Annotated in this window: 55 protein-coding genes; 18 read left to right on the top strand and 37 right to left on the bottom strand. The window is 70.7% G+C overall.

Translation table 11 applies throughout. From position 1 onward, the window contains the following. Nucleotides 1-541: 541 nt before the first annotated feature. A complete protein-coding gene (gene tyrS / locus C1A38_RS19885; RefSeq protein WP_102659309.1) occupies nucleotides 542-1,843 on the bottom strand; it encodes a tyrosine--tRNA ligase in 1,302 nt (433 codons plus the stop codon). 97 nt (nucleotides 1,844-1,940) lie between these two features. Here tyrS and C1A38_RS19890 point away from each other — a divergent pair, with 97 nt between their 5' ends. The 4 genes from C1A38_RS19890 to C1A38_RS19905 all read left to right on the top strand — a co-directional run bounded on the left by C1A38_RS19890 (nucleotide 1,941) and on the right by C1A38_RS19905 (nucleotide 4,347). Then, on the top strand, nucleotides 1,941-2,333 hold the full coding sequence (locus tag C1A38_RS19890; RefSeq protein WP_102659269.1) for a PaaI family thioesterase: 393 nt from the start codon (nucleotides 1,941-1,943) through the stop codon (nucleotides 2,331-2,333). A gap of 115 nt (nucleotides 2,334-2,448) precedes the next feature. After that, nucleotides 2,449-3,675, top strand: coding sequence for an NRAMP family divalent metal transporter (locus tag C1A38_RS19895; RefSeq protein ID WP_102659270.1), 1,227 nt, complete (start codon nucleotides 2,449-2,451; stop codon nucleotides 3,673-3,675). Further along, nucleotides 3,672-4,052 carry a hypothetical protein gene (locus C1A38_RS19900; protein WP_102659271.1) on the top strand — a complete coding sequence of 127 codons (381 nt, stop codon included), beginning with the start codon at nucleotides 3,672-3,674 and terminating at the stop codon, nucleotides 4,050-4,052. Before C1A38_RS19895 ends, C1A38_RS19900 begins: the two co-directional genes overlap by 4 nt. Further along, entirely contained in the window at nucleotides 4,039-4,347 is a 309-nt protein-coding gene (locus C1A38_RS19905; protein ID WP_102659272.1) for a PRC-barrel domain-containing protein, read from the top strand. The genes C1A38_RS19900 and C1A38_RS19905 overlap by 14 nt, the downstream gene beginning before the upstream one ends. Here C1A38_RS19905 and C1A38_RS19910 read toward each other — a convergent pair. The 6 genes from C1A38_RS19910 to C1A38_RS19935 form a co-directional block, all read right to left on the bottom strand. Next, nucleotides 4,295-5,674, bottom strand: a complete 1,380-nt coding sequence (locus tag C1A38_RS19910; protein ID WP_102659273.1) for a hemolysin family protein — start codon at nucleotides 5,672-5,674, stop codon at nucleotides 4,295-4,297. The genes C1A38_RS19905 and C1A38_RS19910 overlap by 53 nt on opposite strands. Nucleotides 5,675-5,837: 163 nt before the next feature. Next, nucleotides 5,838-6,587, bottom strand: a complete 750-nt coding sequence (locus C1A38_RS19915) for an SDR family NAD(P)-dependent oxidoreductase (protein ID WP_102659274.1) — start codon at nucleotides 6,585-6,587, stop codon at nucleotides 5,838-5,840. Nucleotides 6,588-6,638: 51 nt separating this feature from the next. Further along, nucleotides 6,639-7,262 carry an NAD(P)H:quinone oxidoreductase gene (gene wrbA, locus C1A38_RS19920; protein WP_102659275.1) on the bottom strand — a complete coding sequence of 208 codons (624 nt, stop codon included), beginning with the start codon at nucleotides 7,260-7,262 and terminating at the stop codon, nucleotides 6,639-6,641. A 317-nt stretch (nucleotides 7,263-7,579) separates the two neighbouring features. Continuing rightward, nucleotides 7,580-8,050 (bottom strand): MarR family winged helix-turn-helix transcriptional regulator, encoded by a 471-nt coding sequence (locus C1A38_RS19925; RefSeq protein ID WP_199180263.1) that lies wholly within the window; start codon nucleotides 8,048-8,050, stop codon nucleotides 7,580-7,582. An 86-nt stretch (nucleotides 8,051-8,136) separates the two neighbouring features. Next, nucleotides 8,137-8,763 carry a hypothetical protein gene (locus tag C1A38_RS19930; protein ID WP_102659276.1) on the bottom strand — a complete coding sequence of 209 codons (627 nt, stop codon included), beginning with the start codon at nucleotides 8,761-8,763 and terminating at the stop codon, nucleotides 8,137-8,139. Nucleotides 8,764-8,833: 70 nt separating this feature from the next. Continuing rightward, entirely contained in the window at nucleotides 8,834-9,313 is a 480-nt protein-coding gene (locus tag C1A38_RS19935; protein WP_102659277.1) for a GNAT family N-acetyltransferase, read from the bottom strand. Between the two features lie 184 nt (nucleotides 9,314-9,497). Here C1A38_RS19935 and C1A38_RS19940 point away from each other — a divergent pair, with 184 nt between their 5' ends. The 3 genes from C1A38_RS19940 (at nucleotide 9,498) to C1A38_RS19950 (ending at nucleotide 14,001) form a co-directional block, all read left to right on the top strand. Beyond that, the gene (locus C1A38_RS19940; RefSeq protein WP_102659278.1) at nucleotides 9,498-12,089 is read left to right on the top strand and encodes a cation-translocating P-type ATPase; all 2,592 of its coding nucleotides are present in this window, start codon (nucleotides 9,498-9,500) and stop codon (nucleotides 12,087-12,089) included. A gap of 19 nt (nucleotides 12,090-12,108) precedes the next feature. Next, entirely contained in the window at nucleotides 12,109-13,002 is an 894-nt protein-coding gene (locus tag C1A38_RS19945; protein WP_102659311.1) for a universal stress protein, read from the top strand. A 159-nt stretch (nucleotides 13,003-13,161) separates the two neighbouring features. Beyond that, the gene (locus C1A38_RS19950; protein WP_102659279.1) at nucleotides 13,162-14,001 is read left to right on the top strand and encodes a universal stress protein; all 840 of its coding nucleotides are present in this window, start codon (nucleotides 13,162-13,164) and stop codon (nucleotides 13,999-14,001) included. Between the two features lie 63 nt (nucleotides 14,002-14,064). Here C1A38_RS19950 and C1A38_RS19955 read toward each other — a convergent pair whose 3' ends face one another. Further along, a complete protein-coding gene (locus C1A38_RS19955; RefSeq protein WP_102659280.1) occupies nucleotides 14,065-14,688 on the bottom strand; it encodes an FMN reductase in 624 nt (207 codons plus the stop codon). After that, nucleotides 14,685-15,800 carry an LLM class flavin-dependent oxidoreductase gene (locus C1A38_RS19960; protein WP_102659312.1) on the bottom strand — a complete coding sequence of 372 codons (1,116 nt, stop codon included), beginning with the start codon at nucleotides 15,798-15,800 and terminating at the stop codon, nucleotides 14,685-14,687. The genes C1A38_RS19955 and C1A38_RS19960 overlap by 4 nt, the downstream gene beginning before the upstream one ends. Nucleotides 15,801-16,008: 208 nt before the next feature. Between C1A38_RS19960 and C1A38_RS19965 the strand changes: the two genes are divergently transcribed. Then, entirely contained in the window at nucleotides 16,009-16,221 is a 213-nt protein-coding gene (locus tag C1A38_RS19965; RefSeq protein WP_102659281.1) for a type II toxin-antitoxin system HicB family antitoxin, read from the top strand. Further along, complete coding sequence (locus C1A38_RS19970) at nucleotides 16,218-16,442, top strand: type II toxin-antitoxin system HicA family toxin (RefSeq protein ID WP_102659282.1); 225 nt, start codon at nucleotides 16,218-16,220, stop codon at nucleotides 16,440-16,442. The genes C1A38_RS19965 and C1A38_RS19970 overlap by 4 nt, the downstream gene beginning before the upstream one ends. Nucleotides 16,443-16,464: 22 nt before the next feature. Here the strand turns inward: C1A38_RS19970 and C1A38_RS19975 are convergent, their stop codons facing one another. Continuing rightward, nucleotides 16,465-17,073: a DNA-3-methyladenine glycosylase gene (locus C1A38_RS19975; protein WP_102659283.1), complete on the bottom strand. Its 609-nt coding sequence runs from the start codon at nucleotides 17,071-17,073 to the stop codon at nucleotides 16,465-16,467. Nucleotides 17,074-17,176: 103 nt separating this feature from the next. On the opposite strand from C1A38_RS19975, the gene C1A38_RS19980 reads away from it, so the two are divergent. Then, entirely contained in the window at nucleotides 17,177-17,392 is a 216-nt protein-coding gene (locus C1A38_RS19980) for a hypothetical protein (protein WP_233196915.1), read from the top strand. A gap of 593 nt (nucleotides 17,393-17,985) precedes the next feature. After that, complete coding sequence (locus C1A38_RS19990; protein WP_102659284.1) at nucleotides 17,986-18,978, top strand: DUF1152 domain-containing protein; 993 nt, start codon at nucleotides 17,986-17,988, stop codon at nucleotides 18,976-18,978. Between the two features lie 36 nt (nucleotides 18,979-19,014). On the opposite strand, the gene C1A38_RS30910 is transcribed toward C1A38_RS19990, so the two are convergent. Next, nucleotides 19,015-19,218: a hypothetical protein gene (locus tag C1A38_RS30910; protein ID WP_146017583.1), complete on the bottom strand. Its 204-nt coding sequence runs from the start codon at nucleotides 19,216-19,218 to the stop codon at nucleotides 19,015-19,017. Then, nucleotides 19,190-19,732, bottom strand: a complete 543-nt coding sequence (locus C1A38_RS19995; RefSeq protein WP_146017584.1) for a hypothetical protein — start codon at nucleotides 19,730-19,732, stop codon at nucleotides 19,190-19,192. The genes C1A38_RS30910 and C1A38_RS19995 overlap by 29 nt, the downstream gene beginning before the upstream one ends. A 275-nt stretch (nucleotides 19,733-20,007) precedes the next feature. Here C1A38_RS19995 and C1A38_RS20000 point away from each other — a divergent pair, with 275 nt between their 5' ends. Together C1A38_RS20000 and C1A38_RS20005 are read left to right on the top strand one after the other, a co-directional pair. Then, the gene (locus C1A38_RS20000) at nucleotides 20,008-20,721 is read left to right on the top strand and encodes an alpha/beta fold hydrolase (protein WP_102659286.1); all 714 of its coding nucleotides are present in this window, start codon (nucleotides 20,008-20,010) and stop codon (nucleotides 20,719-20,721) included. Between the two features lie 86 nt (nucleotides 20,722-20,807). Further along, nucleotides 20,808-21,224 carry a DNA-binding protein gene (locus C1A38_RS20005; RefSeq protein ID WP_102659287.1) on the top strand — a complete coding sequence of 139 codons (417 nt, stop codon included), beginning with the start codon at nucleotides 20,808-20,810 and terminating at the stop codon, nucleotides 21,222-21,224. 120 nt (nucleotides 21,225-21,344) lie between these two features. Here C1A38_RS20005 and argH read toward each other — a convergent pair whose 3' ends face one another. The 13 genes from argH to C1A38_RS20070 form a co-directional block, all read right to left on the bottom strand. Beyond that, nucleotides 21,345-22,808, bottom strand: a complete 1,464-nt coding sequence (gene argH / locus C1A38_RS20010; protein ID WP_102659288.1) for an argininosuccinate lyase — start codon at nucleotides 22,806-22,808, stop codon at nucleotides 21,345-21,347. Nucleotides 22,809-22,854: 46 nt separating this feature from the next. Continuing rightward, on the bottom strand, nucleotides 22,855-23,370 hold the full coding sequence (locus C1A38_RS20015) for an arginine repressor (RefSeq protein ID WP_013732826.1): 516 nt from the start codon (nucleotides 23,368-23,370) through the stop codon (nucleotides 22,855-22,857). 6 nt (nucleotides 23,371-23,376) lie between these two features. After that, nucleotides 23,377-24,297, bottom strand: a complete 921-nt coding sequence (gene argF / locus C1A38_RS20020) for an ornithine carbamoyltransferase (RefSeq protein ID WP_102659289.1) — start codon at nucleotides 24,295-24,297, stop codon at nucleotides 23,377-23,379. Next, complete coding sequence (locus C1A38_RS20025) at nucleotides 24,294-25,559, bottom strand: acetylornithine transaminase (protein ID WP_102659290.1); 1,266 nt, start codon at nucleotides 25,557-25,559, stop codon at nucleotides 24,294-24,296. Before C1A38_RS20025 ends, argF begins: the two co-directional genes overlap by 4 nt. Beyond that, entirely contained in the window at nucleotides 25,556-26,491 is a 936-nt protein-coding gene (gene argB / locus C1A38_RS20030) for an acetylglutamate kinase (protein ID WP_102659291.1), read from the bottom strand. The genes C1A38_RS20025 and argB overlap by 4 nt, the downstream gene beginning before the upstream one ends. Before the next feature lie 2 nt (nucleotides 26,492-26,493). Then, the gene (gene argJ, locus C1A38_RS20035) at nucleotides 26,494-27,666 is read right to left on the bottom strand and encodes a bifunctional glutamate N-acetyltransferase/amino-acid acetyltransferase ArgJ (protein ID WP_102659292.1); all 1,173 of its coding nucleotides are present in this window, start codon (nucleotides 27,664-27,666) and stop codon (nucleotides 26,494-26,496) included. After that, nucleotides 27,663-28,664, bottom strand: coding sequence for an N-acetyl-gamma-glutamyl-phosphate reductase (argC, locus tag C1A38_RS20040; protein ID WP_102659293.1), 1,002 nt, complete (start codon nucleotides 28,662-28,664; stop codon nucleotides 27,663-27,665). Before argC ends, argJ begins: the two co-directional genes overlap by 4 nt. A 147-nt stretch (nucleotides 28,665-28,811) precedes the next feature. After that, on the bottom strand, nucleotides 28,812-29,837 hold the full coding sequence (locus C1A38_RS20045) for an NAD-dependent epimerase/dehydratase family protein (protein WP_102659294.1): 1,026 nt from the start codon (nucleotides 29,835-29,837) through the stop codon (nucleotides 28,812-28,814). Nucleotides 29,838-29,845: 8 nt separating this feature from the next. After that, on the bottom strand, nucleotides 29,846-30,625 hold the full coding sequence (locus C1A38_RS20050) for a glycosyltransferase family 2 protein (protein ID WP_102659295.1): 780 nt from the start codon (nucleotides 30,623-30,625) through the stop codon (nucleotides 29,846-29,848). Continuing rightward, a complete protein-coding gene (locus C1A38_RS20055; protein WP_102659296.1) occupies nucleotides 30,622-31,824 on the bottom strand; it encodes a nucleotide sugar dehydrogenase in 1,203 nt (400 codons plus the stop codon). Before C1A38_RS20055 ends, C1A38_RS20050 begins: the two co-directional genes overlap by 4 nt. A gap of 181 nt (nucleotides 31,825-32,005) precedes the next feature. Continuing rightward, nucleotides 32,006-32,674 (bottom strand): hypothetical protein, encoded by a 669-nt coding sequence (locus C1A38_RS20060; RefSeq protein ID WP_102659297.1) that lies wholly within the window; start codon nucleotides 32,672-32,674, stop codon nucleotides 32,006-32,008. A gap of 155 nt (nucleotides 32,675-32,829) precedes the next feature. After that, nucleotides 32,830-35,169 (bottom strand): hypothetical protein, encoded by a 2,340-nt coding sequence (locus C1A38_RS20065; protein ID WP_102659298.1) that lies wholly within the window; start codon nucleotides 35,167-35,169, stop codon nucleotides 32,830-32,832. After that, a complete protein-coding gene (locus tag C1A38_RS20070) occupies nucleotides 35,166-35,993 on the bottom strand; it encodes a hypothetical protein (protein ID WP_102659299.1) in 828 nt (275 codons plus the stop codon). Before C1A38_RS20070 ends, C1A38_RS20065 begins: the two co-directional genes overlap by 4 nt. 167 nt (nucleotides 35,994-36,160) lie before the next feature. On the opposite strand from C1A38_RS20070, the gene C1A38_RS20075 reads away from it, so the two are divergent. Further along, a complete protein-coding gene (locus C1A38_RS20075) occupies nucleotides 36,161-37,045 on the top strand; it encodes a Crp/Fnr family transcriptional regulator (protein WP_102659300.1) in 885 nt (294 codons plus the stop codon). 52 nt (nucleotides 37,046-37,097) lie between these two features. Here the strand turns inward: C1A38_RS20075 and pheT are convergent, their stop codons facing one another. The 9 genes from pheT to C1A38_RS20120 all read right to left on the bottom strand — a co-directional run bounded on the left by pheT (nucleotide 37,098) and on the right by C1A38_RS20120 (nucleotide 45,340). Further along, complete coding sequence (gene pheT, locus C1A38_RS20080; protein ID WP_102659301.1) at nucleotides 37,098-39,674, bottom strand: phenylalanine--tRNA ligase subunit beta; 2,577 nt, start codon at nucleotides 39,672-39,674, stop codon at nucleotides 37,098-37,100. A 38-nt stretch (nucleotides 39,675-39,712) separates the two neighbouring features. Beyond that, nucleotides 39,713-40,783 (bottom strand): phenylalanine--tRNA ligase subunit alpha, encoded by a 1,071-nt coding sequence (gene pheS / locus C1A38_RS20085; protein ID WP_102659302.1) that lies wholly within the window; start codon nucleotides 40,781-40,783, stop codon nucleotides 39,713-39,715. A 234-nt stretch (nucleotides 40,784-41,017) separates the two neighbouring features. Next, the gene (locus C1A38_RS20090; RefSeq protein WP_199180264.1) at nucleotides 41,018-41,815 is read right to left on the bottom strand and encodes a TrmH family RNA methyltransferase; all 798 of its coding nucleotides are present in this window, start codon (nucleotides 41,813-41,815) and stop codon (nucleotides 41,018-41,020) included. A gap of 69 nt (nucleotides 41,816-41,884) precedes the next feature. Further along, on the bottom strand, nucleotides 41,885-42,277 hold the full coding sequence (gene rplT / locus C1A38_RS20095; protein ID WP_013732810.1) for a 50S ribosomal protein L20: 393 nt from the start codon (nucleotides 42,275-42,277) through the stop codon (nucleotides 41,885-41,887). 32 nt (nucleotides 42,278-42,309) lie between these two features. Continuing rightward, a complete protein-coding gene (gene rpmI / locus C1A38_RS20100; RefSeq protein ID WP_013732809.1) occupies nucleotides 42,310-42,504 on the bottom strand; it encodes a 50S ribosomal protein L35 in 195 nt (64 codons plus the stop codon). Nucleotides 42,505-42,524: 20 nt separating this feature from the next. After that, nucleotides 42,525-43,187 carry a translation initiation factor IF-3 gene (infC, locus tag C1A38_RS20105; protein WP_102659304.1) on the bottom strand — a complete coding sequence of 221 codons (663 nt, stop codon included), beginning with the start codon at nucleotides 43,185-43,187 and terminating at the stop codon, nucleotides 42,525-42,527. 385 nt (nucleotides 43,188-43,572) lie between these two features. Continuing rightward, nucleotides 43,573-44,115 (bottom strand): PH domain-containing protein, encoded by a 543-nt coding sequence (locus tag C1A38_RS20110; RefSeq protein ID WP_233196916.1) that lies wholly within the window; start codon nucleotides 44,113-44,115, stop codon nucleotides 43,573-43,575. Between the two features lie 71 nt (nucleotides 44,116-44,186). Further along, nucleotides 44,187-45,032, bottom strand: a complete 846-nt coding sequence (gene hisG / locus C1A38_RS20115) for an ATP phosphoribosyltransferase (RefSeq protein WP_102659305.1) — start codon at nucleotides 45,030-45,032, stop codon at nucleotides 44,187-44,189. A gap of 44 nt (nucleotides 45,033-45,076) precedes the next feature. Beyond that, nucleotides 45,077-45,340: a phosphoribosyl-ATP diphosphatase gene (locus C1A38_RS20120; protein WP_013732805.1), complete on the bottom strand. Its 264-nt coding sequence runs from the start codon at nucleotides 45,338-45,340 to the stop codon at nucleotides 45,077-45,079. 139 nt (nucleotides 45,341-45,479) lie between these two features. On the opposite strand from C1A38_RS20120, the gene C1A38_RS20125 reads away from it, so the two are divergent. From C1A38_RS20125 to C1A38_RS20140, 4 genes are all read left to right on the top strand, one after another. Then, nucleotides 45,480-46,346 (top strand): ABC transporter substrate-binding protein, encoded by an 867-nt coding sequence (locus C1A38_RS20125; RefSeq protein ID WP_102659306.1) that lies wholly within the window; start codon nucleotides 45,480-45,482, stop codon nucleotides 46,344-46,346. Beyond that, nucleotides 46,343-47,188 carry an amino acid ABC transporter permease gene (locus tag C1A38_RS20130; RefSeq protein ID WP_043720348.1) on the top strand — a complete coding sequence of 282 codons (846 nt, stop codon included), beginning with the start codon at nucleotides 46,343-46,345 and terminating at the stop codon, nucleotides 47,186-47,188. Before C1A38_RS20125 ends, C1A38_RS20130 begins: the two co-directional genes overlap by 4 nt. Nucleotides 47,189-47,190: 2 nt before the next feature. Continuing rightward, nucleotides 47,191-47,934, top strand: a complete 744-nt coding sequence (locus C1A38_RS20135; protein WP_102659307.1) for an amino acid ABC transporter ATP-binding protein — start codon at nucleotides 47,191-47,193, stop codon at nucleotides 47,932-47,934. A gap of 96 nt (nucleotides 47,935-48,030) precedes the next feature. Then, a complete protein-coding gene (locus tag C1A38_RS20140; RefSeq protein ID WP_233196917.1) occupies nucleotides 48,031-49,158 on the top strand; it encodes a transposase in 1,128 nt (375 codons plus the stop codon). 81 nt (nucleotides 49,159-49,239) lie between these two features. On the opposite strand, the gene C1A38_RS30915 is transcribed toward C1A38_RS20140, so the two are convergent. The 3 genes from C1A38_RS30915 to C1A38_RS20150 all read right to left on the bottom strand — a co-directional run. Further along, nucleotides 49,240-49,662 carry a HEAT repeat domain-containing protein gene (locus C1A38_RS30915; protein WP_146017585.1) on the bottom strand — a complete coding sequence of 141 codons (423 nt, stop codon included), beginning with the start codon at nucleotides 49,660-49,662 and terminating at the stop codon, nucleotides 49,240-49,242. Between the two features lie 17 nt (nucleotides 49,663-49,679). After that, the gene (locus tag C1A38_RS32480; RefSeq protein ID WP_102659308.1) at nucleotides 49,680-49,958 is read right to left on the bottom strand and encodes a polymorphic toxin type 50 domain-containing protein; all 279 of its coding nucleotides are present in this window, start codon (nucleotides 49,956-49,958) and stop codon (nucleotides 49,680-49,682) included. A 46-nt stretch (nucleotides 49,959-50,004) separates the two neighbouring features. Further along, on the bottom strand, nucleotides 50,005-51,101 hold a 1,097-nt coding region (locus C1A38_RS20150), incomplete at its 5' end, for an ISL3 family transposase (protein ID WP_102659314.1).

Genomic DNA, 51,101 nt, shown 5'->3' on the forward strand with positions numbered 1-51,101 from the left:
TTGGCACTGGCTTATCAAGCACCCTGTTGAGTTCTCAAAGAACAACCACACACCATCAAGCAACCCACCAGGGCCACCATCCGGGGCATCCGTTCCACTCTCATGCCCGCCGCTCTCGCGCCGGGCACTTTTACTACGTTACCCGCTGGTTTCCGCCGTGTCAAATCGGCTTGCGCCGGTTTGACACGCTTCCACCCTTTCTCCGGGCACCATGAGCGAATCGGCTGACGCCGTTACGTTCGTGGTTTCCGGCAGGCCAGCCGCTGCGGTTTCCCGCTAGCGCGCCTGGGCCCCTGCCAGCGGCCAACCATACCCGGTCGGTTCCGCTTCACCAAATCCGCCTCGCGGCGACTCTGGGGCACCACCCGGTCCCGTCTCGAAGCGGCTACGCCGCCCGCTCGGGAAGGTTGACCTGCGCTCGGCCTTCAGGTCTTTCGACCTGTTTCGTCCGGTCCGCGCTGGCAGAGAGAAAGTTACGCGCCCGGCGGTTTGATCGTCAAATCCGCCGGACGCGTCGCGCGTCACACTCCGCGACAGTGGCTCATTCGACTGCGGCGGGAACGTCCAGTTCGACACCGGCGAACGAGCGCTTGCCCCGGCGCAGCACCAGGTAGCGGCCGTGCAGCAGGTCGTCGGCCCCGATCACCGCGTCCGCCTCGGTGACCCGGACGTTGTTGACGTAGGCGCCGCCCTCGGCGATCACCCGGCGGGCCTCCTTCATGCTGGGCACCAGGCCGGACTCCTTGAGCAGGGCGGCCGCCTCCGGCAATTTGTCGAGGCGTACCAGGCCGGCTTCGGTGAGCGCGGCGCGCAGGGTCGCCGCCGACAGGTCCGCCAGGGAGCCTCGACCGAACAGCGCCTGACTGGCGGCCACCACCTGGGCCATCTCCCGCTCACCGTGCACCAGGGTGGTGAGTTCCTCGGCGAGGGCACGCTGGGCGGCACGGGACGCGGGCCGTTCCGCGGTCTCCTTCTCCAGCGCTTCGAGCTCCTCGCGAGAGCGGAAGCTGAAGTAACGCAGGTAGCGCCCGACATCGCGATCGTCGACGTTGATCCAGAACTGGTAGAACGCGTACGGGCTGGTCATTTCGGGGTCGAGCCAGATCGCGCCGCCCTCGGTCTTGCCGAACTTCGAGCCGTCGGACTTGGTGACCAGCGGTGTGGTGAAGGCCTGCACCGGGCCGGCGCCGCGACGGCGGACGTAGTCGACGCCGGCGGTGATGTTGCCCCACTGGTCGGAGCCGCCGAACTGGAGTTGGCAGCCGTACCGGCGGTGCAGTTCGAAGAAGTCGTTGGCCTGGAGCAACTGGTAGCTGAACTCGGTGAAGCTGATGCCGCTCTCCAGCCGGGCCCGGACCACCTCCCGCGCCAGCATCTTGTTCACCGGGAAGTGCTTGCCCACGTCCCGGAGGAACTCGACCACCGACATCTCGCCGGTCCAGTCCAGGTTGTTGACCAGCAGGGCCGCGTTGTCACCGGTGTACGACACGAAGGGCGCAAGCTGGTCGCGGATGCGCTGCACCCAGCCGGCGACCACCTCGGGCGCATTGAGGGTGCGCTCGGCGCTCTCCTTCGGGTCGCCGATCTGACCGGTCGCGCCACCGACCAGCAACAGCGGACGGTGGCCGGCGAGTTGCAGGCGGCGTGCCGTGGCGACCTGCATCAGATGGCCGGCGTGCAGGCTGGGCGCGGTCGGATCGAAGCCCACATAGAAGACGGTCGCCGGGCCGTCGAGCAGTGCGCGCAGCTCGTCGGGGTCGGTGGAGTCCTGGATCAGGCCACGCCACCGCAGGTCGTCGGTGAAGGAGTCCCGCCCGGCCGGCGGGAGGTTGCTGTCGGTCACGGTCACCGATTCTCCCCCATCAGCGCCTCTGTGCCCTACCGGGTTCGCACCGCTGCCACCTCGGTAGGGTGACGTTGCCAAGATCGAGGAGGCCGCCATGGAGATGTCCGAGCTCTCGACCGGGTTCTTCGCCCTGCTCGGCTTGGAGTACGGGGAGACCAGCGGTGATCGGGTGACGGTCCGTTGGCGGGTACGGCCGGAGCTGCTGCAGCCGTACGGCATCCAGCACGGCGGGGTCTACTGCTCGGTGGTGGAGACCGCGGCCAGCGTGGGTGCCGGCATCTGGTTGGGTGAGCGCGGACGGGTGGTCGGCGTGTCGAACCAGACGGACTTCCTGCGGCCCGTCGGCGACGGGGAGTTGACCGCGGTCGCCACTCCGGTACACCGGGGGCGCAGTCAGCAGTTGTGGCAGGTGGAGATCACCGACGCCAAGGATCGCCTGGTCGCCCGGGGACAGGTCCGCCTGCAGAACCTCTACCCCGACAGCTGAGGGTGTGATCGGGGAGTCGTCGAACGGCAGACCCATCCCTGTGCCCGTTTCGCGGTAGTTTGCGGCTTGGCGGCGATATTGTCGCGTCGATGACCGAGCCCGCGACGCCGTCGACGTGAAGAAGCTGCTCGCCGCCACGCTCGGCATCCTCTCCGCGGTCGGTGGCTTCGTCGACATCGGCGACCTGGTGGCCGCCGGTCAGGCCGGCGCCCGCTTCGGCATGGCCCACTCCTGGGTGCTGCTGCTCGGCGTGATCGCGATCTGCGCGTACGCCGAGATGGCCGGACGGATCGCGGCGGTGACCGGCCGCGCGGTGTTCGACCTGGTCCGGGAGCGGCTCGGGGCCCGCATGGCGCTTGTCAACCTGATCGCATCGTATGTGGTCACGGTGATCACCCTGGCCGCCGAACTGGGCGGTGTGGCACTGGCGTTGCAACTGGCCAGCGGGGTGCCGTACCTGCTCTGGGTGCCGGTCGCCGGGGCGGCGGTGTGGCTGGTGCTGTGGCGGGTGCGCTTCCCGGTGATGGAACGGCTGTTCGGGCTGGCCGGCCTGACGTTGGTGGTCTTCGCCGTGGCGCTGTTCTGGTTGCCGACCGACTGGGCGGCACTCGGGCGGGGCGCGGTGAGCATCGACGACGGCGGGCAGGGGTGGGGGGCGTACTGGTTCGTCGCGGTGGCGCTGTTCGCCTCGACGGTCAGCCCGTACGAGGTCTTCTTCTTCTCCTCCGGCGGTGTGGAGGAGCGGTGGAGCGCCGCCGACCTGGCTGACGCCCGGTTCAGCGTGCTTGTCGGCTTTCCGGTCGGGGGGTTCCTGGCGCTGTCGCTGATCGCCACCGCGACGGTGGTGCTGCGGCCCGCCGGCCTGACCGTTTCCGACCTCGGCGAGGTCGCCCATCCGGTCGTGCTGGCCTTCGGCGGGGTCGGCCTGGCGATCGCGGCGCTGGCGTTCTTCGCGGTCACCTTCGGCGCCGCGTTGGAGACCGGGTTGTCGGCCGCGTACGCCGCCGCGCAGTACTTCGGTTGGCAGTGGGGCAAGCGGGTCAGCCCGCGTGAGGCGGCCCGGTTCCACACCGTGTTGCTGGTCAGTGTGCTGCTCGGGGTGCTTCTGCTGCTCACCAGGATCGATCCGGTGACGCTCACCGAGTACATGTTGATCATCAGTGCGGTGGCGTTGCCGCTGACCTACCTGCCGATCCTGGTGGTGGCCAACGACCGCACCTATCTCGGCGACCGGGTCAACGGTCGGTGGCTCAACGTGCTGGGGGCGGTGCTGCTGCTGGTCATCGTGGCCGCGGCGATCGCCGCCATTCCGGTGGCCATCGGGACCAGAATGGGGCAGTGAGGATCCAGGTCAGCCATGATCTGCTCGACCGCCAGCTCGTCGACGTCGACGGCCGGCTGATCGGCAAGGTCGACGACGTGGAGTTCGCCCTGGACGCCCATGGGACGCCGTACCTGCGAACGCTGCTCACCGGGCCGGGCGCGCTCGGGCTGCGGGTCGGTGGCCGCATCGGCCGGATGCTGGTGTTGACCGCGGAACGGTTCGTCTCCGACCGGCCGATGGTGCCGCTGCGCATCCCGTACGGGTTCGTCGCACGCATCGACAGCGCGGTGTGGCTGCGGATACGCGCCGAGGACCTGCCCACCTCGCCGGTGGAGTTGTGGCTGCGTCGCCACCTGATCGGCAGGATTCCCGGGGCCGGCCGTGCGGGCGGGTGAGCTGCTCGGCCGCACCGCGTACGACGAGCAGGGCCGGCGGCTGGGTCGGGTGGTGGATCTGGTGGTGCGCGGCACGCCGGGCGGACCGTTGCGGTTGACCGATCTGGTGGTCACCCGGCACTGGTACGGGCGGCTCAGTGGCCGGTTGATCGGGCCGGAGCGCCATCCGTCCGGGCCGTGGGTGATCCGTGCCGTCGCCCGGTTGCTCGGCCGCAGCACCGTGCAGGTGCCGGTGCACCGGCTCAGGCTCGATCCGCCGGTGCCAGGTCTGCCCGAGGATCCCCCGACCCGTTGACGGCAGCGGACTCCGGTGACTCCTGCTCGGTCGCGTCCGGTGACTCCGGGTCGGCTGCCGATTCGGTTCGGCACAGCCGTACGCCGGTGATGGCACGGTCGTCGACCTCGGTGATCTCCAGCCGCCAACCGTCGACGGTGAGGTGCTCGCCGACGGTGGGGATCCGCCCGAGGGCGGCGAGCACCAGGCCGGCGACCGTGGTGTAGTCGCCGGCCGGGCGGGCCGGCAGTTCCACGCCGATGTCCGGCAGGTCGTGCACCGGGAAGGTGCCGGGCAACGCCAACGCGCCGTCGGCGTCGGTACGCACCTCGCGGATGTCCCGGTCGGTCTCGTCGTAGATCTCCCCGACGATCTCCTCGAGGACGTCTTCCAGGGTGACGATGCCGTCGACGGCGCCGCGCTCGTCCACGACCAGCGCCATGTGTTGGCGTTCCGCCTTGAACTGGCGCAGCGCGTCGACCACCGACACCGAGTCCGGCAACAGCATCGGTGGTCGTACGCACTCGTCGACGGGCTGGTCGTCGCGGACGCCGACCAGGTCCCGCAGGTGGATGACGCCGACCGTGTCGTCCAGGCCGCCGTGGCGGACCACCGGTGCGCGGGAGTGCCCGGAGGCGGCCAGCACCAGCCGGGCCGCCTCGGCGGTGGTGCCGCTGTCCAGGCAGAAGACGCTCAGCCGGGGCACCAGCACGGCGCGCAGCTTCCGGTCGGCGATCTCCACGGCACCGGCGATGATGGTCTGCTGCTCCTTGGTGAAGCCGTGGTTGCCGGCGACGATGTCCCGTAGTTCGTCGGGGCTGATCTCGTCGCGTTCCGGCTCCGGGTTCAGCCCCGCCATCCGGACCACCAGGTCGCTGGTGGCGCCCAGCAGCCACACCGCCGGGCGGGTGAGCGTGGCGAGCAGGTCCAGCGGGCGGGCGACGAGCAGTGCCCAGCGCTCGGGGATCTGCATCGCGATCCGTTTGGGGGCCAGTTCCCCGAAGACCAGGGTGACGAAGGTCAGCACCAGGGTGACCAGCACGATGGCGACCGGTTCGGCGGCTCGACCGAACACGTCCAGCAACGGTGTCAGCGGCCGGGCCAGTGACACCGCCGCCGCCGCCGAGGCGAGGAAGCCGGCCAGGGTGATGCCGATCTGGATGGTGGCCAGGAACCGGTTGGGGTCGCGGGCCAGGCGGGCCAGCACCTGTCCGGCTCGGCTGCTGCGGGCCAGCCGTTGGATCTGGCTGTCACGCAACGACACCAGAGCCAGCTCACTACCGGCGAAGATCGCGTTGATGACGATCAGGACCGCGACCAAAGCCAGCTGACTCCAGTAGCTCTGCACGCCCGGCTCCCTCGTTGGACCGCGCCCGGTGGCGCCGCCGGTGGAAGTCCCACCGGCGTAGCGGTGCCTATGCCCAGTGGCTCCGACGGTGAATCATCGTCATCATCCGGGCAGGTCGAGCACGTACGATCGCGCGGCGCCACCGTCGGGTATGGCGTGCCCGCTACTGAGGCAGCCCCTGGTAGTTGGCCGGCCCGGCGACCTGCCCGCCGTCGCCGGCCACCTCGCTGCCGGTGACGAACCGCGAGTCGTCGCTGGCGAAGAAGAGGACGATTCCCGCGATGTCGTCAGGCTCGCCGACCCGACCGAGCGCGATGTTGCTCGTGTCGAACGTGACGCCCGCGGTCATGGGTGTCCGGATCTGACCGGGATGGACGGCGTTCACGCGGATTCCGTGGACGCCCAACTCCAGCGCGGCGGTCTTGGTCAGGCCGCGTACGCCCCACTTTGCCACCACGTAGCCGGACATTCGCGGCACGCCCTGGAGGGCGCCGACGGAGCCGATGTTGACGATGGACCCGCCACCGGCCCGCTTCATCGCCGGGACGACAGCCTGCATGCCGTTGAAGACGCCGATCAGGTTCACGTCCAGCGTGCGCTGCAACCGCGCGGTGTCCCACTGCTCCAGCGGCGCCGGGTCGGCGACGCCGGCGTTGTTGACCAGGATGTCGACGGAGCCGAACCGCTTCTCCGTCCGCTCGACAAGTGCGACCCACTCGTCCGCTGATCGGACGTCGAGTTTCTCGGCGACGGCCTGCGGTCCGAGTTCGAGGGCGAGCGCCTGCGCCGCCGTGAGGTTCACGTCGGCGATGACCACGTTCGCACCCTCGGTCACGAACCGGCGGACGGCGGCGGCGCCCATTCCCATCGCGCCGCCGGTGACCACCGCTGTCTTTCCCTGTAGCCGTGTCATTAACAATTACCTTCTTCCGTGTCAGAGGTGCGAGGGCTCGGTGGCGCGCGATCAGGCGGCGCTTCCCGACTTGAGGGCCCGTGCGATACGCACGACACGTTCGGCCTGGTGGCGGGCGGAGTTGCGGGTGTCGTCGTCGATCGTGCCGAGGTCCGGGCCGAACACGGCGTGGTGTGAGGTGCCGTACGGGTTGCCGTCGACGAACTTGATCGGGTCGGTGTATCCGGGCGGCACGATGATGCCGCCGAAGTGGTGGATGGTGTTGTACATGGCGAGCAGGGTCGACTCGTGCCCACCGTGGCGGGTGCTGGTCGAGGTGAAGCCGCTGTAGACCTTGTCGGACAACACGCCGGCCAGCCACAGCGGCGACAGGGTGTCGAAGAACTGCTTCATCTGCGCCGCGATGTTCCCGAATCGGGTCGGTGATCCGAGGATGATCGCGTCGGCCCAGGTGAGGTCGTCCGAGCTCGGGGCGGGTATGTCCGCGGTGGCCGCGTGGTGGGCGGCCCAGATCGGGTTCGACTCGATGGCGGCCTGCGGTGCCAGTTCGGCCACCTTGCGCACTCGCACCTGCGCGCCGGCGGCCTCCGCCGCTGCCGCCATGGTGTTGGCGATGTTGGTGCCCGTGCCGGTGGACGAGTAGTAGATCAGGGCAAGGTTGACGACGTGGGACATGGTGGGCGCTCTTCTCCTTCGAGGTGCGGGCTTCATGTGCCCGGCTGCGTAAGGGGCGGACCTGCGGGCCAAACCTAGCCGCGTTTTGGTGATGCGTCACCCTTAAGTGTCGGGTGACACATCACCCTCTTGAGATCCGGCAAATAGCGCTGATAGCTGCAAACCACCCAAACGATCCGGTGAGAAGCGCAGCTATGGGCATCAGCCGCACAGCAGGAGCGGTGATTCGTCACCTAGTACCAGGGCGGCATCGAATGGCCCACGCCCCCGCTACCGACGATCCGTCACCGTGCCCCGGGTGCGGGGCGGAAGCTGCCTCAGTCCTCGAAGAGTTCGTTCTCGAGGTTGTCCAGCACCGCTTCCGACACGGCAGCAAGGGTGTCGAGCTGACGAGGGCTGAGCACGTCGAGGAAGAGCTGACGCACGTATCGCAGGTGCAGTGGCGTCGCCTTGTCGATCACCGCACGCCCCTCGTCGGTGAGGGCGATACGCGTACCGCGTCGATCCTCGACGCAGCTCTGACGCTCCACCAGCCCCCGCCGAGTCATCCGCGAGATCTGATGGACCAGGCGCGTCTTCTCCCACCTGAGGACTTCCCGCAGCTCGATGACGCGCAGCGGACCGTTCGGCGACAGGCGCAAGGCACTCAGGACGGCGAAATCCGCCAAGGAGATCTCGGCCTCGCGCAGCAGCTGACGGTTCAGGCGCCGCCGGACGTCCTCCTGCATGGTCAGGAACCCGAACCACGCACGCCGCTCACGGTCATTCAGCCGCTCAGACTCACTCACCCCTAAACGCTACCGCCGGCGGGATGCGCTCGACTGAGCCGCGGAGCCGCCGGGCCAGGGGGCAACGAGGCATCGTCCGCACCGCACTACCGCGGCACCGTGACCAGGTCGAGCACGTACGACTGGCCGTGCGGACGGAATCCGATGCGCTGGTAGTAGGGGGCGCGCATGCCCGGCGGGCTGATCACCCGACGGAAGCCCCGGTCGGTGAACAGGCTGCTGCGTCGGTAGACGAACTCGCCGGGGGTGAAGTCCCGGAAGGCCGGAGTGACGTAGTCCAGATCGACCTGGGCCACGCCGTCTCCGGCGTCGTGGGCGAGCACCACGCCGACGACCTCGTCGGCGCGGACCACCAGGAAGGCCGCACGGCCGGCCACCCGATCGGGATGGAAGCCCGGGTTGAACCGGGCGATGTCGGCGGCGTGCACCCGCAGCGTGTGCGCCAGGAACGCGTCGTCGGCATTCACCTCGACCACCTGGTAGGTCTGCTCGTCGTGCCGGGTGGCGAGCAGTCGCCGCAGATACCAGAGGTTGATCACTGCCAGGACGATGTTGAGCCCCACCATGGGCCACACCCGCAGCGCGCCGTTGTAGCCGATGAGCACCAGGCAGCCGATCAGGTTGACCGCCCGCAGCCGCAGGATGCGCGTCTGCAGCAGCGACCAGACCAGCAGCGCGGAGCCGGTCCAGCCGACGAGTTCCAGCCAGTTCACTCCGCGAGGGTAGTGCCATCCAGGTCACGCCGCCGCCTGGCGGGGCGGGGCGATCAACCCCGGCGGGGTGTCAGGCCGGCAACTCCAGCAGGTACTCGTCGATCTCCTCGCCCCGGCCGGGGGCGTACGCCCGTTCGGTGGCCCGGACGACGAACCCGCAGCGGCGCAGCACGGTCAGCGAGCCGACGTTGTCGGTGGCGGTGCGCGCGTACAGCGGGCGGCGGGTCACCTCGCGCAGCAGGGCGGCCAGCGCGCGGGTGGCGTACCCGCGACCCCACCGGGCCGGGTCGATCCAGTAGCTGACCTCGGTGCGCCCCTCGGCGGGGAAGGCCAGCACGTGCCCGACCACCGCGTCGTCGACGGTCACGGTCCAGGCGAGGTTCTGCGGGTCGGTCAGGATGCGCATCCAGTGCGCGGCGAACGCCCGCGTGTCGGCCGGGTCGGCGGCGCCGAAGGCGGCCATCCGGCCGGCCTCGGGGTCGAGTTGGTGGGCGTAGAACTCCGGCAGGTCGTCCTCGGCGACGGCACGCAGCCGTAAGTCGTCGCTCATCGCCGATGACGATACGCCGTGCGATCGGCAGGGCCGTTGGTCCCGCGCCGAGCGGGCCGTCGACTCTGCCGGACACCTGTGGTGGCGCGCCACCCTGATGGTGCAGGGCAGCCGTCGGGGCACGGCCTCGGGGCAGAGGTGAAGCGGTGGCGAGAGGGTTCGAGGGCGTGGGCAGGGGTGCACCGTGAGCACTGACATCGTCACCCGGCCGGTAACCGTCGACGGACTCAGCTCCGCCGAGGCCGCCGAACGGCTACGCCTCGACGGGCCGAACGCCGCCGAGGCGCCACCCCGCCGGCACCTGACCGTCCGCGTCCTGCGGCAGCTCACCGACCCGCTGGTCGCCCTGCTGCTGGCCGCCGCCGTGGTCACCACGGTGCTGCGGGACTACCCCGACACGGCGGTGATCCTGCTCGTCGTCGCGGTCAACACCGTCATCGGCGTGGTCCAAGAGGTACGCGCCGAGCGGGCGATCGCCGCGCTCGACCAGCTGGCCGCACCGACCGCCCGGGTCGTGCGCGACGGCCAGGACCTGGTGCTGCCCGCCGCCGACCTGGTCCGGGGCGACCTGGTGCGCATCGAAGCCGGCGACGTGGTCCCCGCCGACCTGCTGCTCGACGAGGCCAACCGGCTGCGCCTGGACGAGTCGGCGCTCACCGGCGAGTCGCTGCCGGTGGCCCGGGACGTCGGCGAGGAGGCCAGCGCCGGCACCGTGGTCACCGTGGGCCGGGCCAGCGGCACGGTGGTACGCACCGGCGCGGCGAGCGCGCTGGGCCGGATCGCCACCCTGGCGGCCACCACCCGACCGGGTCCCACCCCGCTGCAGCGGCGTCTGGCGGCGCTCGGCCGGGTCCTCGGCCTGGTCGCCGTACTGCTGTCCGGGCTGGTCTTCGCCATCGGCGTGCTCAGCGGGCGACCGCTGGTGGACATGGCGGTCACCGCGGTGAGCCTGGTGGTGGCCGCGGTTCCGGAGTCGCTGCCCGCGGTGGTCACCCTCGCGCTCGCGCTCGGCGCACGGCGGATGGCGCAGTCCCGGGCCATCCCCCGCCGGCTGCACGCGGTGGAGACCCTCGGTTCGGTCACCGTGATCGCCTCGGACAAGACCGGCACCCTCACCGAGGGGCGGATGGCCGTGCAGCACGCCCGCACCGCCGACGGCGCCGGCTTCGACATCACCGGCACCGGGTACGCCCCGCACGGCGCGATCCACCGCGACGGCCAGCGGATCGCGGTCACCGACGAGCTGCGCCAGCTGGCCCGGGCCGGGCTGCTGTGCAACGACGCGACGCTGACCCCGCCGGACGACAAGCGGCCCGAGTGGGGTGCCGTCGGTGACCCCCTGGAAGGTGCCCTGCTGGCCTTCGCGGCCCGGTGCGGCCTCGACCCGCAGGCCACCCGCCGCGCGTGGCCACGCGTCGCCGAGCACCCCTTCGACCAGGAGTTGCGCCGGATGACCACGGTGCACCGGTGCTGCGACAACAGGTATCTGGTGGTGTGCAAGGGCGCGCCGGAGAACGTGCTGGCCGCGCCGCTTGTCGACGCCGACGCCGAGGAACTGGCCGAGCTGGCCGCCGCGGCACAGGAGATGGCGGGCGCGGGGCTGCGGGTGCTCGCCCTGGCGGCGGCGCTTGTGGACACGCCGCCGGTCGACCCCGCCCACCCGGTCGGGCTGCGGGTGGTGGGCCTGGTCGGTGTCGGCGATCCGCTGCGCACCGGTGCGCCGGAGATCGCCGGCAGTTTCACCGAGGCCGGGGTGCGGCTGGTGCTGGTCACCGGCGACCATCCGGCGACCGCTGCGGCCATCGCCGGTCAGCTCGGCGTCTGGGACACCGGCGACCCGGTGGTACGCGGCGACGACGGTGACCCGGCCGAGGCCGACCCGGCGGCCCGGGTGTTCGCCCGTACCCGCCCGGAGCAGAAGCTCGACATCGTCGCCGCGATGCAGGCGCGCGGGCATGTGGTGGCGATGACCGGCGACGGGGTCAACGACGCGCCGGCGCTGCGCCGCGCCGACATCGGTGTGGCCATGGGCGGCGGCACCGAGGTGGCCCGGCAGGCGGCCGACCTGGTGCTTGTCGACGACGACCTGTCGACCGTGGCGACCGCCATCGGCGAAGGGCGGCGGATCTACGACAACATCCGGCGGTTCCTGCGCTACGCCCTCTCCGGTGGGGTGGCCGAGATCGTGGTGATGCTGCTGGGTCCACTGTTCGGGCTGGCCGTGCCGCTGCTGCCGGCGCAGATCCTCTGGATCAACCTGCTCACCCACGGGCTGCCGGGTGTCGCCCTGGGCGCGGAACCGGCGGAACCGGGGACGCTGCGCCGGGTGCCGCGCTCACCGCAGGAGTCCGTGCTCGGGGCGGGCCTGGGCCGGCACATCCTCATCGCCGGCACGTTGATCTCTGCGGTGACCCTCGGCGCGGGTGTGCTGGCCGCGCACTGGGACCGGCCCTGGCAGTCGGTGGTCTTCGTGGTGCTGGGTCTGGCTCAGCTCGGGGTGGCGTTGGCGGTCCGCGCACCGCGCCCGCCCGGTGGCCGGCGGGGCAACCCGGCGCTGCCGCTGGCGGTGGCGATCTCCGCGTTGTTGCAGGTCGCCGGGGTGCTGGTGGCGCCACTGCGGGACCTGCTCGGCACCGAAGCGCTGGGTGCGGTGGAACTGCTCGCCTGCGCCGCGGTGAGCGTCCTGCCCGGCCTGCTGCTCCGGCTGACGATGGTGATTCGTCGCCGGAAGGCGGGGTCGGTGAACCTGACCTCCCCTGATGGGTCAGGCTGGTAGTGAGCCGAAGGAGGACTCGATGAGCAGCAACAACGCCCCCGTCGTGGTGGGTGTGGACGGTTCCGAGACTGCCCTGCACGCGGTGCGGGCCGCCGCCCGGGAGGCCGCGTACCGGCAGCGACCGCTGCGGGTCGTGCACGCGTTCATCTGGCCGTTGATGCGGGTGCCGCTGGGCCCCGCACCGGGCGCGCCGGCCGACGCCGGCCTGCGCAACCAGGCCGAGCAGTTCGTGGCCGACGCGGTGGCCGAAGCCACCAAGATCGCCCCGGAGGTGTCGGTCACCGGCGCGGTGGTGCACGGCGCGGCACCGGCGGTCATGCTCGCCGAGGCCGACAACGCCGCGCTGCTGGTGCTCGGCAGCCGGGGCCTGGGCGGATTCGCCGGGCTGCTGCTCGGCTCGGTGGCCGTGCAGCTCAGTGCCCGGGCCAGCTGCCCGGTGCTGGTGGTCCGGGGTGAGCAGCGCGCGGACGGGCCGGTGGTGGTCGGCGTCGACGGCTCCCCCGCCTCCGATGAGGCGATCGGTTTCGCGTTCGAGGAGGCCGCCCGGCGCGACACCGAACTGGTTGCCGTGCACTCCTGGCTCTACCCGGCGCCGGCCGGTCCGGGCGACATCCTGCCGCTGGTCTACGACCTGGACGCCTTCCGGGAGCAGGAGGAACAGGTCCTCGCCGACGCCGTGGCCAGGTGGTCGCCGCGGTACCCGAAGGTGCCGGTGCGGCAGCTGCTGGTCCGTGGCTCCCCCGCCCGCGCCTTGGTGGAGCAGTCCCGTGACGCCCAGTTGGTGGTCGTCGGCGCGCGGGGACGCGGGGCGCTGGCCGGGCTGCTGCTCGGCTCGGTCAGCCACGCGGTCCTGCACCACGCGGACACTGCGGTGGTGGTGGTCCGCGAGCCGCGTACCGTCGACGGTTCGTGATCCGGTGGGGTCGCGCCGCTCCCCCGGCGCCACCCCACCACAGGTGGCGGGCCATCGGCCCGCCCGGCCGCCGGTGGACCGGCCCCGCATCAGGTGTGTCGGGGGCCGGTCTACCGGCCGGCGACGTTCGACAATGGCGTGACGACGTCTGGAGGCATCATGAACCGACCTGTCGTGGTGGGAGTGGACGGCTCACCGCCGAGCCTGGTCGCCGCGGAGCACGCGGCCCAGGAGGCGGTGTGGCGGTCCCGTCCGCTGCACCTGGTGCACGGCTACCTGCATCCGCTCGGCTACGGGGTGCCGATCAACCCGTACGAGGTGGGTCTGCCGGCGCCCTCGGAGGACGGTCGGAAAATGCTCGAACAGACCACCACCGAACTGGTCGACCGGTGGCCGTCGCTCACCGTCGAGGTGCGACAGGTGGCCGGTGGACCCGGCGCGACCCTGGTCGAGGAGTCACGTCGGGCCGAATTGGTCGTGGTGGGCAGCCGGGGCCTGGGCGGCTTCGCCGGCCTGCTGCTCGGCTCCGTCGGCACCCAGGTCGCCGCGCACGGGCACTGCCCGGTGCTGGTGGTGCGGCCACCGGACCGGCCGTTGCCGACCGACGGGCCGGTGCTGGTGGGGGTGGACGGCTCCGAGTCGGCGGAACTCGCCGTCGGCCACGGCGCCGAGGAGGCCGTCCGACGCGGTGGCTCGCTCCTGCTGGTGCACGTCTCGGGTGAACGGGACGTCGACGGCGAGCAGCTGCTGGCCATGGCCGCCGCGGCCACCCGCGGCAGCCATCCCGGCCTGACCGTCGAGGAGCGGGTGATCACCGGCCGTAAGGCCGACGAGGCGCTGATCGAGGCCTCCGAACAGGCGGCGCTGGTGGTGGTCGGGTCCCGGGGCCGGGGCGGTTTCGCCGGCCTGCTGCTCGGCTCGGTCAGCCAGGCGCTGGTGCACCACTCCCGCTGCCCGGTGCTCGTCGCCCACCCGCACGCGGCCGAGCACGCCGTCTGACATCTCGCCGCCCCGCACCACGGCGGGTGGTGCGGGGCGATGCCGTACACCTTGCGCGCCGGGTCAGGTGTCCCCGCCGCGCAGCAACTGTTCGAAGTCGGTGGTCAACGCGAACGGGTCGACCGGACCGGACGACGGGGCGCTGCGGTGCACCTGCCCGGCCAGTTCGGCGGCGGCACGGTCGATCCGGGTCCGCAACGCGCCCTGCGCGGTACCGCCCGACCAGTCCTCGGGGGCCGCGAAGACGGCGGTCGGCAGCACCACCGCCCGCAGGTAGGTGAACATCGGCCGGATCGCGTGTTCCAGGGCCAGCGAATGCCGGGCGGTGCCGCCGGTGGCGCCGATCAGCACCGGCCGGCCCCCGACGGCGTCGGCGTCGACCAGGTCGAAGAACGACTTGAACAGCCCGCTGTACGAGGCGTTGAAGATCGGCGTGACGGCGATCAGCCCGTCCGCGCCGGTGACCTGGTCCAGCACCTGCCGCAGCGGCTCGGACGGGAAGCCGGTGAGCAGGTGGTTGACGATGTCGTGGGCGTGCTCACGCAGCTCGATCGGGTGCAGCGTGACCTGTTCGCCGTGGCCGACCAGCTCGTCGCGGGTGGCGGCGGCGAGCTGGTCGGCGAGCAGCCGGGTGGACGAGGGCTGACTGAGCCCGGCCGAGACCACGGCGAGGGTACGCGCGGTCACCGCCCGGCCTCCGCGCCGGCGCTCTGGTCGGTGGCGGCCTGCTCGGCGGCGGCGCGCAGCGAGGCGTGCGTGGGCGCCAGCGGCACGTGCGCCGGACGCAGCGACTCGAACTCCTTGCGCAGCACCGGTACGACCTCCTCGCCGAGCAGGTCGAGCTGCTCCAGCACGGTCTTCAGCGGCAGTCCGGCATGGTCCATGAGGAACAGCTGCCGCTGGTAGTCACCGACGTAGTCACGGAACCCGAGGGTCCGGTCGATGACCTGCTGCGGGCTGCCCACGGTCAGCGGGGTCTGCGCGGTGAACTCCTCCAACGACGGACCGTGCCCGTAGACCGGGGCGTTGTCGAAGTAGGGACGGAACTCGCGTACCGCGTCCTGGGAGTTACGCCGCATGAACACCTGCCCACCGAGGCCGACGATGGCCTGGTCGGCGGAGCCGTGCCCGTAGTGCGCGAAACGCTGCCGGTACAGGCCCACCATCCGCTTGGTGTGCTCGGCCGGCCAGAAGATGTGGTTGGCGAAGAACCCGTCCCCGTAGTACGCGGCCTGCTCGGCGATCTCCGGGCTGCGGATCGAGCCGTGCCACACGAACGGCGGCACCCCGTCGAGCGGACGCGGCGTCGAGGTGAACGACTGCAACGGCGTACGGAACTTGCCCCGCCAGTCGACAACGTCCTCGCGCCAGAGCCGGCGCAGCAGGTCGTAGTTCTCGATCGCGAGGGGGATGCCGTTACGGATGTCCTGCCCGAACCACGGGTACACCGGGCCGGTGTTGCCGCGACCCATCATCAGGTCGACCCGACCGTCGGCCAGATGCTGCAACATCGCGTAGTCCTCGGCGATCTTCACCGGATCGTTGGTGGTGATCAGCGTGGTCGCGGTGGACAGCATCAGCCGCTCGGTACGGGCGGCGATGTAGCCCAGCATGGTGGTGGGCGACGAGGGCACGAACGGCGGGTTGTGGTGTTCGCCGGTGGCGAAGACGTCGAGGCCGACCTCCTCGGCCTTGAGCGCGATGGTGACCATCGCCTTGATGCGCTCACGCTCGGTCGGCTCCCGCCCGTTGGTCGGGTCGACGGTGACGTCACCGACGGTGAAGACTCCGAACTGCATGATGCGCTCCTCGTGTCGTCCGGCCGGGGTCAGGCGGCCCGGCACCCCCGACAACATATTTGACGAGTCAACTATTCCGCGACCCGGGCTCCCCTCATGTCCCCCGACACACCGCCGCTACTCTCCCGCCCACCCCCGGCGCGCACGGGCACGTCGCAAGCCTCGGCTCGTAGGATGAGGGCGACCTGCCAGATTCAGGAGGATCTTGATGGTTCGGACGTTCACGGCTGCCGTCCACCAGGAAGAGGACTGGTACGTCGCTCGATGCTTGGAGCTGGACGTAGCCAGTCAGGGCGAGACGCTCGACGAAGCCCTGACCAACCTGCGGGAAGCAGTCGAGGTCTATCTCGAAGAGGTCTCCCAACCCGCCATCGAGGCCACGCCGTTGGTGACGTCCTTCCAGGTCGGAAGGGCCGCATGAGCCCGGCTCTGGCCGACCTTCCGCTCCGGAAGTTACTCGCGGCGCTCACCAAGGCCGGGTTCGATCACGTGCGTACGAAAGGCAGCCACGCGGTCTACCGCAACCCTTCCGGAAGGGTAGTGATCGTTCCCCAGCACAACACCATCAAGCGGGGAACCCTCGCGTCCATTCTCCGCCAGGCCGGGTTGACGCCAGGCGAGTTCCAACAACTGCTCGACTGATCCGGAGCCTCGACGAGCAGCGTCAGCTTCGCCGTCTCCGTGGGACATGGCGGCGGTAGGGGCTGACGGTCGGGTCGCCGGTGATCCAGAAGCGCCAGGGCACGTCGTGGGCGGCGGCCACGCCGACGCGCGGGCCGGCGGAGACGGCCGACGGCGCGACCGGCCGGGTCGGCGGGGTCAGCAGCAGCGGCCCAGTCCCGTCGAGCATGCTGGTGCCGTTGGCCGCCGCCGTGACACCCAGCGCCATCACCAGCCGGGCCGGTCCACGGGCCAGGTCCCGGTCGGGCGCCCCGCCGCGCCGCTCGCGGGCCAGATCCAGCCCGTCGACCACCTCGCCCGCGCGCAACAGCACCGCCGCCGCCTCCCCCTCCGCGCCGCAGACGAGATTCAGACACCAGTGCATACCGAAGACGAAGTACGTGTAGGCGTACCCGGCCGGACCGAACATGACAGTCGTACGGGGCGTCGGACCACGATGGGCGTGCGAGGCCGGATCCTCGCCGGTGCCCGCGTACGCCTCGACCTCGGTCAACCTGATCCGCACACCGTTGGCCGTCACCTCCCAGCCGAGCAGCGACCGCGCGGTCTGCGCGACATCGGCGGCGGGCGCGGTCAGCCAAGGGTGGTCCACCCGTACAGGAAACCTGGTCGCACCTGTCGGTGGCCAGTTGGAACCCCCGCCGGCGGTCAGTTGGCGGGGAAGGTATCTGGCCGTAGACATCCAGGCCGCTGAGGTGACAGCAGCCGAGAGCCGGGCAGTCTGGCGACGTAACGGCTGGCCCGACGGCGCGATAGACGTGACGCTGTACGCCCTGGAGGAGTACGGCAGCCGCCTTGCCGAACTGACCGAGTGGACCCTCGCACAACGCCCATCCGTCCGCGAAATCATCGGCCGCCCCCCACGCACGTACGACGAATGGGTGGTCGAGAACGCCGACCTGTTCCGCTGACATAGGAACCGCGTCGCCGAAGGCTCATGCCGCCGTCCCGGGCGAAACAGGTCGCTGCCCTCCTCAACGCGGGTTACGTGAAGCAGGAGCGTCTCGGCTCCGACACTCGGCGGGTGTGGCTGTCGATGACGCGTCAAGGGCTGAGGGCGTATCAGGGGCACGTCGCCGCGCCCCAGGAGATCGTCAACGCGGCGACGGCTTCCACATCGGACTAGCCGACTCACCTGGCCGGACAACGGAACCCGGACGCCGCTGGTGCCAGCCCAGTCGCTTGACCGAGCGCACGCAGGGACAACCCATGCTTGCTCCGGAGAGCGCGCAGCTGGGCACCGAAACGCGGGTCAACGTGCGACACGGCTACGCTCCCCCGATGACAGGCTGGACCGGCGGGCCACTGCTACGGACGGTACATCGCCCACATGCACGAGCGTCACCAACATGGCGCGCAAGGGCATCTCCGGCGCGGACGCGACCCACTCTGGCAGCGCCGGCCGCCTTGTCTCGGTGGTCGTTCGTACACCCGGGCGCTGTTGCCCGTCGCGGGTGGACCACGTGGCTTGGACGGTCCGGGGTTGGCTGATCATTGAGCGGTGATGAATCCTGCCGTGCTGCCAGCCGACCCAGGTGCGTTCTCGTTGGCGGTTCCGCCGCTGTTTGCCGCTCTGGCTCCGGCGCGGAGCATCCTCATCGCCGGAGCGGGCGGCGGATTCGACGTGTACGCCGGCCTGCCCTTGGCGTTCGCCCTGTGGCACCGCGGCGCACAGGTGCACCTGGCCAGCCTGTCCTTCTCCCAGCTTGAGTTGGTCGACCGGGACGCGTGGGTGGCAGAGCACGTCGCGGCTGTGCAGCCGGACACCGCCAGCCCGGACTGGTACTTCCCCGAACGGACGCTCGCCCGGTGGCTGGCGGCCAAGGAACTGCCGTCAACCGTGTACGCCTTCCCGCCGCTCGGCGTCCAGCCGTTGCGGGCGGCGTACCGGTACCTGGTCGACCACCTCGGCATCGATGCGGTGGTGCTGGTCGATGGCGGCACCGATGTCCTGCTGCGGGGCGACGAGGCCGATCTCGGCACTCCGGTGGAGGACATCACCAGTCTGGCCGCCGTGGCCGCGCTCGATGTGCCGGTCAAGCTGGTGACCAGTCTCGGCTTCGGCATCGACGCCTACGACGGCGTCAACCACGTTCAGGTGCTGGAGAACCTCGCCGCACTCGACCGTGACGGCGGCTACCTCGGTGCCCTGTCCATCCCCGGATCGAGCCGGGAGGCGACGCTGTACCGCGATGCTGTCGCCGACGCCCAGTCGGCCACCCCGGACCGGCCCAGCATCGTCCAAGGACAGATCGCCGCCGCCACCAGCGGCGCGTTCGGAGACGTCCGGTTCACCCGGCGCACCGGCAGCGGTGACCTGTTCGTCAACCCGCTGATGGCTGTGTACTTCACCGTCAGCCTCGACAAACTCGCCGCCCGATGCCTGTACCTCGATCGCATCGAGAACACCATCGGCAGACGACAGGTCATCACGCGCATCCAAACCTTCCGCGACGAACTCCTCAACGCGCGCATCCCCCGCGCATTTCCGCACTGAACACCCCGCCGGCGGCAGATCCGCGTAGGGGCGATGTCAGAGATTGTCGATGTACACGTGCACTGCGTCGTGCGGCGTCGCCGGTGGTAGCGCCGATGCCGGTTCGGCTTCGGCGTACAGCCATATCCGGTGCGGCCTCCAGTGCAGGATTCCGCTGATATCGCGGCTGCCGGAGTAGCTGCCCTGTTCGGGTTGCAGCGGCCATCCGCGCTCACGCAAATGGGCGACGAGCCGGGTCACGGGTCGTTTGCCGACTGGCACCGTCGGTAGCCGTCACCACGAACTCGGCCGTGCAATTGCCGCTGCTGCCGCCAGAGGCACACGTGTCAGCCGAGACCAGGCGCAGCGACGTCGGCAGCGGAAGGATCTCATCGTCGCCAACGGAGGTCCGAAACCTGCCGTCACCGTCGATCTGGGCGATACCGAGCCCACCAACGCACAGCAGCACCACGCCGGCCAGCGGCACCACCGAGGCGAACCACCGAACCGTCAGCCAGTTCCACTCCACCATCGAGGCATGCCAGAGGCGGTCGACGACCAACGCCGCCAGACACACCGCACCGACCAGCAGCCACACCACGAACCAATCGAGCCACGGCGCTACCGTCAGGCCGCGAGGCCACTGCGAGACGACGAACACCGCAGCCAGCACGACGATGAGCCCGACACCGACAACCACGCCCACGCCACGGCCGCTGCGGGTGCCCCACGCCCACGCACTGACCACGATCACCCCGAAGACCGCCGCCACCACCGCCGGCCAGCGCGCACCCTGCCAGTACGGCAACACCACCAGTCCTGCACTGCCCGCGCTCAGCCACCACCGCCAGCCATCACGAGCCCCCATCGCCACATCTGGATCATAAGATCACCCGGTTCAGGCACCGCTACGACTGGCTGATCGCCCGCGTTCAGCCCGGCCGGACCATCAGCCGAGTCGACCACGAGGTTTCACGCCCATCTGACGGGTAAACGCGGGTGACCGGCGCCGCCGGCGGTGAACAGGTATCGGAGTGAGGGAGCGTGCGCATGTCCGATCAGCAGCCCACCATCATTCTCGTGCACGGAGCGTTCGCCGAATCGGCAAGCTGGAACGGTGTGATCAACCGGCTGGGTGCCGGCTACAACGTGGTCGCGCTCGCCAACCCGCTGCGGAGCCTTCCCGGTGACGCCGCCTACCTGCGGGACGTGATGCGGTGGGTGGATGGCCCGGTCGTACTCGTCGGGCATTCGTACGGCGGCATGGTGACCACGCAGGCGGCGGCCGACAACCCGTCGGTGCGGGCCCTCGTCTACGTCAACTCGTTCGCGCCGGACACCGGCGAGTCGGCGCTGTCGTTGTCCGGGCAGTTCCCCGGCAGCACCCTCGCCCCCACGCTTGTGCAGTATCCGGTGTCGACCGGCGGTAACGAGGTGGCGATCGCCCAAGACGCCTACCACAAGCAGTTCGCCGCGGACGCGTCCGCCGACCTCGCCGCACTGATGGCCCGGACCCAGCGGCCGGTCACCGAGCAGGCCCTCAACGACAGCCTCGTCGGCGACCCCGCCTGGCGCTCGCTGCCCAGCTGGTTCGTGTTCGGCGACGCCGACATGAACATCCCGGTCGCCGCGCACCGGTTCATGGCGGAGCGGGCCAACCCGCAGGGCCAGCGCGAGATCGAGGGTGGCTCGCATGCGATGGCCGTGGCCCGACCGAGCGAGGTCGCGGAGACCATCATCGAGGCGGTCCGGGGTTCCAGCTGATCCGGCGGGGTGACGCGCAGCGGCCGAACCGGGTCGCCTATCAACGAAGTGTTGACAACGCTTCGTTGAAGTGCTGGAGTTGGCGCATGGCCGACTCCAGCACCACATCCGAGGATCGGGCGCACCGCAGCTACGCCGCGCTGCAACGCCTCACCGAACGGCACGCCGCCAGTGAACAGCAGCGGCGGCGGCACACCAACCCGTACGCTGCCGACCCGTACGAGGCGATCGCCGTGCTCCTGGCGCTGGCTGCCGGGGCAGCTCAGCCGGAACCGGGCGAGGAGCCGGTGGACGAGGCGGACCTGCTCGCCGCGCTGGCTCTGTTCCCGCACCTGCGCGCGGAGATCGACACCATGGAGGCGGGCCTGTTCCACCTGGCCCGCAGCCGAGGCCTCACCTGGCAGGCGATCGGCCAGGGCCTCGGCCTGGGCAGCGCCCAGGCCGCCAAGCAACGCTACGACCGCCTCACCGCCCGCACCCCGCCACCCCCAACCGCCACCTGAACCAACCAAGACCGCCCCCGCCGATACGGCGGCAGCAAGTTCGGGGAAGATGCGGTCTCGATGGATCGGGACGCAGCATCTTCCCCGAAGTTGCAGGCACCGCACGTGGGAGCAGCGGGCTCAGCGGGGGACGACGGTTTCGGCGGCCCACTCGCGCCAGGTGGCGAGGTGGTCGGCGGCGGCGGCGAGTTGGTCGGCGACCGGGCCGGGGCCGGTGGAGCCGGGGGTGATCCGGGCGGCCAGAGCCGAGCGGACCGACAGCACGTCGCGTACGGACGGGTCGAGGTGTTCGCTGACGGTGGCCAGGTCGTCGTCGGAGACCTCGTCGAGGGCGCAGTCCCGGGCGGCGCAGAGCGCCACCAGCTTGCCGGTGATCTCGTGGGCGTCGCGGAACGGCACGCCCTTGCGGACCAGCCAGTCGGCCACCTCGGTGGCCAGCGAGAAGCCGACGGGCGCGGCGGCGACCAGGCGGTCGACGCGTACCGTCATGGTGGAGATCATTCCGGCGAGGGCCGGCAGCAGCAGTTCCAGGGTGTCGACCGCGTCGAAGGCCGGCTCCTTGTCCTCCTGCATGTCCCGGTCGTAGGTCATCGGCAGGCCCTTGAGCATGGTCAGTACGGCGACCAGCCCGCCGACGAGCCGGCCGGACTTGCCCCGGGCCAGCTCGGCGATGTCCGCGTTCTTCTTCTGCGGCATGATCGACGAGCCGGTGGCGAAGGCGTCGTCCAGCTCGACCCAGCCGAACTCCTGCGAGGTCCAGAGCACCACTTCCTCGCCGAGGCGGGACAGGTGCACGCCGATCATCGCGGTGATGAAGAGGAACTCGGCGACGAAGTCCCGGTCGGCGACCGCGTCCATCGAGTTGGCGAACGAGGTCCGGAAGCCCAGCTCCTTGGAGACCGCCACCGGGTCCAGTGGCAGGCCCGAGCCGGCGAGCGCGCCGGCGCCGAGCGGGCTGACCGCGGCGCGGTGGTCCCAGTCGCGCAGCCGCTCCAGGTCCCGCAGCAGCGGCTGGACGTGGGCCAGCAGCCAGTGGCCGAAGGTGACCGGCTGGGCGTGCTGCAGGTGGGTCATGCCGGGCGCGGCGGTGTCGACGTGCCGCTCGGCCTGCTCGACAAGCGCCTCGGCCAGTTCGACCAGCCGGGCGGCCACACCGCGGGCGTGGTCACGCAGGTAGAGCCGCAGGTCGGTGGCGACCTGGTCGTTGCGGGACCGCCCGGCGCGCAGCTTGCCACCGAGGCTGCCGAGACGCTCCAGCAGGCCACGTTCCAGCGCGGTGTGCACGTCCTCGTCGTCGACGGTGGGCCGGAAGGCACCGGAGGCGCAGGCGGCTTCCAGGTCGTCCAGGGCGGCGAGGATGCGGCCCAGTTCATCCGGGTCGAGCAGCCCGGCGCCGGCCAGCACCCGGGCGTGGGCCCGGGAACCGGCGATGTCGTACGGGGCCAGTCGCCAGTCGAACTGGACGCTCACCGACAACCGGGCGAGCGCCTCCGACGGGCCGCCGGCGAACCGGCCACCCCACAGGCTCGTCCGGTTGGCTGCGGTGCTGTTCTCGGTCAGGGTCTTGTCGTCCACCCCGCCCATTCTGGTGGTCACGATGGCACCTCATCCAACCGGGCGTACCGAGCGTTCATGGTGTGACACTCCCGTCGACGTTCTCGTCGCGGCGGGCCCAGCCGGCGAGCCGTTCGCCGAGCGCGGCGCCGCCGTCGCTCTCACGGGCCACGACGAGGATGGTGTCGTCGCCGGCGATGGTGCCGACGACCTCCGGCAGGCCAGCCCGGTCCAACGCGCTGGCCAGGTACTGGGCGGCCCCCGGCGGGGTACGCAGCACGGCGATGTTGCCGCTGGAGTCGACCTCGTTGAGCAACTCGCGCAGCAGCCGTACCAGCCGGGCCGGGGCTGCCTCCGCGTCGCGCAACGGGCGGTGCCCGTCCTCCGGGATGACGTACACGGCGCGTCCGTCGCCGCCGCGGGCGGTGACGGCGCCGAGTTCCTTCAGATCCCGGGAGAGGGTGGCCTGGGTGACCTGGACGCCCTCGTCGCCGAGCAGTTCGGCGAGTTCGGTCTGCGACCGGATCGCCTTGTCACGGATCAGCTCGACGATGCGGGCGTGCCGGGCGGCACGGGTCAGCGGTGTCGTCATGGGCTCCTACCCTGCCAGGAGGAAGGCCAGCAGCGCCTTCTGGGCGTGCAACCGGTTCTCCGCCTGGTCGAACACCGCGCTCTGCGGGCCGTCGAGCACCTCGTCGGTGATCTCCTCGCCGCGGTGCGCGGGCAGGCAGTGCAGCACGATCGCCTCCGGCGCCGCGTGCCCGAGCAGCGTCTTGTTGACCTGGTAGGGCAGGAACGGGGTGATCCGGTCCAGGCCGTCGCTCTCCTGCCCCATCGAGGTCCAGGTGTCGGTGGCGACCACGTCGGCGTCGCGGACGGCGGCCACCGGGTCGGTGAACACCTGCGCCGACCCGCCGGTGTCGACGGCGATCTCCTCGGCCCGGGCCACCACCTCGGCGGCGGGCTGGAAGCCGTCCGGTCCGGCGATCCGCACGTGCATGCCGGCGGTCACCCCGGCCAGCAGGTACGAGTGGGCCATGTTGTTCGCCGCGTCGCCGACGTAGGTCAGGGTCCGCCCGACGGTGCCGCCGCACCGCTCCCGCACGGTGAGCAGGTCGGCCAGCAGTTGGCAGGGGTGGAAGCCGTCGGTCAGCGCGTTGACCACCGGCACGGACGCGCCGGCGGCCACCTCGGCGATCCGGTCGTCGCCGTGGGTGCGCAGCACGATCGCGGCCACGTACCGGGACAGCACCCGGCCGGCGTCGCTGAGGGCCTCACCCCGACCGAAGTGGGTGACCTGGGTGTCCACCACGAGGGGGTGGCCGCCGAGTTCGGCGATACCGACGTCGAAGGAGATCCGGGTACGCAGGCTCTGCTTGTCGAACAGCACGGCCACCGCCCGGGGCCCGGCCAGCGGGGTGTGCGCGAAACGGTCGGCCTTCATCCGGGCTGCCAGGTCGAGCACGGCGGACTGCTCGGCGGGGGTGAGGTCGTCGTCGCGCAGGAAGTGCCGGGTCATGCGGGGGCCTCCGTGGGGGTCGGGTCCGCGTCGGTCGGCGTGGGTTGTACGGCGATCGGTCCGCGCGGGTGCTGGTCGGTGGCGCCGGGGGCCACCGACGCGGCGGCGGTCAGCGCGATGGGCAGGGCGGCCAGGAAGGCGTCGACCTGCGCGGCGGTGAGGATCAGCGGCGGGGCGAGCCGGAGCACGTCCGGCTGCACCGGGTTGACCAGGAAACCGGCCGTACGCAGCGCCTCGGCGGCGGCAGGGGCCACCGGCGCGGCCAGCGTCACGCCGAGCAGCAACCCGGCGCCCCGGACCCCGGCGACCAGCGGGTGCCCGAGCGCGTCGATGCCCCGGCGGATCCGTTCACCGACCCGCTTGACGTGGTCGAGCAGCCCTTCGTGGGCGATGGTGGAGATCACCGCGAGGGCGGCGGCACAGCTGACCGGGTTACCGCCGAAGGTGGTGCCGTGCGAGCCGGGGGCCAGCAGGTCGGCGGCCGGGCCGAAGGCGAGGGTGGCGCCGATGGGCAGCCCACCGCCGAGCCCCTTGGCCAGGGTCACCACGTCCGGTTCGACGCCCTCGGCCTGGTGGGCGAACCAGTGCCCGGTGCGGCCGATGCCGGTCTGCACCTCGTCGAGCACCAGCAGCGCGCCGTGCCGGGCGGTGATTCGCCGCGCGGCGGCGAGGTAGCCGGCGGGTGGGACGACGACGCCGTTCTCGCCCTGGATCGGCTCCAGGATCACCATGGCGGTGGCGTCGGTGACGGCCGCCTCCAGCGCGGCCACGTCGCCGTACGGGACGTGGGTGACCTCGCCGGGCAGCGGGCGGAACGGGTCGGCCTTGGCGGGCTGGCCGGTCAGGGCCAGGGCGCCCATGGTGCGGCCGTGGAAACCACCCACGGTGGCCACCACGTGGGTGCGGCCGGTGCGCCGGGACAGTTTGAACGCCGCCTCGTTGGCTTCCGCGCCGGAGTTGGCGAAGAAGACCCGGCCGGGCCGGCCGGCCAGCGCCAGCAGCAACTCGGCCAGGGCCACCGGGGGCTCGGAGATGAACAGGTTCGACACGTGCCCGAGGGTGGCGACCTGCTTGGACACGGCGGCCACCACTGCCGGGTGGGCGTGCCCGAGGGAGTTGACGGCGATGCCGCCGAGCAGGTCGACGTACTCCCGGCCGGTCTCGTCGACCACGACGGCGCCGGAGCCGGAGACGAGGGCCAGCGGTGGGGTGCCGTAGTTGTCCATCATGGACTGACGCCACCGGTCGCTGAGGGCGGTCATGACGCCACCGAGCCTTCCTGGTTCGCGGGGCCGGCAACCTCGCTGGGCGCGCTCACGACCATGGTTCCGAAACCTTCCGAGGTGAATACTTCCAGCAGCGTGGAGTGGGCGACCCGGCCGTCCACCACGTGCGCGGCCGGTACTCCGCCGCTGACCGCCCGCAGGCATGCCTCCATCTTCGGGACCATGCCCGACTCCAGCGACGGCAGCAGCTTCGCCAGGTCGTCGGTGGTGATCTCGCTGATCAGGCTGGAGGTGTCCGGCCAGTTGGCGTAGAGGCCGGGTACGTCGGTGAGCACGACCAGCTTGCGGGCCTGCAACGCGATCGCGAGCGCGGCGGCGGCGGTGTCGGCGTTGAGGTTGTGCAGCACCCCGTCGACGTCCGGCGCCACGGTGGAGATCACCGGGATGCGGCCGGCCGCGATCAGGTCCGTCACCGCGGAGATGTTCACCGACTCGACGTCGCCGACCTGCCCGACGTCGACCGCCTCCCCGTCGACGTACGCGGGGCGGCGTACCGCGGTGAACAGGCCGGCGTCCTCGCCGGAGAGCCCGACCGCGAGCGGGCCGTGGGAGTTGATCAGCCCGACCAGTTCCCGCCCGACCTGGCCGACAAGCACCATCCGGACCACGTCCATCGCCTCCGGCGTGGTCACCCGCAGGCCGCCCCGGAACTCGCTGTCGATGCCGAGGCGTCCGAGCATCGCCGAGATCTGCGGGCCGCCGCCGTGCACCACGACCGGTTTGAGACCGACGTGACGCAGGAACACCATGTCGGCGGCGAAGGCCTGCTGCAACTCCGGGTCGATCATGGCGTTGCCGCCGTACTTGACCACCACGGTGGCGCCGGAGAACCGCTCCAGCCAGGGCAGCGCCTCGATCAGGGTGGCCGCTTTGGCCTGGGCGCGGGTCAGGTCCGAGTTCAGGTTCATGCTCATGTGGAGTAGGCCGAGTTCTCGTGCACGTACGCGTGGGACAGGTCGTTGGTCCACACCGTCGCCTCGGTGACGCCGGCGTGCAGGTCGATGCGGATGGTGACGTCCCGGCCGGTCAGGTCGACCTTCGAGCGGTCCTCGGCGGCGGCCCCGCCCCGGCAGACCCAGATCCCGTTGACGGCCACGTCGACGGCGTCGGGATCGAACTCGGCGGCGGTGGTGCCGACGGCGGCGAGGATCCGACCCCAGTTCGGGTCGTTGCCGAACAGCGCGGTCTTCACCAGGTTGTTGCGGGCCACCGACCGGCCCACCTCGACCGCGTCGTCCTCGTCGGCCGCGCCGACGACCTCGATGGCGATCTGCTTGGTGGCGCCCTCGGCGTCGGCGATCAACTGTTGGGCCAGGTCGTGGCAGGCGGCGGTGACCGCCGCGGTCAACTCCGCAGCGCTCGGCGTGACCCCGGCCGCGCCGCTGGCCAGCAGCAACACTGTGTCGTTGGTGGACATGCATCCGTCGGAGTCGATCCGGTCGAAGGTGACCCGGGTGGCGGCGCGCAACGCGGCGTCGAGCGTCTGCGGGTCGGCGACCGCGTCGGTGGTCAGCACGCAGAGCATGGTGGCCATCGCCGGGGCGAGCATGCCGGCGCCCTTGGCCATGCCGCCGACGGTCCAGCCGGCACCGGAGATCACCGTGGTCTTCGGCCGGGTGTCCGTGGTCATGATCGCCTCGGCGGCGGCGGCCCCGCCGTCGACCGTCAGACCCCCGATGGCGGCGCTGACCCCCGGCAGGAGCTTGTCCATCGGCAGCCGCTCGCCGATCAGGCCGGTCGAGCAGATCGCCACCTCACCCGCGCCGATCGGCTGGTCGGGGTGCTGCGCGGTCAGTGCGGCGGCGGCGTGCTCGGCGGTGGCGTGGGTGTCCTGGAAGCCGGCCGGGCCGGTGCAGGCGTTCGCTCCGCCGGAGTTGAGCACCACCGCCCGGACCAGCCCGCCGTGCAGCACCTGCTCGCTCCATGCCACCGGTGCGGCCTTGACCCGGTTGCTGGTGAAGACACCGGCGACCCCGATGTCCGGGCCGTCGTTGACGACCACCGCGACATCGGGTGCGCCGCTGCTCTTGAGGCCGGCCGCGACCCCGGCCGCCCGGAACCCGGCAGGTGTGGTGACGGTCATGGCGTCACTCCCAGCGGGGACAGGCCGGTGGTCTCGGGCAGGCCGAACATCAGGTTGGCGTTCTGCACCGCCTGACCGGCGGCGCCCTTGCCCAGGTTGTCCAGTGCGGCGACCACGATCAGCCGACCGGAGTCGACGTCGACGGTGGCCTGCAGGTGGCAGGAGTTGCTGCCCAGGGTGGCGGCGGTGTGCGGCCAGCGGCCCTCGGGCAGCAGGTGCACGAAGGGGCTGTCCGCGTACGCCTGCGCCAGCACCGCCCGGGGGTCCGCCGAGCCGGTCGGCCGGGCGGTCACGGTGGCCAGGATGCCGCGCGGCATCGGCGCGAGCACCGGGGTGAAGGACAGGCCGGTCGCCCCGGTGGCCTGCTTGATCTCCGGTACGTGCTGGTGGGCACCGACCTTGTAGGGCGACAGGTCGCCCATCACCTCGCTGGCCAGCAGGTGGGTCTTGGCGGCCCGACCGGCCCCGGAGGTGCCGGACGCGGCGACGACCACCACGTCGGCGGGGTCGGCGACATCGGCGGCGATCAGCGGCGCGAGCGCCAGGGTGATCGTCGCGGCGTAGCAGCCGGTGTTGGCTACCCGGGTGGCGGCGGCGATCCGCTCGGCCTGCCCGGGCAGCTCCGGCAGGCCGTAGGTCCACGCGCCGGCGTGCGGGCCGCCGTAGTAGCGGGCCCAGGCGTCACCGTCGGTGAGGCGGTGGTCCGCACCGAGGTCCACCACCCGGACCTCGGTGGGCAACTGCGCGGCGAGGGCGGCCGACTGGCCGTGCGGCAGCGCCAGGAAGACCAGGTCGGCCTCGGCGAGCGTCTCCGGTACGGTCTCGACGAAGGTGTGGTCCAGCCCGACGAGCTGAGGGTGCACGCTGTCGACGCGCTGTCCCGCCTGGCTGTGGGCGGTGGCGGTGACCAGGTCGAACTCAGGATGCCCGGCGAGCAGGCGGAGCAACTCACCGCCCGCGTAGCCACTCGCACCGGCGACCGCGACCCGGATTCCCATGCCTACCTCCGTATGACTATGCAGGGAGGTTAGCAGCAGCGAGACTGGCGCTGCAAGTTCATGCAGTCGACTGTATGAGAATACTTGCTGTGTTAAGAAGGGGCCCCTGCTCTACCGCAGGCGTTAACAGGGGGCCCTTCCTTGCACCTACAGCCGGCCGGCGTGCACGGCGTCGGTGACCCACGGGATTACCTCGTCGAGCATCGTGTCGAGCGAGGTGGTGGCGGTGAAGCCGAGCACCTGGGCGGCCTTGGTGGTGTCCGGCACCCGCTTGCGGACGTCGTAGCGGAACGGTTCGTCGCTGACGTACCGGAACGGCACCTCCGGGCCCTTGATCTTGTGCCAGATCAGCTCGGCCAACTCCAACACCGTGGTCGACCGGGCGGTGGAGAGGTTGAAGTCCTCGTTGTGGGCCGCCGGATGCTCGATCGCCGTCGCGATGCCCCGGGCCAGGTCACCGCCGTAGGTGTAGTGCCGCACCTGATCGCCCTCGCCGAGAATGTGCAGCGGATCCTGCCCCTTGACGATCTTCTGCACCAGGTCGGGCACCACGTGCGACATGGCCAGCTTCACGTTGCCGGAGAGCACCTCGGCCTGACCCAGCGCCCGCCCCTCCCCCACACCCACACAGTTGAACGGCCGCACGATCGTGAACGGCAACCGGTACTGCTCCCAGGCGGCGCGGGCGTAGTACTCCACCGCCAACTTCTGGAAGCCGTACGACGACAGCGGCGGCGGGATGCGCCGCTCGTCCCCCTCCCGGCTCGGCCAGTGCTCCGTCGACTCGTACACCATCGAGGAGGAGAGGTAGGTGACCTTGCGCAGCGTGCCGTCGCGGTGCGCCCGCAGCGCCGCGTCGCAGGTCGCCGCCATGATCCGCTCGTTGGTGGCGAGCAGGTCATAGGCGTACGCGTGGAAGTAGGAGATCCCACCGATCATCGCCGCCCCGGCGACCAGATGGTCACAACCGTCCAGCAGCTCGGTCAGCAGGTCGGTGTCGCGGGCGTCGCCCTCGACGAACCGGAACCGCGGATGGGTGTCGTAGCTGTGGCTGACCGGGCCGTACTTGGAGAAGTTGTCCACGCCGACGACCTCATGGCCCCGGTCCAACAGCTCCGCGACCAGGTAGCCGCCGATGAAGCCGGCCGAACCAGTTACCAGGACCTTCGCCACGTGCGCTCCTATGCGGTCTTCTCGTACTCGGTGGACCCGACGCTCTGCACCGCCGCCGGTCGGATCCGGGCGGCCAGCTTCTCCCGGCTCAGCCGTCGACCGTAGGCGAACAGATACCAGCGCAGGTACCCGGGGAGGAACCGACCCAGGTCGAAGTGGGACTCCCCGAGCGGCCGGTCCAACCAGATCGTCGGGATCTCCGCCACCGGCAGCCGCAACCGGGTCGCCTTCGCGGTCAACTCCAAGCCGATCTCGAAACCCGTCCGCGACTCGATTCCCACCTCCCGGACGAAGGCCGTGTCGTACGCCTTGAAGCTGTTGGTGGCGTCCCGGGTGCCGACCCGCGCCAGGGTGTAGAGGCTGCGCCCCGCCCAGCGCGACATCAGCCGCTTCAACCTCGGCCCACCCACCTGCTGACCGCCCGGCATGTACCGGGAGGCGGCGGCGACCACCACGCCCCGGTCCACCAGCCGGGCCAACTCGTCGATCTGCCGGGGATCGTCACAGCCGTCGGCCATCGTCACCACCACGACCGGGGCCCGCGCCACGTCGATGCCGAACCGGATCGCGTTGGCCGGCCCCCGCCCGTACGTGTTGAGCACCGCCCGCACCCGGGGGTCGGTACGGGCCGCCTGCTCGACGTACGGGACGGTGGTGTCCTCCGGTATGTCGTGCACGATGAGCACCTCGGCCGGCAGCAGCATCTCCCGCAGCATCCGCTCCAGGCAGCGCACGATCGCCGCGCCCTCGTTGTAGACCGGCACGATCACCGAGACCCGGGGGATCACACCCGCACCCCCTGCCCGGTCAGACCCCACATGTCGATCACCGGTTTGTCGGTGTCCAGGCGGGCGTACTGCTCGTGCGGGGCCGCGATCACCAGCAGATCGGCCCGGCGCAGCACCTCGTCCAGGTCGACGAAACGCTCGTCGACCACGTACGGGTCGGTGCAGAGGGTCTCCCGGGTCTTCAACGCCAGGATCTTGCGCAGCTTGTACGCCAGGCTCTCCCGGGGATCGTCGCTGCCGCCCTTGAAGGCCATGCCGAGGATGCCCACCGTCGAGTTGGCCAGGTCGAACCGGTCCTCCAGCCGGGAGACCAGGTACAACGGCAGACCCTCGTTGATCAGCATCGCCGAATGGCCGAGCACGAAGTTGTTCCGGTTGAACGCGGCCAACTGCATGGTGTCCTTGAACAGGCACGGCCCGGCCGCGAACCCGGGCATCGGCAGGTCGGCGGCGCGCGGATACTCGTACGCCACGGCGTGCCGGATCCGGGCGAAGTCCAGCCCGAAGTCGTTTGCCATCATCCAGAACTGGTTGGCGGTGGCGAACTTGATGTACCGCCAGGTGTTGGTGAACAGCTTCGCCAGCTCCGCCTCCTCCGGCGTCAGCGTGACGATCCGGTCGGTCAGGTGCCGGAACAGCTTCTCCGCCCGAGCCAGCGACTGCGGGGTACGCGCCGCCACGATCTGCGGCAGCGTGAACAACTCGGTCATCGCATGCCCCTCGGCGATGCGCTCCGGGCAGAAGGCGACATCTGCCTGCACTCCCCGGCCGACCAGCAACTTCTCGGTCAACGCGGTCACCCCGGGGTAGACGGTGCTGCGCAGCACCACCAACTGCCCGTCGCGCAGATGCTCCGCACAGCGTTCCAACGCCCGCGGCACGGCCCCCAGATCCGGGTTCAGGTGCTCGTCGACCGGGGTGCCGACCACCACCACCAGATGCTCGGAGGTGCCGACGGCGGCCGGGTCCGTGGTGGCCCGCAACCGGCCGGCGGCCACCGCCTCGGCCAGGGGTTCGGCCGCCCCGGCTTCGGCGAACGGCAGGGTCGCCGAGTTGACCGTGGCGACGGCGTCGGCGTTGATGTCGTACAGCACGACGGAGAGCCCGCGGGCGGCGAACGCGATGCCCAGTGGCAGGCCCACCCGGCCGCAACCACCGACTATGCAGACGTCGACCGAGGCGGGTGGCTCATCGGGCATGAGGGGGCTCCCGTGGGGGTGGCGGGTGTGATCCCAGGGTCATCGGGGTCACAGCAGGCTAACCCCTCAGAGGTGACTCGTGGGTAACCAAATAATCCAACCGTGTTGACCTTTCGGCCGATGCTGCCCGTCGTCGACTCCTCCCCCGCCCGATCAGGGGAAGAGTCGACGACCCGAGTTGTCACATCGACTGTCGGGTAAGCCCCTGCTGCCGCTCGTAGGTTCGCAGCGCGATGTCCCATGCCTGGGTGTACTCGGACGGGCCGAGACCGAGATCGCCGTGCCCCTTGACGGCCTCCCGCAGCAATTCCACCAACGTCGGAACGATGTCGCGACGTTCCGTGACGTAGCGCTGGAACACCTCGGCGAACTCCGCGCCGGTCAGCCTGGCGGCGTACGCGGTGACCGGTTCGTCCTGGAGGTTCTGCAACACCACCGCCCACCGACGGGTCAGATCGTCGGCCTGCCGGGTACGGATCTTCTCCAGTTCGTGCTCACACTCCAGCGCGATCCGCTGTTCCCAGTACGGACGCAGCCGTTCCCGCACCCGCTCATCCGGGCTGACCCGTAGCCGCACCGTGAACTGGGGCAGGTGCGCTTCCTGTGGCCAGCGCTGGTGCATCAGCAGATCGTTCAGCGCCCGTTCGAGGTCGTGGGAACGGTGCGGCTCGTGCTCGCGAGCCAGGTCCATGGCACGCTCACGGACGATCCCCATCGCCCAGGGCAACAGCGCCTCGGCCCGCAGCCGCAGCCCGTCGAAGGTCATGTTGGTCGCGGTCCACAGGTAGACGACGTGCAGGTTGAAGTCGAACGCGTCGCCCTTCGCCGGCACCAGCAGGGGTTGTGGCACGTCCTGCCGAAAGGTGACCCGGGTAGGCGCCGGGGGCGGGAGTGAAGGAGCGGTAGCCGGCGCAGGCGCGGGCGGGAAGATCGAGTGCCACCAGCGGCGAGGCCGCGGCGGCACACCCTGCCGCAGGTGGGAGGTCCCGGAAGGTCCAGTCGTCATCAGGCGTCCTCAAAGGTCAGGGTTTCGACGTCGTTGAGCAGGGCGCACCCGGGCATGACCGGGCGCCAGACGTGCCGTAGCTGGTGATGGAGCCGACGACGCAGCGGAGGCCGTCCGGCCAGCACCAGCCGCAGCAGCGCCAGCACGTGCGCGGACACCTCGGCCTGACCGTCCGCCCGGCTGAACCAGAAGCCGAGCGTCCGCCAGGATCGGTACGCCGTCTCGGGCATGCTCAGCGCTGTCGCCCAGAGAGTTGCCAGGTCGTCGACGGAGATGATCTCCCTACGCGCCAGATCCAGCAGTTCCGGCCAGTGTTCCCGAGGTGGTCGAGCCCACCGTTCGGCCAGGATTCGCAACGTTCGCGCGGCGTGCAGCCGCACCTCACGGTCTTCCCGGTCGGTCGAGCTGGCCCACTGCGCGAGCGACGTCACCAGAGCAGCCCCGTGTCCGCCCTGGTAGACCTCGACCAAGCCCCGTACGACCGAGTTGTGCCAGCGTTGCATCCGCCCGGAGGCGACCAGTCGGAGCTGCACCAGGGCGGCGTCCGGCCACAGCCGGGCCAGCCCCAGTTCGTGGGCGCGGGCGACGGTGTCGCGCAGATGTGCCGCCGGCCCGGCGGCCCAGCGGTCCAACTCGACGCTGACCCGCTGCCTCAACCGCGGCTGCATCGCAATCGCGACGAGAACGATCGCGGCCGCCTGTCGAACGCTCGCTCGCCGCTCCCGGGCCAGGTCGCGCACAGTGTCCAGGGCCGTCTGCACGTCCCGGCCGGCCGACCATCCGATGGCGGCGGCTGCCGCCTGCCGTACGTCCGGCTGGTCGGCCCGCACCATGTCCGCGAACCAGCCGAGCAGGGCCCGGGGCGTCCACCAGTCGGTCCAGGCCACATCCAGGACAGCGGAGCGCAGCTGCTCGGTACCGGCCGTGAACTGCATCCGGATGCCGCCGGTCGCCCAGTCCTCCTCCGGTATCACGATGGCACCGCGCAGCATCGGTCCGAGCACCTCGTCGAGGGTGACGCCGCGCAGACGTACCGTGGCCGACTGTGCCCCCTCCGGACCGGACACCAACCGGTCAGCCGCGAGGCGGATCTCGACCGTCGACAGTCCGGCGAAAACCACGCAGGCCAGCCGGAAGGCTCGTGCCTGCTCGGCGGACCAGCCCACCGAGGCACCGGCGTCGGCCGGCACGTCGAGGATCTGTGCGGCACGCTCGCGAAGCTGTCGGGGCAGCAGTTGCGCCAGCCGGTCCGTCAGTGCCCTGGCGCGCGGCACCGTCTGCGCGAGCGCCGCCACGACGGGGACGACCTCGCGGGGCCGAGGTGCTCCGGCCAGGTACACCGAGAGCAGTTGATGCCGGAGGCATTCCTCGTCGACGTACTGATCCACGCACTCGCCGACACAGTGGCCAGCGCAGAAGCCCACACAGCGCCCGGCCAACTCCCGCCGTAAGCCGGCCCGGAACACCTCGGCCGCAGGTGCCGGGCGGTGCTCGACGACGTGCCCGGCGAGGTCCTGGACACGACGGGAGAAATCGCCGACCAACAACAGTGTCATGGCATTGGCCGCAGCCCGCTCGGCGAGCCCCATCAGGGTGTAGCCGTCCAGCGCACCGACCATCTCGTCGGTCAACCGCAGCACGTAGCCGCTGCCCCGGCGCTGACCCAGCTTCGTCCGGAACACATCGGTGAGCTGCTCGACCCCGAGGATGTTCACCCCGCCGACACCGTGCCTGCGAGCCGAGGCGACCAGCGCTGAGGTGAGTCTTCCGCTGCCCGGCGGTCCGGACAGGCACACCAGATGGCGCTGCTTCAGATGGTGGTCGAGTTGCTGGTCGCTGCCGGCGGGCGCGTAACCCCGCACCAGGTCCAGCACGGTCGTCTCACTGAGCGTCTCCGACCAGACCCGGCGTCCGTCCACCGAGTCGGACGCCGCAGTGACATTGACCGTACCGATGGCGAGGGCGCCGTGCCCGGTCGCGTTCTGGCCTCGGACGTACATGTTGCCGGCATCGATCCCCGCGTCACCGAACAGACCGGCCAGCCGGCGCAGCACGTCACCGGAGTCGAGCGAATCCTCACGGTCCTCCTCATCGCCGTCGTCCGTCTCGTCGTTCGGTGTCGAATCGACGTCCGCGTCTAGCGCCGATCCGGTGGCGGCACCGCCCGGCGGATCACCGGAACCTTCCTGACCCGGATCGCCGCCGGCATCTGGTCCGGCTTCGGCCGCACCGGGATGCCCGGGTTGGCCCGGCCCAGATGCGCCAGTCTCGCCGAAGGTGGCCGGGTCGGTGGGCTTCGTCGCGGCCCCGGGGACCGGCTCCGGATATCGGTCGTTCATCGGTCCACGTCCGGGCGCAGGATGGCGTCACGACCGATGGATCCGATCGCCATCGCGCCCGGTCCCACGGCGTTCTGGCCGTTGACCCGGATGTTGCCGGTACGGATGCCGCCGGCCGGCGGCTCACCACCGCGCCCGGTTCCGCTCTCCCCGCTCGGCGGCGCCGCCTCGCCCGGCTGGGCCACCTCGTTCGGCGGCGATGGCTGCGGGCCGGGCGACGACTCGTCCCGCCACGAGGTCACATCCTCGTCGAGAACACAGAGCCACGCCGGCTCACAGAACCCCTTCTCTGGCTGGACCACCTCGATGCGCCGGAACCGGTCCGGCCGAATCTCCTCCGGGTACTCGGTCACCACGTCCCGGTAGATCTCGGAGGAGACCACCAGGGCAACTCCGGCGTCCGGGAAGGCCGCCAACGCTCGGCGCACCGGTGTCGCGTCGCAGAGCCGACTGACCATGACGACCGCCTGGCCGGGAAAACCGTTGGCCCCGTCCAGGTGCACCATGCCCTGATGTACCGCCACACGTAGCCGGATACGGGCCACCGGGAGACGGCTGGCGTTGTACTGCCGCAGTCGCCGGTTCAGTTCCGGCAGGAACCGTCCGATCACCCTCGCCTCGGGAATGGCCCGGGGCAGGATGGCCAGTTCCCCGTCTCCCGCCTGCTGCGTCGCCCAGCCGACACGATCCATGCCCACCCCGTCGGCTGCCTCACGCAGCAGCCGATGGAAGTCCTGCTGGGCCTCGTACTGCTGGACGTTGCCGCGCCGGCTGTAGCGCTCCATGTCCACGCAGACCAACAACCGCCGCTCCGGATGTTGCATCTCGTCACCCTCCTCACCCCGGTCCGCGAGGACCGGGCACGAGCGACATCCAACTGGGGTCGACGCCCAGAGACCCCGTAGAAGTACGGCTTCGGTGGCAATGTCCGTCAGCAGTCATCCCGCACGACGCGGGTATGTCGGGCAGCTGTCCAGGATCCACTGGTCGCATGTGGAGCGTCCCGATCGACGTGCTGTTGGAGCTGGGCCTGGACCTGCACCTCACACTCGGCCTGCTCGTCGCCTACCTGCTCGCAGTGGTGCTGGCACGACGGGTCAGACGTATCGCAGTCGGACGGCTACGCTGCGGACGCTGTCGTCGCTTGAGCAGAGTGGGAGCCTGGATGCGGCACGAACCTGCCCAGAACCCGCAGTGGCCCTACGGCACCTTTCTGCAACGGCTCAGTCCACCCGTACGGTCCGCCCTGTTGGGGCTCGGCGTACGTCGCAAGGTCCCGGCCGGCCAGATCCTGATCCACGAAGGACAGCAGCAATCCCACCTGGTGCTGATCGAAGAGGGCCTGACGAAGGTCACCGCCGCCCTGCCCGACGGCCGCACGGCACTGTTGTCCCTACGCGTCGGCGGTGACCTGGTCGGCGAGATGTCGGCACTCAACGACCGGCCACGCTCCGCGACTGTCACCACCTGCAGCGCCGCCCGCTACAGCGTGATCAGCTCGGAGCGGTTCCGCGCGTTCCTCAGAGAAAACCCGGACGCCGCGCTCGAACTCGCCGCCATGGTCTCCGACCGGTTGCGCTGGTCGAACCGCCGACGGATCGACTTCTCCTCATACCCGGTCAAGATCAGAGTCGCCCGGGTGATCGCCGAACTGTCCCGAACCCACGGCCGCCAGACCCCCGACGGCGTCGTCATCGACGTGCGACTCACCCAGCCGGAACTGGCCTCCATCTGCGGCGCATCCGAGACCTCGGTCCAGAAAATCCTCCGGGAGCTGCGCACCGACGGGCTGGTCGACACCGACTACCGCCGGATGACCGTCCGGGATCTACCCGGCCTTCAGCAGGTCGGGCAACTCCACGCCGACGAATGTTAAGAAGGGCCCCTTCCTATGCACGAGGCGATAAGAAGGGGCCCTTCCTTACATCTCAGGCGCCGCGGAGGGTGGCGCCGACGCGTTCGGTGGCGCGGGCCACCGCGGCGTCGCGGGCGGCCACGGCCTCCTCGACGGTGAGGGTGCGGTCGGGTGCCCGGAAGGTGAGCTTGTAGGCCAGCGACTTGCGGCCGGCACCGAGCTGCTCCGAGGCGTACACGTCGAACAGGCGCACCGCCTCCAGCAGTTCACCGGCGCCCTCGGTGAGGGCCTGCTGGACGTCCTGGGCGGGGACCGCCTCGTCGACCACCAACGCCACGTCGATCAGGGCCGGCGGGAAGCCGGAGACTCCGGGCGCGGGCAGCACCGGCGCCGCCGGCAACGCGTCCAGGTCCAGTTCCATGGCACTGGTACGCCGAGGCAGCTCCAGTGTGGCCAGCACCGCCGGGTGCAGTTCCCCGGCGTGACCGACGACCGTCCCGTCGACAAGCAGCTGCGCGCAGCGGCCGGGGTGCCAGGGGGCGTACTCGGCGGCCCGTACCTCGATCCGGTCGGCCGGGATGCCGGCGGCGGCGAGGACCTCACGGCCCGCCTCCACGGCGTCCGCCCAGGTGGCCGGTCGCCCGGCACCCCACCAGCCGGCCGGCTCGATGTCGCCGGTCAGCACGACGGCGACGTGCCGGGGCTGGTGCGGGACCACCGCGTCGGCGGCGGCGAACTCGGCGTCGGTGGGCCGCCGGTCCACACCCATGGCCGGCGGGCTGCCGGCACCCGGGCGTGGCTGGAAGACCACACCGATCTCGTAGAGCGCCAGGTCCCGCAGGCCACGACCGAGGTTGCGGCGGACGATGCCGAGCAGCGGGCCGAGCAGCGTGGTCCGCAGCAGCGGCTCCTCGTCGGAGAGCGGATTGGCCACCCGTACCGCCTGGCGACGCGGGTCGTCGGCGGGCAGGGCGAACTGGTCGGCCAGGTCGGTGGCGACGAACGGGTGCGCCAGCACCTCGACGTAGCCGCGCTCGGCCAACGCCCGGGACACCGCCCGGTTACGCCGCTGCTGCCAGGTCAGCCCCCGGCCGGGCGGTGCGGTGGGCAGCAGCGACGGCACCTTGTCGTACCCGTCGAGGCGGACCACCTCCTCCACCAGGTCGGCCGGGTCGGTCAGGTCGGGCCGCCAGGTCGGCGGGGTGACGCTGAGGACGTCGACGTCACCCGCGACGACGGCCACCTCGCCGGGATCCTCGGCGAGTCGGTCGGTGCCGCGCGCCACGGTGCAGCCGACCTGTTCCAGCAGAGCGACCACCCGTGCCGGCGGGTACGCCACACCGACCCGCCGGCTGGGCAGGTCGACCGGCAGCGTCACCGGGGTACGCGCCACGACGTGGTCGATGTCCAGCACCTCGTCGCCGGCGGTGCCGCCCGCGTGCTCGGTGAGCAGGGCGACCGCCCGGTCCAGGGCGACCAGCGGCAGGGCCGGGTCGACGCCCCGCTCCCACCGCTTCGCCGCCTCGCTGAACAGCTTGTGCCGACGCGCGGTACGCCCCACCATCGCCGGGTCCCAGTGCGCGGCCTCGAACAGCACGTTGACGGTGCTGGGCAGCACCTCACTGGTCTCGCCGCCCATCACGGCGGCGAGCGAGATCGGCACCCCGTCACCGTCGCCCGCGACCGGGTTGGGCAGGCCGGCGTCGCAGATGACCATGTCTTCGGGGGCGAGGGCGCGGGTCACCCCGTCGAGCGTGGTCAGCTTCTCCCCCGGTACCGCCCGACGGACCACAAGCGGGCCGGCGAGACGGTCGGCGTCGAAGGCGTGCATCGGCTGCCCGAGTTCGAGCATCACGTAGTTGGTGATGTCGACGGGCAGCGAGATGCTGCGGATGCCGGCGACGGTGAGCCGCCGCTGCATCCACTGCGGGGTCTGCGCCGTCGGGTCGACGCCGCGCACCATCCGGGCCGCGAACCGGTCACAGCCGACCGGGTCGCGGACCTCCACCGGGTACGCCGGTTGGGCGGTGCCCGGCGTGGCGGGCACCCGACCCGGGTCCTGGAAGCTGAGGCCGAGGGCGTGCGCCAGTTCGCGGGCGAGCCCGCGCAGCGACATCTGGTAGCCCCGGTCGGGGGTGACCTCCACCTCGACGACGATGTCGTCGAGCCCGACCACGGGACGGGCGTCGTCGCCGGGCTTGGCGGCGACGTGCTCGGGCAGCACCAGGATGCCGGAGTGGTCGTCGCCCAGACCCAGCTCCTTGGCGGAGCAGATCATGCCGTGGGAGTTGCGCCCGTACGTCTTGCGGGCCCCGATGGCGAAGCCGCCCGGCAGCACCCCGCCGGGCAGGATCACCACGACCCGGTCGCCGGGGGCGAAGTTGCGCGCCCCGCAGACGATCTCCTGCGGTTCACCGGTGCCGTTGGCGGCGCCCACGTTCACCCGGCAGAACCGGATCGGCTTCTTGAAGCCGGTCAACTCCTCGATGTCGAGGACCTCGCCGACCACCAGCTGCCCGGTGACCGTGGTGGACAGGTCCACGATGGACTCGACCTCGATGCCGAGGTCGACCAGGGCCCGCTCCAGTTCGGCGGCGGGCAGGTCCGGCAGGTCGACGTACTCCCGCAACCAACTGACAGAAACTCGCATGACTCGTTACCACCGTCTCCGTAACTCGCGCGCCCGCACTACGCCCCGTGGCCGAACGCCCGGGTGAACCGGACGTCGCCCTCGACCATGTCCCGCATGTCGCCCACCCCGTGTCGGAACATCACGGTGCGGTCGATGCCCATGCCGAAGGCGAACCCGGAGTAGACCTCCGGGTCGATGCCGCAGGCGCGCAGCACCCGCGGGTTGACCATGCCGCAGCCACCCCACTCGACCCACTGTGGGCCCTTGCGGTGCTCCGGGAACCACACGTCGAACTCCGCCGACGGCTCGGTGAACGGGAAGTAGTGCGGCCGGAACCGGGTCTTCGCGCCCTCGCCGAACATGGCCCGGGCGAAGTGGTCGAGCGTGCCGCGCAGGTGGGCCATGGTGATGCCCTTGTCCACCACCAGGCCCTCGACCTGGTGGAAGACCGGCGAGTGGGTGGCGTCCAACTCGTCGGTGCGGTAGACCCGGCCGGGCACCACCACGTAGATCGGCGGCTTGCGGGTCAGCATCGTGCGCGCCTGCACCGGCGAGGTGTGGGTACGCAGCACCAGCCCCGACTCCTCCGACGGTGCGATGTGGAAGGTGTCCATCAGGCCCCGGGCCGGGTGGTCGACGGGGATGTTGAGCGCGTCGAAGTTGGTCCACTCCAACTCGACCTCGGGGCCCTCGGCCACCTCGTAGCCCATCCCGATGAACAGGTCGCTGATCTGTTCCATCAGCACGCTGACCGGGTGCCGGGAACCACGCGGGCGTCGGTCGTAGGGCAGCGTCACGTCGACGCGCTCGGCGACCAGGACCCGCTGCGCCTGCTCGCGGTCGAGCACCTCGGACCGGGCGGCGTAGGCCTGCTCGATGCTGCGACGGGCCTCGTTGACCCGCTTGCCGGCGTCGGCCTTGGCGGCGGGCGGCAGCGCGCCGATCTCCCGACGGGCCAGCGAGACCGGAGCCCGGTCGCCGAGGTGCGCGGGGCGGAGCGCGGCCAGCGCGTCGGGGTCACCGGCGGCGGCGAAAGCCTTCTCGGCCTCGGTCACGGCCTCGGCCAGGGCAGCCGGGTCTAGCAGGGCGACCTGCTTCGGGTCGTACGGATCGTTGCGGTAGGTCATGGCGTACGGGCACTCCTCACGGCGGCGCCGGCCCTCTCAGGCGGCGAAGCGAGTCTACGGACGCGCGGCTGCGCCGCAGCCCGCCGGTGGGAGTGGTGCGGAGAGCAGGTCAGGCTCGCCGCCCGCCGACACCGGCGGGCTGGCTAAACGTACGCCGTGGTGCGTCCACCATCACCGGCCGCTCTCCTCGTGCTCTGCTCTGCACGTGATCCTGTTCCTGCGCGTGATCTCATGTCAGCGCTGGGCTCTCGCCGAAGCGTACAGGCAGACCGCCGCGGCCGCAGCCAGGTTGAGGCTCTCGGCCCGCCCGTGCAGCGGCACCCGGACCCGGGCGTCGGCGGCGGCGATCAGCTCGTCGGGCAGCCCGTGCGCCTCGGACCCGAACAGCCAGGCGGTGGGGGCGGCCAGCCGGCCGGCGTCGGCCAGGTCGTCGAGATCCGCTTCGCCGTAGCCGGTCGCGGCGAGCACCACCAGACCGGCGGCGCGGACGGCGGCGACCACCGCCGCCGGGTCGCGTTCGCGCACCACGTCGACGTGGAACAGGCTGCCCGCCGACGACCGGACGCACTTGCCGTTGTACGGGTCGACCGCCTCACCGGCGAAGACCACCGCCGCGGCGCCGGCCGCGTCGGCGGTCCGCAACACGGTGCCGGCGTTACCCGGGTCCCGGATGCCCGCCAGCACCGCGACCAGCCGCGGACCGCGCGACAGCGCGGCCGCCAACGGCACGTCGAGGTGCTGACAGACGGCGACCAGGCCCTGCGGGGCGACGGTCTCGGCGAGCGCCGCGAGCGCCTCGTCGGTCACCTCGGAGACGGGTACGTCGGCACCGGCGGCGGCCGCTGCCAGGTCGGCGTACCGGTCGAGCGCGGTGGGCGTACCGAACAGTTCGAGCACCGTCCGGGGACGGGCCAGGGCCTCGCGGACCGCCTGCGGTCCCTCGGCGAGGAACCGGCCGGTGGCCTCGCGGTCGCGGCGGCGTTGCAGCCGGCGGGCGGCGACCACCCTGGGCGTACGCGGCGTGAAGGGCATGGTGTCCTCACCACACACGCGCGAGGCGCCCCCCTTCATCGAGGGACGCCTCGCTGCGTTGTGCGGGGATCAGGCGGCCTGAGCCGCCGCGCCGCCGGTGCCCTCGGCCTGCACCGCGGCCCGGGCCAGCTCGACGATCGCCGCGAACGCGGCGGCGTCGTTGACGGCCATGTCGGCCAGGATCTTGCGGTCGACCTCGATACCGGCCAGGCGCAGGCCCTGGATCAGCCGGTTGTAGGTCATGCCGTTGGCGCGGGCACCCGCGTTGATCCGCTGGATCCACAACTGCCGGAAGTCACCCTTGCGGTCGCGACGGTCCCGGTAGGCGTACTGCATCGAGTGCAGCACCTGCTCCTTGGCCTTGCGGTACAGCCGGGAGCGCTGACCGCGGTAACCACTCGCGGTCTCCAGCAGGGTACGGCGCTTCTTCTGGGCGTTCACAGCCCGCTTGACGCGTGCCATCTCAACTCCTTCTTGGGCTCAGGTGGCGCGCGTCAGCGGCCGAGCAGCTTCTTGAGGCGCTTGACGTCGGACTTGGCGGCCTCGACCACGCCCGTCAGCCGCCGGGTACGGGTGGAGGGCTTCTTCTCCAGGTTGTGGCGCAGACCGGCCTGCTGCTTCATGATCTTGCCCTTGCCGGTTACGCGGACCCGCTTACCCGTCCCCGTGTGGCTCTTCATCTTCGGCATGTGGAACGTCTTCTCCCCTGTTACTGACCGCTGGTGTCAGCGGTCGCGCCGGTCTCACCGGCTGCTGCGCTCTCACCGGCCGCCACGGACTCGGTAGCCGCCGCGGGCTCGGTAGCCGCCACGGAATCCTCCGCGGTCCGCTCCCGAGGCCCACCACGCGACGCCGTGGCGGCGACCGCGGAGGCCTTGACGGCCCGGTGCGGAGCGAGAACCATGATCATGTTTCGGCCGTCCTGCTTAGGAGCGGACTCGACATATCCCAGTTCCGTGATCTCGGACTCGAGTCGGCGCAGGAGCCGGTAACCCAGCTCCGGTCGACTCTGCTCGCGACCGCGGAACATGATCGTCACCTTGACCTTGTCCCCGGCCTTGAGGAACCGCACCACGTGACCCTTCTTGGTCTCGTAGTCGTGCGGGTCGATCTTCGGCCGGAGCTTCATCTCCTTGATGACGGTCTGCTGCTGGTTACGCCGCGCTTCGCGCGCCTTCAGTGCGCTCTCGTACTTGAACTTGCCGAAGTCCATGAGCTTGCACACCGGCGGGCGCGCCATCGGCGCAACCTCGACCAGGTCCAGATCGACGTCCGCGGCCAGCTGAAGGGCGCGCTCCAGCGGGACGATGCCCACCTGCTCACCCTCGGGGCCGACCAGTCGGACCTCACGTGCCCGGATCTGCTCGTTCACGCGTGGTTCGACGCTGATGGGGCCTCCTCGAGTCGGTTCTTCATCGGTGGCCGACCCGTGCGGCTCCCGTCGGGAACCCGCGCGGAAAGCAGAAGGCCCCGGCGCATGCCAGGGCCCGCTCGACCGGTCGGCACGATCACAGGATCGCGCATCCGGAGCCGGGACGTGCCCGGAACCGGTGACCGGACCCGGCCGCCGCAGTTGGCGAACTCGGGTGGGAGCAGGCGCCCCACTTTCGTGGCCGTCCGCTCACACGGACAGCCTGGTCGACTTGACCACACTACACCCGTGGTCACCGGGGCCTCAAACCGACCCACCGTGTCGCCCGTGCTGTCGCACCGGCCGCTGGCGCCGACGCTGTCCGCCACCGGACGGCCGGCAGTGGTCAGGGGCCGGGGGTGCGCTCGGCGAGGGCGGTCAGGTGCGCCTGGTGCAGCCGGCGCAGGGCACGCACCCCGTCGACCGCGTGCTGCTTGTCGGCGGCCTGCAGCGCCACCACCGGCAGCAGATCGTCGTCGTACAGCTCCAGGGCGGCCCACGGCGCACCACGGTCGAACCGGATCCCCCGTACGACCTCCCAGGGCAGCTCGTACGAGCCGATGATGTTGCGGACCCGCACCCCCCGCGCGTCCGCCTCCACCCGGGGACGGGTGAACAGCAGGGCGCCGAGGGCGAAGAGCACGCCGAGCCCGATCATGGCGAACTGGTCGCCGCGCTGGAAGGTGCCGTAGCCGTTGCCGGTCGGCCCGGTCAGCGTGGTGGCGATCACCGCGAACAGCACCACCACCACGACCGCCGACACCCAGCAGACCACCCGAATGCGCCGGGGCCGCAGCCGCACCGGCTCGCCGGCGGTCGTCGGCCCACGGTCGGCCGTGTCGGCACCCGGCTGCGCTGCACCCCGCTGAGCTGCGTCCCGCTGACTCATGGCACCAGTCTGCCATCCGCCCCCGGCCCGGCGGACGGTGCCACACGCAGCGGCACCATCCGCCACAGCGGTCACAACCGGCAGGCGTGGATGTTGGTGACCAGGATCGCCCGGGCGCCGAGGTCGTAGAGCTCGTCCATGATCCGGTGCACGTCGTCGCGGAGCACCATGGCCTCCACCGCCACCCAGCCCTCACGGTGCAGCGGCGAGACGGTCGGTGACTCGATGCCCGGGGTCAGCGAGCTGGCCCGGTCCAGCAGGCCGGCCGGCACGTCGTAGGCGAGCATCACGTACCGGCGAGCCACCAGCACCCCGTGCACCCGGCGCAGCAACTGCTCCGCCTGCGGGTGCGCGGTCGCGCCGGCCCGGCGGACCAGCACCGCCGAGGAGCGCAGCAGCGGCTCGCCGAAGACCACCAGGCCGGCCTGGCGCAGCGTGGCGCCGGTCTCGACCACGTCGGCGACCACGTCGGCCACGCCCAGCCGAATGGCGTTCTCCACCGCGCCGTCGAGGCGGATCACCTCGGCCTTGACGCCCAGCTCGGCGAGGTGACGCTCAACCAACCCCGGGTACGCGGTGGCGATCCGGTGCCCACCCAGCTCCTGGACGTCGTGGACGTCGTCGGGACGGGCGGCGAACCGGAAGGTGGCCCGGCCGAAGTTCAGGTCGACGACCTCCTCGGCCGGCGCGCCGGAGTCGATCAGCAGGTCCCGGCCAGTGATCCCGACGTCCAGGTCACCGGAGCCGACGTAGGTGGCGATGTCCTTCGGTCGCAGGTAGAAGAATTCGATGTCGTTGGCCTCGTCCCGGCAGACCAGGTCCTTCGGGTCGGTGCGCTGGCGGTAGCCCGCCTCGCGCAGCATCTCGGCGGCCGAGGAGGCCAGGGCGCCCTTGTTGGGTACGGCGACACGCAGCATGACGGAGTGCTCCTTCGATCGGGTCAAGAGTCGACGGCGGGCACTCAGAGATGTCGGTAGACGTCCTTGAGCTCCAGTCCGCTGGCGAGCATCAACACCTGCACCTGGTAGAGCAGCTGAGAGATCTCCTCGGCGGTGCGTTCGGGCCCCTCGTGCTCGGCGGCCATCCACGACTCGGCGGCCTCTTCGACCACCTTCTTGCCGATGAAGTGCACCCCCTTCTCCAGCGCGGCGACCGTGCCCGAGCCGGGGGTGCCGGCGGCGGCCTTGGCCTGCAGCTCGGCGAACAACTCCTCGAACGTCTTCACGGAACCGGATTCTCCCAGTTGCCCCGGGTCGTGGCGTGCACCGGGTCCGATGGTGACCGGTGAGCGGGACTTGTATTTCCTACCACCATGGTGGGACAGCTCTACGGCAGCTGCCGATGGTGGTCGTACGCTGTCGGCCATGGTCAGCACCCCACGCATCCGTACGCTAGCCACGGCCGGCGCGGTCCTTTTCGCCGTCACCGCCTGCGCGCCCCAGAACGAGCCCGCTCCCCCGCCCTCGACCTCCGACGCCGCCTCGTGCGCGAAGGAGAACCTGCCCACCCATACCCCCGGCAAGCTCACCATCGCCACCGACCAACCGGCCTACCAGCCGTGGTTCGTCGACGACAAGCCCGAGAACGGCCAGGGCTACGAGTCCGCGGTGGCCTACGCGGTGGCGGAGAAGCTCGGCTACACCCGCGACGAGGTCGTCTGGACCCGGGTCAAGTTCGACTCGGCGATCGCCCCCGGACCGAAGTCCTTCGACTTCGACATCAACCAGTTCTCGATCACCGACGAGCGCAAGAAGGCTGTCGACTTCACCGCGCCCTACTACCTGGTGCGGCAGACCGTCATCGCTCTGAAGTCGTCCAAGATCGCCGGCAAGACCAGCCTGGCGGACCTGCGCGACGCCAAGCTCGGCGCCCAGGTCGGCACGACCAGCTACCAGGCGATCACCGACGTGGTGAAGCCGACGACGAAGCCGCAGGTCTACAACAGCAACGACGACGCCAAGAAGGCCCTGCAGAACGGCCAGCTCGACGGCCTGGTCGTCGACCTGCCCACCGCCTTCTACATCACCGCCGCGGAGATCGACGACGCGGTGATCGTCGGCCAGTTGCCGCAGGTGGGCACGCCGGAGGCGTTCGGGCTGCTGCTGGACAAGAACTCGCCGCTCACCGGTTGCGTCAGCAACGCGGTCGGGCAACTCACCGCCGACGGCGTGTTGAAGCAGTTGGAGCAGCAGTGGCTGGCCCAGGTCGCGGGAGCCCCTGAACTCACGTGAGCGCAACCTCGTACGTCCCCTCCCCCGCCCAGCGGGCCCGAGAGGAGTACCGCCGCCGGCAGACCGTACTCAGCGTGCTGATCGCCGCCGCCTCCACGGCGGCGGTCGGCACGCTGCTGGCGTTCGCGGTGACCGGGGCGCCCGGCTGGGACCGCGTACGCGCCTCGTTCTTCGACCCGCAGATCGCCCGGGACGCGCTGCCGGCGGTGCTGACCGGGCTCTGGCTCAACCTGCGGCTGCTGGTCTGCTGCGCCATCGGCGCGCTGCTGCTCGGGCTGGTGATCGCGATCCTGCGTACCCTGCGCGGGCCGGTCTTCTTCCCGATCCGGGCGCTGGCCACCAGCTACACGTACGCCTTCCGGGGCCTGCCCCTGATCATCGTGCTCTACCTGCTCACCCTCGGCGTGCCGGGCCTGCGGTTGCAGGGCATGCCGCCGGTGCTGGTGCTGGGCGGGCTCGCGCTGGTGCTCACCTACAGCGGATACCTGGCCGAGGTGTTCCGCGCCGGCATCGAGTCGGTGCATCCCAGCCAGCTCGCGGCGGCCCGGTCGCTGGGCCTGACCTACCGGCAGACCATGCGGCACGTGGTGCTGCCGCAGGCCGTCCGGCGGGTGGCCCCGCCGCTGCTCAACGACGTGGTGGCGTTGCAGAAGGACGTCGGCCTGGTCTCCCTGGCCGGCCCGATCGACGCGGTCCGGGCCGCGCAGATCGCCACCGCGCAGAGCTTCAACTACACGCCGTACATCGTGGCCGGGGTGCTCTTCGTGCTGCTGGCCATTCCGCTGATCGCCGTCACCGACCGGGTCACCCTGCGGGCGGCCCGACGCCAGTCCGGAGGCTGAGCATGGACGTCCTGCGGTGCCGCGGGCTACGCAAGGTCTTCGGCGACCAGGTGGTCCTCGACGGGCTCGACCTGACCGTGGCCGAACACCAGGTGGTGGCCCTGATCGGGTCCTCCGGGTCCGGCAAGTCGACCCTGCTGCGCTGTGTCAACCTGCTGGAGGACCTGCACGACGGGACGATCGAACTGGACGGCGAGGACATCACCGCCCCCGGCGTCGACCCCGACAAGGTACGCCGCCGCATCGGCATGGTGTTCCAGTCGTACAACCTCTTCCCGCACCTGAGCGTGCTGGACAACATCACCCTCGCGCCCCGCCGGGTGCACCGCCGGGCGCGGGCCGAGGCGGAGGCCCGAGCCCGGGAGCTGCTGGAACGGGTGGGGTTGGGGGCCAAGGCCGACGCCTACCCGGACCGGCTCTCCGGCGGCCAGCAGCAGCGGGTGGCGATCGTACGGGCGCTTGCCAACTCGCCCCGGCTGCTGCTGCTCGACGAGGTCACCTCGGCGCTGGACCCGGAACTGGTCGGTGAGGTGCTGACGATGATCCGCGACCTCAAGACCGAGGGCATGACGATGATCCTGGCCACCCACGAAATGGGCTTCGCCCGCGACGTGGCCGACCAGGTCTGCTTCCTCGACGCCGGCCGGGTCATCGAATCCGGCCCGCCCAGCCAGGTCCTCGCCGATCCCGTCCACCCGCGTACCCGCCAGTTCCTGGCCCGCATCATCGAGGCCCGCCGCCTCTGAGCCTCGATCCACCGATGAGTCCGGCAGTTGTAGGCCGCCGCCCGCGACACCCTGATCGGCCTCGCCGCGCGGACACCGCTGCTGGCCGGCGCGGACGTGCTGACCTTCGTGGACATCGACTCGATGCTGCGGCGGGTCTACGGCAAGCAGGTACAGGGCATCGGGTTCGGTCATGCCAAGGTCGGCGGCTACGACGTGCGGCTGCGCGGCTACAACCCGCTGATCGCGACGTTGTCCACGCCTCTGTGCGCGCCGGTCGTCGCGGCGACCCGGCTGCGCAGCGGCAACGCCGGCTCCAGCCGGGGCGCGGCGAGCATGATTGCCGAAACGATCACCACCGCCCGCGCGTGCGGCGCGACCGGCGAGATCGTGCTCCGGCCGACTCCGCCTTCTACGCCAAGACGGTCATCAGCACCTGCCGGCGACACAAGGTGCGGTTCTCGGTCACCGCCCGCATCGACGCCAAGGTCCGCACCGCCTGCGGCAGCATCCCGCAACGATCAGTGGATCGACATCAAATACCCGCAGGCGATCTGGGACGAGCAGGAACAGCGGTGGGTCTCCGACGCGCAGATCGCCGAGACCACCTACACCGCGTTCGCCGGCACCCGACATGCCGTCACCGCCCGGCTGATCATACGTCGCATCCGCCGCGACGACCCCACACAGCACCCGGACCAGGAAGAACTCGTTGCGGCCTACCGGTATCACGCGGTCTTCACCGACAGCCCGTTCACTCTCGTGCAAGCCGAAGCTCAGCACCGCCAGCACGCCGTGATCGAACAGGTCAACGCGGATCTGATCGCCGGTCCTCTGGCGCACCTGCCCTCGGGGCGGTTCAGCGCCAACGACGCGTGGCTGACCTGCGCCGGCATTGCCCACAACCTCACCCGCGCCGCCGGGCACCTCGCCGCCGGCACCTGGACGACCGCCCGAACCACCACGATCCGGACCCGGATCATCAACGTCGCCGCCCGCCTCGCGCACTGCGCCCGCACCATCAACCTGCACCTACCTCAGCACTGGCCCTGGCAGGCCGCCTCGACAACCTGTTCACCACCGTCCACCCGGCACCCGGCTGACCACGGCACACCGACCGCAACCAGGCCGGCCCCGCCAAAAGGCCAAACCCCGTCCCACCCCGAACGACCACCCCCGGAGCAAGCCGATCACGTGATCGGCGATTTCACCGTGCGGCGACGACGCGCTTACGACTACAGATGAGCTACACACTCACCTCCAGGTCCGCTGGGCGCACGAATCACCCAGGCGCTGCAGGAGCGCCTCGGCTCTCCTGCTCGACGGTCACTCGACACCAATCTCGGAGAGCGCAATAGCCGCTCGACGCCGGACGTATTCGTCTGGGTCGAGTTTGAGTTGCATCAGGGGCTCTACCGCGACGGTGCCAAGTGCCGCCGGAAGGATTGCCGCAACCTGCCAGCGAGCTTGAGCATCGGGGTACCGAAGAGCCTGAGGTAATAGGCGACGTAGGGCAGCTGGATTATCGCGCAGAATCTCAGCGACGCGCTCATCTTCGTTGTCACGCGCAAGCACGAATAGGAGATCGGAAATAACCTCCCGCTCTAGTACGCTCGCTTGGTTGACTGCCTGCTCCGCAGCATCAAGTAGAGCCTCCCAGTGGGGGTAGTTCGCCTCCCACTCCGCACCGTGACCCAAGTTCAGGTAATCTGGAGCACCGCTTTCCTGCCATTCTTTGAAGCGCGCCACTTCGACTGCTAGAGGGTTCATGGCCTGCCCGTCGGGTGAGCGGGAACGATGTGGACATCATCCTTCCCGTAGTGAATTGTACCCCGAGTAGTACTGAGTCGAGTTCCGTCAATCCCCACCCAGGTTCCGATATGCTGGCGGAAGTCCACCACCTCCTTGTTTCCGTGACGTACACCGGTTCCGGCGAACTGGTTGATCAGGCCTTGCGGGTCGGAGTGGGTGAACTCACTTCTTCCTCTTGTAGGATCGAAATTGTTATGGCCAGGGACATGCTTGCCCTGTTTGCCTGGGTGGATCTTCGGGAGTTTCCCGCCCGCGGCTCCGAATACCGGCTCTTCGAAGTTAAGCGGGGTTGAGGTGTCCGCGGTGGCGTCGGGTGGTGGCGGTGCGGGTGCGTAGGCGTTGGTTGTCGGGGTTGCGGAAGCCGTAGGCGTCGCGGGCGACGGTTTTGATGACGCGGTTGGTGCCTTCGGAGCCGGCGTTCGTGATTCCGGTGGTCAGGAACGCGAGGATTTGTGGCCACCAGGTCTCGATGGTGGTGGCGAGCCGGTGGAGTTCGGGCAGGTCGAAGGCGGCGCAGCGGGTGTAGAAGCGGTGCAGGAGCTGGTGGATGTGTTCCCGGTTCGGGTGGGTGCGGGCGACCGCGAGCAGGTCGAGTAGGTCTTCTTTCGCGTTCCAGGCGGCCAGGATCGGAGCACCGATTGCCGCGGGGAGGGCGTCGAGGGTGTCGACGAGGCGGTCGACGTGTTTGCTGGGCATGCGGGCGGCCGAGCGGGTCAGCCGGTTGCGCATCCGCCATTCCGGGTCGCTGCCCCGGCCGCGGCGACCGCGCTGGGTGAGCGTGACCCGGCGGCGGATCTCGGTGACGGCTCGGTTGGCCAGTTGCACGACGTGGAAGTGATCAACGACCAGCAGCGCGTGCGGCAGGGCCTGCCGGATCGCGGCCTTGAACACGGTGCACATGTCGATCGCGACTGCCTGGATCTGGTCGCGCCAGGTCTGCGGGCGAGCGGCCAGCCAGCCGGTGACCGCGGCGGTGGTGCGGCCTTCGACCTGGGCGAGCAGCCCCTGTCCGCCGGATAGATCGCAGAAGCCGACGTGCCACCGGTCCGCGGTCGTGGTCCACGAGCCGTCCTGCTCATCCCAGCTCCAGTGCGGTTTGCCCCGGCGGACCTCGTCGATGCCGAGTACGGCGACCGGCTCGGGCTCGGCCGGCAACACCCTGCTGGCGTGGGCGGTGAACGCGTCGGCGACGACTGGCCACGAGATGCCGTGGTCCCGGGCGGCCTGCACGATCGTGCGCCCGGCATCAGCAACCGCAGCCCCGGCCGCCTGCCGCAACCGGGTGGTCAAGCGGGAGCGGGCCGGAATCTGGGCGACCTGCTCGGTGAACGACCGCCGCGGACAACTGACCGTCGGGCAGTACCAACGTCGTTTAC

It is taken from the genome of Verrucosispora sp. ts21 (genome assembly GCF_002879555.1).
Lineage (GTDB): Bacteria > Actinomycetota > Actinomycetes > Mycobacteriales > Micromonosporaceae > Micromonospora > Micromonospora gifhornensis.

Coding starts and splice junctions, on each gene's coding strand:
- rplT (WP_013732810.1), bottom strand. CDS start 42,277: ATGGCACGCGTCAAGCGGGCTGTGAACGCCCAGAAGAAGCGCCGTACC.
- C1A38_RS19965 (WP_102659281.1), top strand. CDS start 16,009: ATGGTTCGGACGTTCACGGCTGCCGTCCACCAGGAAGAGGACTGGTAC.
- C1A38_RS20025 (WP_102659290.1), bottom strand. CDS start 25,559: ATGACCGCCCTCAGCGACCGGTGGCGTCAGTCCATGATGGACAACTAC.
- C1A38_RS20065 (WP_102659298.1), bottom strand. CDS start 35,169: ATGAACGACCGATATCCGGAGCCGGTCCCCGGGGCCGCGACGAAGCCC.
- C1A38_RS20015 (WP_013732826.1), bottom strand. CDS start 23,370: ATGACGACACCGCTGACCCGTGCCGCCCGGCACGCCCGCATCGTCGAG.
- C1A38_RS19970 (WP_102659282.1), top strand. CDS start 16,218: ATGAGCCCGGCTCTGGCCGACCTTCCGCTCCGGAAGTTACTCGCGGCG.
- C1A38_RS20110 (WP_233196916.1), bottom strand. CDS start 44,115: ATGAGTCAGCGGGACGCAGCTCAGCGGGGTGCAGCGCAGCCGGGTGCC.
- rpmI (WP_013732809.1), bottom strand. CDS start 42,504: ATGCCGAAGATGAAGAGCCACACGGGGACGGGTAAGCGGGTCCGCGTA.
- C1A38_RS19960 (WP_102659312.1), bottom strand. CDS start 15,800: ATGCAGTTCGGAGTCTTCACCGTCGGTGACGTCACCGTCGACCCGACC.
- argH (WP_102659288.1), bottom strand. CDS start 22,808: ATGGGCGGGGTGGACGACAAGACCCTGACCGAGAACAGCACCGCAGCC.
- C1A38_RS20000 (WP_102659286.1), top strand. CDS start 20,008: ATGTCCGATCAGCAGCCCACCATCATTCTCGTGCACGGAGCGTTCGCC.
- argC (WP_102659293.1), bottom strand. CDS start 28,664: ATGGGAATCCGGGTCGCGGTCGCCGGTGCGAGTGGCTACGCGGGCGGT.
- C1A38_RS20135 (WP_102659307.1), top strand. CDS start 47,191: ATGGACGTCCTGCGGTGCCGCGGGCTACGCAAGGTCTTCGGCGACCAG.
- C1A38_RS19990 (WP_102659284.1), top strand. CDS start 17,986: ATGAATCCTGCCGTGCTGCCAGCCGACCCAGGTGCGTTCTCGTTGGCG.
- C1A38_RS19950 (WP_102659279.1), top strand. CDS start 13,162: ATGAACCGACCTGTCGTGGTGGGAGTGGACGGCTCACCGCCGAGCCTG.
- C1A38_RS20055 (WP_102659296.1), bottom strand. CDS start 31,824: ATGCCCGATGAGCCACCCGCCTCGGTCGACGTCTGCATAGTCGGTGGT.
- argJ (WP_102659292.1), bottom strand. CDS start 27,666: ATGACCGTCACCACACCTGCCGGGTTCCGGGCGGCCGGGGTCGCGGCC.
- pheS (WP_102659302.1), bottom strand. CDS start 40,783: ATGACCTACCGCAACGATCCGTACGACCCGAAGCAGGTCGCCCTGCTA.
- C1A38_RS20005 (WP_102659287.1), top strand. CDS start 20,808: ATGGCCGACTCCAGCACCACATCCGAGGATCGGGCGCACCGCAGCTAC.
- C1A38_RS20090 (WP_199180264.1), bottom strand. CDS start 41,815: ATGCCCTTCACGCCGCGTACGCCCAGGGTGGTCGCCGCCCGCCGGCTG.
- C1A38_RS19890 (WP_102659269.1), top strand. CDS start 1,941: ATGGAGATGTCCGAGCTCTCGACCGGGTTCTTCGCCCTGCTCGGCTTG.
- wrbA (WP_102659275.1), bottom strand. CDS start 7,262: ATGTCCCACGTCGTCAACCTTGCCCTGATCTACTACTCGTCCACCGGC.
- C1A38_RS19935 (WP_102659277.1), bottom strand. CDS start 9,313: ATGAGCGACGACTTACGGCTGCGTGCCGTCGCCGAGGACGACCTGCCG.
- hisG (WP_102659305.1), bottom strand. CDS start 45,032: ATGCTGCGTGTCGCCGTACCCAACAAGGGCGCCCTGGCCTCCTCGGCC.
- C1A38_RS20070 (WP_102659299.1), bottom strand. CDS start 35,993: ATGCAACATCCGGAGCGGCGGTTGTTGGTCTGCGTGGACATGGAGCGC.
- argB (WP_102659291.1), bottom strand. CDS start 26,491: ATGAACCTGAACTCGGACCTGACCCGCGCCCAGGCCAAAGCGGCCACC.
- C1A38_RS20075 (WP_102659300.1), top strand. CDS start 36,161: ATGTGGAGCGTCCCGATCGACGTGCTGTTGGAGCTGGGCCTGGACCTG.
- C1A38_RS19915 (WP_102659274.1), bottom strand. CDS start 6,587: ATGACACGGCTACAGGGAAAGACAGCGGTGGTCACCGGCGGCGCGATG.
- argF (WP_102659289.1), bottom strand. CDS start 24,297: ATGACCCGGCACTTCCTGCGCGACGACGACCTCACCCCCGCCGAGCAG.
- C1A38_RS19945 (WP_102659311.1), top strand. CDS start 12,109: ATGAGCAGCAACAACGCCCCCGTCGTGGTGGGTGTGGACGGTTCCGAG.
- C1A38_RS20125 (WP_102659306.1), top strand. CDS start 45,480: ATGGTCAGCACCCCACGCATCCGTACGCTAGCCACGGCCGGCGCGGTC.
- pheT (WP_102659301.1), bottom strand. CDS start 39,674: ATGCGAGTTTCTGTCAGTTGGTTGCGGGAGTACGTCGACCTGCCGGAC.